The following is a 57,038-nucleotide window of genomic DNA, read 5'->3' as shown; positions in this document are numbered from 1 at the left end:
GGTCGCCGTGAGCAGGACGCGTTCCAGGGCCTGTCCCGCCCTCAGCCAGTCCTCCGGCCGGTCGTGGGAGGTCCACAACAGGGCCACCTGCGCATGGCGTTCGAACCGTACGGCCGGGAGCCTCGGCACGGGCAGCACTCCGGTGAAGTCCCGCACCGGCATCCGGCCGGACGCGTCCCGCGGGCCCAGGGCGTTCAGGGGAATGCCGTAGGGGGCGCGTTCGCCCGGAGGCGTGACCCAGGTGCGCATTTCGCCGGTGCTGGCCGGGTCGGCGGCGTTGCGGGTCTCTGCGGCCTCCGTCAGGTGCAGCAGGCGCCGGGTGCCCATGATGTCGGGGACGTCCAGGTGGGCCCCCTCGGCGCGGGCCGCGGCGATCATCTCGGTCACGACCGGGTCCGGCACCGGGCGGCCGGTGAACGGCATCCGGCTGGTGTGGCGGCGCTCGACCGCGTCGTACAGGTCGCTCAGGGACAACTGCCGGTCCACGCTGGGGCAGGACAGTTGCACCGTGGCCAGCAGGTCCGGGTCGTCCGCGGCGGGGTACAGCCGGACGACGGGAGCCCAGCCCAGGTGTTCCGCGGCCACCCGGAGGTTGAAGACGGCCGCACCGACCGACATGTGCTGGGCACGCCGCAGGGGGTCCGCCATCGGCAGCCGCCGCCGGCGGTCGGCCCTGACCTGGACCGTCCCGCTGTCCGGGTCCAGGCCGAACCGCCAGGGCTGTGTGTTGTGGATCGACGGGGCCGCCACTGCCGCGGCCAGCAGGGCATGCACGGCTGTGGCGTCGAGTTCGCGGGTCTGCATCACGGCAATCACGGCTCCTTCGCAACGGCACCTCGGCCAAGTTCTCTCTGCTGTGTCAACCCTGCGCCGCGAAACCGTTCCGGAAGGAGGGTTGACCGGCCCCACGCCGCGGGCCATGTGGCCCGTTCGGGGCCGTCAGTGGTCTCGGCCGGGACTGTCGGTGGTCTCGGCCGGGCCGTCAGTGGTCCCGTTCGGGACCGTCAGGTGGCCGGCAGGGCCGTGGCGAGCAGGACGACGCCGAGGGAGCCGGCCAGCGCGACGACCGCCAGGGCACGGGCGAGCTCCGTACGGCCCCTGGAGTGGGCGGTCCCGTGTCCCGCCGCGGCGAGCATCACGACGGCGAACAGGGCGAGTTTGGCCGCGAGGGTACGGCCGTACCCGGGCTCGGCCAGGGACGCCCAGGTGACGCCCTTGTGCCAGGCCATGGCCCACCCGGTGCCCAGCTGTACGGGCAGGAAGAGTGCCCCGGTCAGCATTCCGAACCGGCGGCCGGCCGCGGCGGTGAAGCGGTCCTTGGCCTCCTCGTCGAGCAGCCGCCGGGCCAGCGGCAGGATCACCAGGGACAGGGCCAGCTGCCCGCCGGCCCACAGGGCGGCGCCGGCGACATGGGCGAACCGCACCAGGGACCACCATCCGGGGGCCGAGCCCGAGCACCGGGGCGGGGTCGTCCCCGCGCTGTTCGAGGATCCGGCGCTGGAGGGCGACGCGGCGGAAGTGGTGGGCCTCGGTGGTCTTGGCGGGCACGGTCAGGCCTATGTCGTACACGAAGTTGAGGACGTCCTCGACCTCGCCGGGCGTCAGGGCGCCCAGGGCCCGGCCGCGGCCGGTGGGCACCAGGAGGAAGGCGCTCCACAGCATCGCGCCGTGGTCGGCGACGAGGCGGACGACGTCGGGGAGGTCGTGCAGGTTGTGCCGGGCGACAGTGGTGTTGATCTGCACCTTCATGCCGAGGGCGCGGGCGGCGTCCCAGGCGTCCAGGGTCCAGCGGAACACCCCGGGGACTCCGCGGAAGTCGTCGTGGAGTGCGGCGGTGGACCCGACGGGATGCTGCTCGGCGCCTGGTACGCCCTGCTCGCCGTGCTCGTCCTCACCCGCTTCTGGCCGTACTGGAGCACATGGCTGTAGCCCTCGGGCCCGCCCGGAACGTCACCGGGCCGGATGCGCGGATCCCCGCCGGTCAGTACGGTGGCGTCCTGGTGTGTGACCTTGAACGGAGTGACCCGCCCGAGGACGGCGCGGGTCACCGGGCGGTGGAGGCGGCGACATGGCCGGCAAGAAGGCGGCGAAGCTGCCCCGTGCGGCGTACGAGAGCGAGCTGCTGCGTCTGCAGACGGAGCTGGTGAAGCTCCAGGAGTGGGTGCGGACGGAGGGGGCCCGGCTGGTCGTCGTCTTCGAGGGCCGGGACGCCGCGGGCAAGGGCGGCACCATCAAGCGGGTCACCGAGCACCTCAACCCGCGCGTGGCACGGATCGCGGCCCTGCCCAAGCCGACCGAGCGCCAGCGCACCCAGTGGTACTTCCAGCGGTACGTCGAGCATCTGCCGGCCGCCGGTGAGATCGTGCTGTTCGACCGGTCCTGGTACAACCGCGCCGGCGTGGAGCGGGTCATGGGGTTCTGCACGAAGGAGGAGTACCAGCGTTTCCTGCACCAGTGCCCGATCTTCGAGCGGATGCTGGTGGAGGACGGGATCCTGCTGCGCAAGTACTGGTTCTCGGTGAGCGACACCGAGCAGGAGGCACGGTTCCGCAAGCGACGGGAGGATCCGCTGCGCCGCTGGAAGCTGTCGCCGATGGACCTCGAGTCGATCACCCGCTGGGAGGCGTACTCCCGGGCCAAGGACTCGATGCTGGTGCACACCGACATCCCCGAGGCGCCGTGGTACGTCGTGGAGAGCGACGACAAGCGCCGCGCGCGGCTGAACATGATCGCCCATCTGCTGGGCACGGTGCCCTACCCGGAGGTGGAGCCGCCGGTCATCGAACTGCCGGAGCGCCCGCCGTCCACCGGCTACCAGCGTCCGCCCCGCGACCTGCAGACCTACGTCCCCGACCACGCGGCCACCCTCTGACCCGGTGTCCGGGTGGCCGGCCGGGGTAACCGGGTGAGGCCCCGGCCGCCCTGGACGCACGCCCTTCCTGCATGATCGGTGGTGGCCCCTCGACCTTCACGGCGGGGAGGCGACTCACCGAACCGAAGGAGATGGCCTTGTCCATCTGGGAGGCACTGGCGGTCTTCGCCGCCGGAATCGGCGCCGGCACCATCAACACCATCGTCGGCTCGGGCACGCTGATCACGTTTCCCGTTCTGCTCGCCACCGGGCTGCCCCCGGTGACCGCCACCGTGTCCAACGCCCTCGGGCTGATCCCGGGATCGGTCAGCGGCGCCATAGGCTACCGGGCGGAACTCAAGGGCCAGCGCCGTCTGGTCCTGCGGCTCGGTGTGGCCGCGACGATCGGCGGACTCGCCGGAGCAATGCTGCTGCTCGCGCTCCCCGCGACCGCCTTCGAGACGATCGTCCCCGTGCTCGTCGCGCTCGCGCTGGTCCTCGTCGTGCTCCAGCCGCGTATCTCCGCCCGGGTCCAGCGTCGCCGGGCCCGCACGGGCACGGTCACCAGAACCGACGGCGGGCCCGTCCTCTTCGGCGGACTCCTGCTCGCCAGCGTCTACGGCGGCTACTTCACGGCGGCCCAGGGGATCATCTACCTCTCCCTGATGGGCATGCTGCTCGAGGACACCCTCCAGCGGCTGAACGCCGTCAAGAACGTCCTGTCCGCCATCGTGAACAGCATCGCGGCCCTGTTCTTCCTGTTCGTCGCCGACTTCGACTGGACCGCCGTCCTGCTCATCGCCGTGGGCTCGGCGATCGGCGGCCAGGTCGGCGCGAAGGTGGGGCGCCGGCTTCCCCCGCCCGTCCTGCGGACCTTCGTCGTCGTCGTCGGCACGTTCGCCATCGTCCAACTGCTCCTGCGCTGAACCGGCGTCCGCCGGGACGCCGGTTCAGCGGTCACGGCCACCGCGGCACGGGGCCGGCCCCCTCACCGGAGCCGGCCCCGTACGCTTCGCCGGGAGGCGGGAACCGCCCGGTTCACGAGCAGACGGTGTCGTTCTCCGGGACCGTCCCCTCGAGCAGGTACTTGTCGACGATCTTGGTCAGGCACTTGTTGACGCCGTAGGTGCCGTGTCCTTCGTCATCGACGGTGAGGTGGACACCGACTCCCTCGCCCAGCGCGTCCGCCATCTTCTTGGCTCCCTCGTAGGGGGTGGCCGGGTCGCCGGTGTTGCCGATGACGAGCACGGGGCCCGCGCCGTCGGCCTTCACGTCCACGGTGGACGCGTGGCCGTCCACGGGCCAGTCGGTGCACGCGAGCAGCATCCAGGCGATCGTGTCGCCGAACACCGGAGACGCCTTGCGGAACTCGGGAAGCCACTGGCGCACGTCCTCGACGGTGAAGCGATCCTTGTTGTCGGCGCAGGTCACCGCCGTTTGGGCGGGATTGCTGTTGGAGTACGTGCCGTCCTCGTTGCGCCCGGAGTACAGGTCGGAGAGCCACATCAGCCCGGTGCTCTCCCCCTTCTCGGCATCCTCCAGCAGGCCGCTGAGCATCGGCCAGTTCTCCTTGCTGTAGAGGGCGGCGATGATGCCCGTGGTCGCTTGGCCCTGGGTCATGGGCCGCTTGTTGTATGTGCCCTTCTTCGGAGGCATGGGTTTCGCGTCCAGGCTCCTGAGCAGTTCGGCGATCTGCTTCTCCCCCTGAGCGGGGTCCTCCCCCTCGAAGAAGCACTCGTCCTGCTTCACGCAGTCCTCGAGGAAGTTCTGCAGCGCGCCCTCGAATCCCTTTGTCTGACCGAGGCTGGCTGCCACGGTGTCCGAGGTGGGATCGACCACGGCGTCGAAGACGGTCCGTCCGACGTTCTTCGGGAACAGGTGCGCGTAGACGCCGCCGAGCTGCGTTCCGTAGGAGATACCGAAGTAGTTCAGCTTCTCGTCGCCGAGCACCTGGCGCATCAGGTCGAGATCGCGTGCGGCGTCCTGCGTGCCGACGTGCTCCAGGACCGCGCCCGAGCCGCTTTCGCAGGCTTGGGCGTACGCTTTCCCTCCGACGATGAGGGCCTTCTCCTCCGCGGCGTCGTCCGGCGTCGCGTCCTGAGCCATCAAGGCGTCCGTGGCCTTGCCGTCCAGGCACTTCACACCTGCGCTCTCTCCGACCCCCCGCGGGTCGAAGCTGACCAGGTCGTAGCGCTTGTGCAGTTCCAGGTAGTCCTCGCCCGCGAAGTCGGGAAGCGTCGGCACCCCGGCACCTCCGGGGCCACCGAAGTTGAAGACGAGGGATCCGAGCCGCTCATCACCGGAGTCGGCTGCGGCCTTCGCCCGGATGAGGGCGATATCGATGGTCCTGCCGTCGGGCTTCGCGTAGTCCAGGGGCGCCTTCATGGCGGCGCACTGCCATTTCGTTCCGTCCGGCAGGTCCTCGGGCTTGTCGCCGGTGCCCTGGGCCGCGGACGGAGCGGGGCATGCGGCCCAGTCCAGTTTCTGCTCACTGAGAGCGGCGGGGACCGCGGGTATCGCGGCGGCTCCGTCCGCGTCGGCGTCGGCGCCGGGGTCGCAGGCCGTGAGGGTGGCTGCCGCCAGTACGGCGAGGGAGGCCAGGCCGACGGCGGCCCGGGACGAACGGTGGTGGGACATGCTTCTGCCGATCTGAGGTCGTTGCCGGTGGGAGGGACGGACGCTCACGCGTCGACGTCCTGGTCGTGGTGCTGGTCGTGGTGCTGACGGCCGGCGCGCCTGTCCCGGCGGGCCTTGTATCCCCGGACGGCCGGCGCGGTGAGTACGGCGATCACAAAGGTCATGCTGAGCATGAGGGGATACGTGGACCATGGGCTGTTGACGATCCCGGCCGATTCCAATGCCGAGAGCACTACCCTGTCCACGGGGTAGAGGAGGAAGGCCAGGACGCCGATGTGCCAGGCGGGCACCTTCCTCAGCGGCTTGGCCGTGACCACGAAGATCAGAACGGCGGCCAAGACGACGATGACATCGGTTCGTTCCATGCCTCAATCCTTCCGGCCCGGCCCCGCCGGGACGTCGGCCACCGGAAGGAACGCCGCCTAGGCCGCAGGACCTAGAGTCCCGGCGCGACGTGCAACCCCCTCCGGCACCGGCCCTCTGTCGGGACGTCACCAGAGCTGTTCCACAAGGAAGTCCGGCCGGACGACCGGACGCTCTCACCCGCCGGGACTGCAAGGTCTCGCACGCGTGAGGTACGGGTTTCCGGCGACGTACGGCTCCGCACCCGGTCGTACACTTGCGCCAATGGGCACGATTCGAGGCCGGCTCCTGCCGGGCCTGTTCGCCGTGACGCAGTTGGTCCTGTGGTGCTTCACCGTACCCACACTGGAGAAGCCTCCGGGCGTCACGGAGTGGATCGTCGCCCTGTCCGCCACGGCGTTCACCACGGTCGCGCTCGAACGGCGAACCCGGGCACCGCTCCACGCCCTCGGCGGCATCCTCGTGGTGTCCGTGCTGGTGCAGCTTCTGACACCGCCCGACACCGTGGCTCTGGTGTCGGGGCTGGCCGTCCTGATGGCGCTCTTCTCCGTCACCACGCTGAGCGACTGGACCGTGAGCCTGGGCGCGACCGCTGTCACCGCCGTCGTGCAACTCCTGCCGATCGCGGTGGAGAACGGATTCGGCAGCGCTTTCCTCCACGAGTGGCTCACCGCCGTCAGCATGTACCTGGTGGTCTCCGCTCTCGGTGCCGGCCGTCGGCACTGGCTGCGGGAACGGCAGGTGACGAAACAGCGGCTGACCCGTGCCGAGCAGGAGCGGGGACAGGCCGCCGGCACCGAACGGGACCGGCTGGCGAACGAGTTGCACGACATCAGCGCGCACCACCTCACCTCCGTCGTGGTGTCCGTCGAAGCCGCCCGCAGGCTCGGGGACACCAGACCCGAACTGGCAGCGGAAGCCCTCACGTTCGCCAGCCGCACCGCACACGAGACCCAGTCCGCGCTACGGCGTCTCGTGGCGGTCATGCGGGTGGACGACGTACCGGCCCCGCAGTCGGTGACTCCCGCGATCGAGGCCCTGATCGCGGGATTCGGCAGACTGGGGCGCCCCATCTCCGTTTCCCTGCCCGCCGATCTCGTCGGCCCTGCGGCGGAGGCGGTCCACGGCATCATCCGGGAGGCTCTGACCAACGCCCTGCGCTACGCACCGGGTGCCTCGATCGGTATTCGGGCGGAACGGTCCGAGGACTCCCTGGACCTGACCATCGACAACGGCAAGCCGCCCAGCGGCACCGGCAGTCACCGGCTGGGGATCGGATCGGGTCGCGGTGTGGAGGGGATGCGCCGGCGCGCCACCGCCATCGGCGGGCAGCTGTCCGCGGGGCCCCGCCCCGACGGGGGCTGGCGCGTGCACGCGGTACTGCCCGACACCCGGTCCGCACGGCAGCCGGCCACAGGACGTCGGCGCAACTACACGCGAGAGCAGCGGATCGCGGATGTGGCGGTCTTCGGCTCGATCACCTTGACGTCGTTGAGCTACGCCCTGAACACCGCGGTGGAGCACGGCCACGGAGTCGCGCTCTCCCTGTCGCTCGCGCTGCTGTTGACCGTTCACGCGCTGCCGCTGCTGTGGCGCCGCCGGGCCCCTTGGCTGGCCCTCGCCGCGGTCGGGGCCACCGCCTTCGGAGGGACGGTGCTCCTGGGGAGCGGTGTGCTGCCGGGGTCCGCCGCGGACTCCCTCGTGGGCGGCGGGCTCGTCGAAGTGGCCGCCGTCTACGGCGTCGCGGCGTACGGCCGTGTTCTGATACCTGCAACCGCGCCTGCCGGCCGGTACGTCCGGCCCTCGGCCCCGCACATGACGCATCCGCACGGCAACCGGCTCTCGTATCTGCCGGTTCCCGCCATGACCCTCTCGTTCGGGGTCTCGACAGTGGGTGCCTTCGCCGGCGACGGGATGCTGGGCGGAGAACCGGTCAATGCTTTTGAACTGGGGTTCTCACTCATCACGGCAGTGATGTACCTCGGCCCGCTGTTCACGGCCGCTTGGCTGGCGGGGTGGCTGATGCACATGCGCCGCCGGCGGGAACTGGGCCGCGAGGACGCGACGCTCACGGCCCTGGTGTGGAGCACGGAAAACGCGGTCCACAGCGAGCGGCAGCGAGTCGCCGCCGGTCTGCAGGAGACGGTGCTCCAGCAGACCACACGGGTGATCTCCGCGGCGGAGACAGGCAGTCTGGACGCCGTCGCCGCCGCCACGCGAGCGACGCTGGCCGCCATGCGTGAGCTGCTCAGGAGTCTGGATGTGAGGAGCGGTCAGGCAGTCGACATCCCCGAGGGGCGGATGAGTCCGCTTTCATAGGCGAAGATGGTCGCCTGAACGCGATCCCGCAGACCCAGTTTGTTCAGCACCGCGCTGACATGGACCTTCACCGTGCCGAGGGCGAGCCCCAGTCGCTCTCCGATCTCCGCGTTGCTCAAGCCCGTGGCGACCAGCGTCAGAATCTCCCGTTCGCGCCGGGTGAGGCTGCTCAGGGCTCCGGTGGTCTCCGGAGAGACCGGGGCGCCCTGGGCGAAGGCGGCTATCAGACGTCCGGTGACCGCGGGCGCGAGGGCGCCGTCACCGGCGGCGACGCCCCGCATCGCGGCCAGCAGGGCCTCCGGCTCAGCGTCCTTGAGCAGGTAGCCGGAGGCTCCGGCGCGCAGGGCTTCGTAGACGTAGGCGTCGAGGTCGAACGTGGTCAGCACCAGGACTCTGGTGCGACTGCTGTGACGCGTGATCAGCCGGGTGGCCGTCAGCCCGTCCATACCGGGCATGCGGATGTCCATCAATACCAGGTCGGGTGCGAGCCCGGCCGCCATCGCCACTGCCGCGTCTCCCTCCGCGGCCTCGCCGACCACGGTCATGTCGGTCTCGGCCGTCAGGATCGCCACGAATCCCGCGCGGACGATCGTCTGATCGTCCGCGACCAGCACACGGATACTGATGGCTTCTCTCCTCTCCTCAGGTCCTTCGTCCGGGGCGGGCCGGATCGGAGGGGGCGGGGCCCGGTGCCGGAGACACCGCCCACGTCCTTCGGACAGCGGGGAGCACCGTGACGCGCGGAGCAGGGAACCGGGGCGGACCCCTGGAACCGACGACAACGCGCGGAGGTACGGTGCCGGACCACGCCGGCCCGGCACGATCCGAACGGACAGGCCCGGGCCCAGGTGGGCCCGGTCGCCCGCGTCGTATCCTCCCACGGGCTCCGGGCACGGCGTGCCGGGCCGGAACGCGCTCACGGGCGGCCCCCGCGGCTCCGCCGTCCGCGTCAGTCGCGTTCCTCCCGATGGAGGACGAGGTGCTCGTGGTACAGCACGCCGTCACGGATGTCGCCCGTGGCGGTGAAGCCGGTGTCGTCGACGTAGTCGATGTGGCTGCCGGTCACGGTGTAACGGCCGGTGTAGGCACTGCGGCGGGTGCCGCGTGCTTCGTCGTAGCGGCCGTCGGCCAGCAGTTCCTGCCGGATGTGTCCGTCGGCCGTCACCCACATGCCGACCACGTCCGCCGTCGTCCTGCCGCGCGTCTCCCGGGCGCCGCCGGCAGGGCTGTTCTGTCCGTTCATCACTCTTCCGTTCGTTCGAAGGTGTGCGGGGGGAAGTCTGGGCGGCTGCCGCGGCGGACGGCCAGGGCGGACGGTGCCTGGGTGCGGCGCACCCAGGCACGTCCTCGTGGTTGCGGTCTAGCCTGGTGGGATGACCGGTAACGATCTCGGAGAGTTCCTGCGCGCCCGCCGCGCCCGTCTGCGGCCCGAGGACGTGGGGCTGGCTTCCTACGGCCGGCGCCGGGTGGCGGGGCTGCGACGGGAGGAGGTCGCCGTCCTGGCCGGTATGAACTCCGACTACTACGCCCGGCTGGAACAGGGCCGCGAGCGCAGCCCCTCCCCGCAGATCCTCGACGCGATCAGCGGCGCCCTGCGCATGGACGAGGAAGCGCGCGCCCATCTGTACCGGCTGGCGGACACCGTGCCGGCCGGCCGCCGGACGCCTCCGAGGGAAACGGCCAGTCCCGCGCTGCGGCAGCTGCTGGAGGGTTACACCGGTACGCCGGCCTTCGTCCTGAACCCGGCGACCGACTTCCTGGCGGCGAACGCGCTGGCCGGGGCGCTCTTCTCCCCGTTCGAGAAGGCGGACAACCTCGCCCGGATGACCTTCCTCGACCCGGCGGCCCGCCGGTTCTTCGCTCACTGGGACGCGGCGGCCGAGGCGGTCGTGGCGAGCCTCCGCCAGGCCACCGGCCTCGACCCGCATTATCCGCGCCTGCACGACGTGGTGTCCTCCCTCACCGAGGGGAGCGAGGCGTTCGCCGAACTGTGGTCCTCGCACACCGTCTACGGCAAGACCCGCGCCTCCAAGGAACTCGACCACCCCGCCGTCGGACCGCTGTCGCTGACCTACCAGTCCTTCGACGTCCGCGAAGCGCCCGGCCAGCAGGTCGTCATCTACCACGCCGCACCCGGCAGTCCCAGCGCGCAGGCGCTTTCCCTGCTCGGCAGCCTCGGCGCCACGCACCACCGGGAATCCGCCGCCGGACGGCAGGCCCGCCCGTAGGGGATTCCCGGAGCGGGGGCGGTCAGCGGCGGGTGAAGCGGTATCCGGCGTGGTGCAGGGTACCGTCCCGGAACTCACCGAAGGCCCAGAAGCCCAGGTCGTCGAGGTAGTCGATGCGGTTGCCGTCGATCCAGTAGCGGCCCTGGTAGGCGCTGGGCCGGTCCCCTCGGGCCTCGTCGTAGCGTCCGTCGGGCAGCAGTTCCTGACGTATGAAGTCGTTCTCGTCGGCCCACAGGCCCACGTAGGGGTGGTCGGGCGTCGCGGCGGGCGCTTCCTGCGGAGCCGTGGCTGCGGTGGTGCCGGCGCCGTCGATCGGGCGGCCGTTCCAGAGGCGGACCTGTCCGCCGGTGACCAGGATGTCGAGGTGGGTGCCGCGGGCCGGCCGGGCGCCGGCGGGGATGCCGGGTTCGTCGGCCAGGCGCAGGACGGCGATGTCGGCCGTCTCACCGGGGGTCAGGGTCTTGCCCGTGCCGGACGCGGTGAAGTCGGTGGCGGCCGGCAGGACGAGGGTGCCCGCGCAGTCGACGACGATCATGTCGTCGTCGTCCGCGGCGGTCAGCAGACCGGGGCCGACGCCCACGATCACTGATCCGCCGAGGAGGACGTCGGCCTCCTGCCAGTCTCCCGTCAACGGATTGCCGGTGATGACGGTGCCGCCGCTCAGCAGCAGCGGGCGTCCCTTCGGGTCACGCAGATCGCGCAGCACGTCGTCGTCGCGGCGGGGGGCCGCCCAGGGGGTGGTGTTCATGTCGGTACCTGTTCCGGTCGTCGGTGAAAGGGTGGTGGCGGGGTCTGGAGGCGTGTGGAGGTGTACGGGGGCGGATGCCGCCCTCCGCTGTCCTCGGTCGGTGCTCAGGCGGCCGGTGTGTGGAGCACGTACTCGCGGGAGGCGTGCACCTGGTCGCGCAGGGCCGGCAGGTCGACGTCGAGGACTTGGCCGTTCCACTTGCGGGGTTCGCCGTTGACGAGCACGGCGCTGATGTTGCGGGCGTCCGAGCCCAGTACGACGGTGCCGATCGGGTCGTTGAGCGGCATGTTGTTGAGGTCCTCGGCCCGGATGACGAGCAGGTCCGCCTTCTTGCCCGGCGTGAGCGAACCCGTGGTGCCGCCCAGGCCGTTGGTGCGGGCGCCCTGGAGGGTGGCGAAGTCCAGGACGTCGTGGGTGGTGATCCGGACCGGCTGCCGGCCGGTGCCGTGGACGGCGTTGACCGCGCGCATCCGCTGGATGGCGTGCAGGGCCCGCATCTGCGTGAACATGTCGCTGACCAGAGCCACTTCGACGTCGATGCTCAGCCCCGGCCGCACCCCGGCGGACAGGGCCTCGTCGACGGCGGGGATCGCGGTCTCCAGCCCGATCTGGGCGTCGGAGGTGGGAGCCAGGGCGATGGTCGTCCCGGTCCCGCCGATCGCCCGCCAGGCCTCGGGGGTCAGGCCCGTGGCGTGGATGAGCGTGACGTCCGCGCCGAGGATGCCGGCCTTCTCCCAGTCCAGGACGGCCTGCGAGGAGGGGGTGCCGAAGACGGCGTCGACGCTGACGCCGATGCCCAGGTCCTGTGCGGTGCGGGCGAGTTCGGGTCCGTAGGCGAGGGCGGGGCCGCCGATCTCGTCGGTGGCCAGGGCGGCCAGGCGCAGAGTGAGCAGTTGGTCGTCGGCGGCGAAGTACGTCTCCCTGAGGCGGGACAGGTCGCCGGGCCACTGCTTGTCCCAGTCGCCGAAGTGCGGGCCCATCGAGGCGTGGACGCCCCGGATGCGGGTGTCGATCAGGGCCTGGACGGCGGCGTCGGAGTGCTCGGGGGTGCGGGAGTTGTGGGAGAAGTCGAGCATGCAGGTGATGCCGCTGTCGATGGCCGTCAGGGCCGCCACCCTGGTCCCGATGTACATGTCCTCGGGGCGGTAGACCGTGGCGTAACCGGCCAGGGTGGACATGACGTAACCGCCGAGGTCGTCGACGTCCGGCATGATCCGGCGCAGCTGGGTCTCCCAGGCGTGCCGGTGGGTGTCGACGAAGCCGGGCGCGAGGATCGTGCCGGTGGCGTCGACGACCACCGCGCCGTCCCGGTCCAGCCCCGGTCCGACCGCGAGGATCGTCTCGCCCTCGACGAGCAGGTCCGCGGGGGCCAGGACGCCGAGACGGGGATCCATGGTGACGACGGTCGCGCCGGCGAACAGGATGCGCCGCTTCGGGTCGGCGGACCGCCGCCGAAGCTGTTCGAGTACGGCGGCACTGGTGGTGTCTTCGCTGCTCATGAGGGTCCTCTTCGTGATGCCGGGCCCGCACGGGTGGCGGGCCGGACACCAGCCTCGGCCCGTACGGGCGTGGCAACCAGGCCGCCGTTTCCCGGGGTACGGCACACCCGGGCTCACGCCCCGCGGCGCCAGGGCGCGGGGCGCGGAAGCGGTGGGCCGGCCCGTCGTACGGCAAGTGGCGGGCGTACGACGGGCCGGCCGACCCTTTCACCGAGGCTGCGGCGCGGCGGTCACCAGGGCACGGGCCCGAAGGATCCGGTGAACGTGCCGGTGACCGCGTCACGTGCGGTGGCGGCGGCGACGATCGCCGCGGCCCCTTCCCCCACGCTCTGTGTCCCATGGTGGCCGTTGAGGTCGGTGGCGGTGAAGCCGGGGTCGACCGCCGCGACGGTGATCCCCGGATACGCCTGCGCATAGACCAGGCTCAGCATGTTCAGTGCGGCCTTGGAGGAGTTGTAGGCCAGCAGCGGGGCCCATGCCGGGAGGATGTCGGTGTGGGCGGCGGGGTCGGCGTTGACGGCGAGGGATCCCAGACCGCTGCTGACGTTGACGACGGACGGTGCCACTGCCGCCTCCAGCAGCGGCAGGAAGGCGCGGACGGTGCGGACGACGCCGAAGACATTGGTGTCGTAGACGTGCTGGAGGTCGGCCGCCGTCTGGTCTCCGGCCGCTGCCGCACGGCCGGCGATCCCGGCATTGTTGATCAGCACGTCGACGTGTCCGGCCTCCGCCCGTACGGTCTCGGCGGCGGCGGCGACCGACGCCTCGTCGGTGACGTCGATCAGCAGCGGACGGGCTCCCAGAGCCTTCGCCGCCCGAACTCCCCGCTCCGGGTCACGGGCTCCGGCGTAGACCGTGTGCCCCTGCTCGATCAGGCGGCGGGCGGTTTCGAATCCGAGGCCCTTGTTCGCCCCGGTGATCACTGTGATGGTCATGTGCTCGAGCCTGCGGGACCCGCCCGCCGAGGGGGAGAGCCCTCGTCAGCGGGGGGTCGGGCAGTACCAGGCTGTCCGTCGGCGCCGGACGGACAATGGACGGGTGAACAACGACCGCACCGACCTCGGCAGGGCCCTGCACCACTGGCGTGACCGGATCGGCCCTCAGGACATCGGGCTCCCCACAGGGGGCGTGCGCCGTGCCCCCGGGCTACGGCGCGAGGAACTGGCCCAACTCGCCGGCGTGTCCGTCGACTATGTCGTCCGCCTCGAACGGGGCCGTGCCACCTCCCCTTCCGCGCAGGTCCTCGCCGCCCTCGCCAGGGCCCTGCGCCTGTCCGAGCCGGAACGCGATCACCTCTACGTGCTCGCCGGGCAGGCCCCGCCCACCGCCGGGCACGTCTCCGCTCACATCCCGCCCAGTGTCCAGCGGCTGCTCGACCAGCTCCGGCACACGCCCCTCAGCGTCCACGACGCCGCATGGAACATCATTTCCTGGAATCCGCTGTGGGCCGCCCTCATCGGGGACCCTTCTCCCTGGAGGGGCAGAGAACGCAACATCGTCTGGCGGCACTTCGCCGGACTCCCGGGCCGCGTCACCCACGCCCCCGGACAACTGGACCGGTTCGAGACCGCGATCGTCTCCGACCTGCGGACGTCCGCCGCACGTTACCCCCGGGACCCGGCGCTGCGCGCCTTGCTCGCGGACCTGCGGCGTACCGGCAGCCGCTTCGACTCGCTCTGGAACGCCCACACCGTGGGCTTCCACAGCACCGACAGCAAGACCGTCCGCCACCCCGCCGTCGGCCCCGTGGCCGTCGACTGCGACACCCTCACCGTTCCCGGCAGCGACCTGCGTATCGCCACCTGCACCGCCGCCCCCGGCTCCGCCGCGCAGGAGCAGTTCGAGTTCCTCGCGGCCGTGGGCACCCGGACCCTGGTCTGAGCCCCGCCGCCCCGGCGGGTCCTGAGGGCCGGCGGGGACGGGAGCCGTGATGAGGGCCGGACAGCGCGAGGCCGCGCCCCGGTGGAGGAGGCGCGGCCCGGAGACGGTGGAGGCCGGCATGGGCGGGGACCACCGGCGGGGAGCGGGGGTGGTGTGCCGAGCGGAGCTCAGGCGGGCACGAGCTCCAGGACGGAGACCCGGGAGGCGGACGGCAGGGTGGAGGCCAACTTCAGTCCGGCTCGTTCGAAGAGGTTCTCGAACTCGTCGAGGCTGCGCTCGCGTCCGGTCGACAGCGCCATCATGTTGAGGTCCATCAGCGGCTCCAGACCGGGTGTGCCCACCTTGTCGACGAGGAGCTCCATCACCAGCACGCGCCCACCGGGCTCGAGGGCTTCCCGGCAGTTGCGCAGGATGCGGACGCAGGAATCGTCGTCCCAGTCGTGCAGGACGAACTTCAGCAAATGCGCGTCCGCGGCCGGCACCTCCTCGAAGAAGTCGCCGCCGACGAAGGTGAACCGGTCCGTGACGCCCAGAGCCGCCGCGGAGGCGTCCGCCTCGGCGCCCACATGCGGAAGGTCGAGGACCACGCCGGTCAGTCGGGGATGCCGCTGCATGAGTGTCTGGACGAGGTTTCCGCCGGCGCCGCCGACGTCCACGGCGACCCGGGCGCCCTTGAGGTCGATCACGTCCGCGAGCTTGTGGGCCAGGCCGCGGGTCATGGCCGTCATGGCACGGGTGAAGATCTCGGCTTCCTTCGGGGCGGCGGCGAGCCAGTCGAAAATGGGCGCGCCGAGGGCGGCCTCCGCCTGGGTGGTACCGGTGCGGACCGTGTCCGCCAGCCGCCCCCACGGCAGCCAGTGCGACTCGGCCCCGCCCCACAGCGCCAGGTCCCGCAGGGAGCCCGGGGCGTCGGTGCGCAAGGTGTCGAGCAGGGGCGTACCGGCGAACCGCTTCCCGTCGGTGGAGGTGGCCAGACCGAGGGAGGCGCACGCCCGCAGGAACCGGAAGGCCGAGTCGGGGTCCAGTGACTCCGCCTCGGCCACCTCCGCGGGGGTGGCACCGCCTGCGTGCAGGTGATCGGCGATGCGCAACTCGGCTGCGGTGCGCACCACTTGGGTGACCCAGTACCCGGTCGTCATCTGGAGCATCCGCCCCGTGTCACCCACCGGCCGCTCAGTGGAACCCGCCGCGACGAAATCATGTTCGAACAAAGTCATACTGATGATCGTGGCGCACCGGAAACGCCACGTCGTCGTCCGTCCTGAGGAATACCGACTAGGCCGCAGGACATAGACCGGGCTTTGGCCGCCGGCCGGACCGCGTCTCAGTCCTCGCCCTCCAGGTCGCCCTCCGTCTCCAGGTACACCTTCCGCAGCGCGTCGAGGACCGCCGGATCGGGCTTCTCCCACATGCCGCGCGACTCGGCCTCCAGCAGCCGCTCCGCGATGCCGTGCAGGGCCCAGGGGTTGGCCTGCTGCAGGAACTCACGGTTGGCCGGGTCCAGGACATAGGTCTCGGTGAGCTTGTCGTACATCCAGTCGGCGATGACCCCCGTGGTGGCGTCGTAGCCGAACAAGTAGTCCACGGTGGCGGCGAGTTCGAAGGCGCCCTTGTAACCGTGGCGGCGCATCGCCTCGATCCACTTGGGGTTGACCACCCGGGCGCGGAAGACGCGCGAGGTCTCCTCCACCAGGGTGCGGGTGCGGACCGTCTCGGGGCGGGTGGAGTCGCCGATGTACGCCTCGGGCGCGGTGCCGCGCAGGGCGCGGACGGTGGCGACCATGCCTCCGTGGTACTGGAAGTAGTCGTCCGAGTCGGCGATGTCGTGCTCGCGGGTGTCGGTGTTCTTGGCGGCCACCGCGATCCGCTTGTACGCCGTCTCCATCTCGTCGCGGGCCGGGCGGCCGTCCAGTTCACGGCCGTAGGCGTAGCCGCCCCAGACGGTGTAGACCTCGGCGAGATCGGCGTCGGTGCGCCAGTCGCGGGAGTCGATGAGCTGGAGCAGGCCGGCGCCGTAGGTGCCGGGGCGGGAGCCGAAGATGCGGGTGGTGGCCCGGCGTTCGTCGCCGTGTTCGGCGAGATCGGCCCGGACGTGGGCGCGGACGTGGTTGGCCTCGGCGGGCTCGTCCAGCGAGGCCGCCAGGCGCACGGCGTCGTCGAGGAGGCCGATGGTGTGCGGGAAGGCGTCGCGGAAGAAGCCGGAGATGCGCAGGGTGACGTCGATGCGGGGGCGGCCCAGTTCGTCGTACGGGATGACCTCCAGGCCCGTGACGCGGCGTGAGGCGTCGTCCCAGACGGGGCGGATGCCCAGCAGGGCGAGGGCCTCGGCGACGTCGTCCCCGGCGGTGCGCATGGCGCTGGTGCCCCAGAGGGAGAGCCCGACGGAGGTGGGCCAGTCGCCGTTGTCCGTGCGGTAGCGCTCCAGGAGGCTGTCCGCGAGGGCCTGACCGGTCTCCCACGCGAGGCGGGAGGGGACGGCCTTGGGGTCGACCGAGTAGAAGTTGCGGCCGGTCGGCAGGACGTTGACCAGACCGCGCAGCGGGGAGCCGGACGGGCCCGCGGGGACGAAGCCGCCGTTCAGGGCGTGGACGGTGTGGTCGAGTTCGGCGGTGGTGGCCGACAGCCGCGGGACGACCTCGCGGGCGGCGAACTCCAGGACGGCGGCGACCTGTTCACCGTGCCCGGTGGGCACGGCGGCCGGGTCCCAGCCCGCGTCCTCCATCGCCTGGACCAGGGCGCGGGCCTTCTCCTCCGCCTCGTCGGCCGTCGTGCGGGTGGCTGCGGACTCGTCGAGACCGAGGGCCTCGCGCAGGCCGGGCAGGGCGGTGACGCCGCCCCAGATCTGGCGGGCGCGCAGGATCGCCAGGACGAGGTTGACCCGGTCGGCGCCGGCGGGCGGGGCGCCCAGGACATGGAGGCCGTCGCGGATCTGGGCGTCCTTGACCTCGCAGAGCCAGCCGTCGACGTGCAGGAGGAAGTCGTCGAAGCCGTCGTCGTCGGGGCGGTCGTCGAGGCCGAGGTCGTGGTCGAGGCGGGCGGCCTGGATGAGGGTCCAGATCTGGGCGCGGATCGCCGGGAGCTTCGCCGGGTCCATGGAGGAGATCTGGGCGTACTCGTCGAGGAGTTGTTCCAGGCGGGCGATGTCGCCGTAGGAATCGGCGCGGGCCATCGGGGGGACGAGGTGGTCGACGAGGGTGGCGTGGACCCGGCGCTTGGCCTGGGTGCCCTCGCCCGGGTCGTTGACCAGGAAGGGGTAGACGAGGGGGAGGTCACCGAGGGCGGCGTCGGGTCCGCAGGCGGCGGACAGGCCGGCGTTCTTGCCCGGCAGCCACTCCAGGTTGCCGTGCTTGCCCAGGTGGATCATGGCGTCCGCGCCGAAGCCGCCGTCCTCGGCCCGGGCGGCGATCCAGCGGTAGGCGGCGAGGTAGTGGTGGGAGGGCGGCAGGTCGGGGTCGTGGTAGATGGCGATGGGGTTCTCGCCGAAGCCGCGCGGGGGCTGGATGAGGATCAGCAGGTTGCCGCGGCGCAGGGCGGCGAGGACGATGTCGCCCTCCGGGTTGCGGCTGCGGTCGAGGAACATCTCGCCCGGTGCCGGGCCCCAGTGCTCCTCGACGGCCGCGCGCAGTTCCCCGGGGAGGGTGGCGTACCAGCGCTTGTAGTCGGCGGCCGGGATGCGCACCGGGTTGCGGGCGAGCTGTTCCTCGGTGAGCCAGTCCTGGTCGTGGCCGCCCGCCTCGATCAGCGCGCGGATCAGTTCGTCGCCGTCCCCGGAGGCCAGTCCGGGGACCTCGGTGTCGCCGAAGTCGTACCCCTCGTCCCGCAGCCGGCGCAGAAGGGCCACCGCGCTGGCGGGGGTGTCCAGGCCGACCGCGTTGCCGATGCGGGAGTGCTTGGTCGGGTAGGCGGACAGGACGAGAGCCAGGCGCTTGTCGGCGGCCGGGATGCGCCTCAGGCGGGCGTGGCGCACGGCGATGCCGGCCACGCGGGCGGCGCGCTCGGGGTCGGCGACGTAGGCCGGGAGGCCGTCGGCGTCGATCTCCTTGAAGGAGAACGGCACGGTGATCAGGCGGCCGTCGAACTCGGGCACGGCGATCTGGCTCGCGGCGTCCAGCGGGGAGACGCCCTCGTCGCTCTCCTCCCAGGCGGTGCGGGAGCCGGTCAGACACAGGGCCTGGAGGATCGGCACGTCCAGGGTGGTGAGCGCGCCCGCGTCCCAGGACTCGTCGTCACCGCCTGCGGACGCCTCGGCGGGCTTGGTGCCGCCGGCCGCGAGGACGGTCGTGACGATGACGTCCGCCGCGCGCAACTCCTCGATCAGTTCGGATTCGGGGGCGCGCAGGGAGGCCACGTACAGCGGCAGGGGCCGCCCGCCCGCGTTCTCCACGGCGTCGCACAGGGCGTGGACGAAGGCGGTGTTGCCGCTCATGTGATGGGCGCGGTAATAGAGCACGGCGACGGTCGGGCCGTCGGTGCCTTCGCGGGGTGCGCGCTCCAGCGGGCCCCAGGTGGGCGCGGGGGCGGGCGGGTCGAAGCCGTGGCCGGTGAGCAGGACCGTGTCGGACAGGAAGCGGGCGAGCTGCTCGAGGTTGGCGGGTCCGCCGTGGGCGAGGTAGGCGTGCGCCTCGGCGGCGATGCCGACGGGGACCGTGGAGGCGGCCATCAGCTGTGCGTCGGGGGCCTGTTCACCGGTGAGGACGACGACCGGACGGCCGTCGGCGAGCAGCAGGTCGAGGCCGTCCTCCCAGGCGCGCAGTCCGCCGAGGAGGCGTACGACGACCAGGCCGACGCCCTCGAGGAGCGCGGGCAGGTCGTCGAGCGGGAGCCGGGAGGGGTTGGCGAAGCGGTAGGGCACCGGGCCGTCGGCCGCCCGGGCGCTGAGCAGGTCCGTGTCGGAGGTCGACAGGAGCAGGATGCGGGGGTGCGTCGAGCGCTCCCCGGACGAATACGGCATGCGTCGGCCGGCCTTCCTCGGGGTCCGCGCCCCGGGTGGTACAAGACGGCCGGAGTTCCTGACTCGTCCGGCCTCGTGGGGGCCGGACTCACAGTGGCGGGACCGCGCCGGATTCGCACCGGGCTTCCTCCATGTCGCCGTCATGGCGATGACGGATCCGATGATCCGCCGAGAGACATAGTAAGGGTCGGGGCAAGAGGGCAGGGCTCGGAGGCGGTGTGACGGTCGGTATGCTCGCCGCCATGTCCACGGCTCCCCTCCCTCCGTCGTCCCAGGCCACAGCGGTCTCACGGGACCGTGGTGACGCCTGTCCGGGGTCGTTGCGGTTGCACACCGCCGACGACGGCGCGCTGGCCCGGGTCCGGGTGCCCGGCGGGGTGCTCACCCTGCCGCAGGCCGAGGCGCTCGCGGACGCGGCCGACCGACTGGGCGACGGGGAACTGCATCTGACCTCGCGCGGCAATGTGCAAGTGCGTGGACTGCGCGACGACTGCGGCGCCCTGCTCGCCGGGTTGCTGGACGCGGCCGGACTGCTCCCCTCACGCGGGCACGAACGGGCACGCAACATCGTCGCCTCACCGCTGTCCGGCCTCGACGGACGTGGGGTCCGGGATGTACGGCCGTGGTTGTCGGCCCTGGACGCGTCGCTGTGCGCGAGCGAGGCCGCCCCGGCGCTGTCCGGGCGGTTCCTGTTCGCGCTCGACGACGGGCGCGGCGATGTCGCCGGACTCGGCGCCGATGTGACCGTGCGTGCGGCCGGCGACGGCGGCGCCCTGCTCGCCGTCGGCTCGGCTGACGGGGCCCTGCGGGTGTCCGGGGACGAGGCACCCCGGGCCGCGCTGCTCGCCGCCGAGACGTTCCTCGAGGTGCTGCGGGAGACCGGGGCGCGGGTCTGGCGGGTCGACGAACTGAACCTCTCCCCCGGCGAGTTGACGCGTGTGGTCCGGTCCCGTCTGACCGGCGCGGGCCTCGGTTGCGTTCCGGCGCCGAACGACCGCACCACAGGGGAGGGGCCGCCTCTGGGGGTGGTCGGGGCGGCCCTGTCCGTCCATGTGCCCCTGGGCCGTCTCACGTCCCGTCAGTGGCGGACCGTGACCCGGGTGGCCGCCGAAGTCCGGTCGGACGAAGTGCGCCTGACGCCGTGGCGCGGCATCGTCGTCCCCGCCGCCGGGACGAACGCGGCGGCAGCGGCCGACGCACTGGCCCGTCTCGCCGGCACCGGTCTGGTCACCGACGCCTCCTCCCCCTGGCTGCGCGTCGGTGCCTGCATCGGCCGGCCGGGGTGCGGCAGGTCGCGTTCCGACGTGCGGGCGGACGCGGCCGGTGCCCTCGCCGACGCGGGCCGCTCCCCCCTGCCGTTGTACTGGTCCGGCTGCGAGCGGCGCTGCGGCCACCCCCGGGGCGACCGGATCGACGTGGTCGCCGCCCCGGAGGGCGGCTACCGGATCGGCACGGTCGCCCTGGGGCGGCCGGCGCGCACCGCCGCCCTGGACGATCCCTCCCACCTCGCCGCCGCCCTGGCGGCACTCACCTCATGAGCCGTACGACGACCGAGAGCAGCGAGAAGAACACCGTGACCCCCTACGACTACGAGAAGGACGGGGCGGCCATCTACCGCCAGTCCTTCGCCACCATCCGCGCGGAGGCGGACCTCTCGGCCCTGCCCGCCGACGTCAGCCAGGTCGCGGTCCGGATGATCCACGCCTGCGGAATGGTCGACCTCGTCCGCGACATCGGTCACACCCCCGGTGTGGTGGCCCGCGCACGCGAGGCCCTGCGCGGCGGGGCTCCGATCCTCTGCGACGTGCAGATGGTGGCCAGCGGCGTGACCCGCAGGCGGCTGCCCGCCGGCAACGACGTGCTGTGCACCCTCTCCGACCCGGCCGTGCCGGAGCTGGCGGCGAAGCTCGGCACCACGCGCAGCGCCGCCGCGCTGGAGCTGTGGCGCGACCGCCTGGAGGGCGCCGTGGTCGCCGTCGGCAACGCGCCCACCGCACTCTTCCGCCTCCTGGAGATGATCGAGGAGGGGGCGCCGAGGCCGGCCGCCGTCATCGGCGTGCCTGTCGGCTTCATCGGCGCGGCCGAGTCCAAGGACGCCCTGGCCGCCCACCCCTCGGGCCTGGAACACCTGGTCGTCCGAGGCCGTCGCGGAGGCAGCGCCATCGCCGCCGCCGCTCTCAACGCGATCGCGAGCGAGGAAGAATGAGCGGCAAGCTGTACGGGGTCGGGCTCGGCCCCGGCGACCCGTCCCTGATGACCGTACGGGCCGTCGAGGCCATCGCCGAGGCGGACGTGATCGCCTATCACAGTGCCCGCCACGGCCGGTCCATCGCCCGCTCCATCGCGGTGGAGCACATACGGGCCGACCACGTGGAGGAACCGCTGGTCTACCCCGTCACCACCGAGACCACCGACCACCCCGGCGGCTACCAGGGCGCCATCGACGACTTCTACGCCGAGGCGTCGGCCCGGCTCGCCGCCCACCTGGACGCGGGCCGGACGGTCGCCGTCCTCGCCGAGGGCGACCCGCTCTTCTACGGCTCCTACATGCACATGCACAAGCGGCTGGCGGACCGCTACGACACCGAGGTGATCCCCGGTGTCACGTCGGTCTCCGCCGCCGCGGCCCGCCTGGGCACCCCGCTCGCCGAGGGCGAGGAGGTGCTGACCATCCTGCCGGGCACGCTGCCCGAGGAGGAGCTGACCGCCCGGCTCGCCGCGACGGACGCGGCCGTGGTGATGAAGCTGGGGCGCACCTTCCCCAAGGTGCGCCGGGCGATGGAGCGTGCCGGGCGGCTCGAGGCGGCCCGGTACGTCGAGCGGGCCACCATGTCCGGGGAACGCCTTGCCGGACTCGCCGAAGTGGAGGCCGGGTCCGTGCCGTACTTCTCGGTGGCCGTGCTGCCGAGCCGGGCCGACGCCGGGCCTGCCGTCCGGGAGCCGGGCTCCGGCGGTGAGGTCGTCGTGGTCGGCACCGGGCCGGCCGGGCCGCTGTGGCTGACGCCCGAGTCGCGCGGCGCCCTGGCCGCCGCCGACGACCTGGTCGGCTACACCACCTACCTGGACCGTGTGCCCGTACGGGCCGGTCAGCGCCGTCACGGCTCGGACAACCGGGTCGAGGCCGAGCGCGCCGAGTTCGCGCTGCAACTCGCCCTGCAGGGACGCAGGGTGGCCGTCGTGTCCGGCGGCGACCCCGGTGTCTTCGCCATGGCCACGGCCGTGCTGGAGGCCGCCTCGGCCCAGGAGTACACGGACGTGCCGGTGCGGGTGCTGCCGGGCGTGACCGCGGCCAACGCGGCCGCCGCCCGCGCGGGCGCCCCGCTCGGTCACGACTACGCCACCGTCTCCCTGTCCGACCGTCTCAAGCCGTGGGAGGTCATCGCCGGGCGGCTGCGGGCCGCCGCCGGTGCCGATCTGGTGCTGGCCCTGTACAACCCCGGGTCGCGCAGCCGGACCTGGCAGGTCGGCAAGGCCCGTGACCTCCTGCTGGAGCACCGGGCGCCGGACACGCCCGTCGTCGTGGCGCGGGACGTGGGCGGCGCCGGCGAGCGGGTGCGGATCGTCCGGCTGGCGGACCTGGACCCGGCCGAGGTCGACATGCGCACGGTCCTGCTGGTCGGTTCCTCGCAGACCCGGGTCGTGCGGCGGGGGGACGGCGAGGAGGTCGTCTGGACGCCCCGCCGCTATCCGGAGGCGTGAGGGCCGCGGCGGTTCAGCCGGCGTCCCGGCGCGCGCACCGCGCGTATGCCTCCCGGACCCGCTGGACCGCCTGCCGGGGCTCGGCCACGACGGTCACTCCCCCGGGTGCCGGCGGTCTGCGCACCACGACCACGGGCACTCCCGCCTCGCGGGCGGCCGTCAGCTTCGGTGCGGTGGCCGCTCCCCCGCTGTCCTTGGTGACCACGACGTCGATCCGGTGCCGGCGCAGCAGCTCGCGTTCCCCGTCGAGGGTGAACGGGCCGCGGTCGAGCAGCACCTCCATGCGGGGCGGGTGCGGCGCCCCGGGCGCGTCCACGGACCGTACGAGGAACCACGGGTCGTCCAGGTGCGCGAAGGCGGCCAGGCCCATCCGGCCGGTGGTGAGGAAGACCCGCCGGCCGAGCCCGGGCAGCAGTTCTGCGGCCTCGGTCAGGGAGCCGGCCTCGTGCCAGGCGTCCCCCTCGACCGGCAGCCAGCCGGGACGTCGCAGCGCGAGCAGGGGAACATGGGTGGTGGCGGCGGCCCGTGCCGCGTTGAAGCTGATCGTGCCGGCGAAAGGGTGGGTGGCGTCGATGAGCAGGTCCACCTCGTGCCCGCGCAGCCATGCGGCGAGCCCGTCGGCCCCTCCGAAGCCGCCGACGCGCACCTCGCCGGGCGGTGTCCGGGGTGCGGCCACCCGTCCCGCCAGGGAGTTCGTCACGCGCAGACACGGCAGGGGTTCGGCCGCCAGCAGCTCCGCGAGGCGGCGGGCCTCGGTGGTGCCGCCGAGGATCAGCACGTGCACGGCAGTTCCGTTCCCTTCATTCGGTTCCCTTCCCCCGAGCGAGACATGAGCAGCGACGCATGAGCAGCGAGGCCGAGGGCGGTCGCAGCGCCCAACTCAAGCACACCGGTCTGCGGCCCGGCTGGACCACCGGTGCCTGCGCGACCGCGGCCACGACCGCCGCGTACACCGCGTTGCTCACCGGCGGCTTTCCCGACCCGGTGACGATCACGCTGCCGAAGGGGCGGACGCCGTCGTTCGCGCTGGCCGTCGAGGAGCTGACGGACTCGTACGCCATGGCGGGGATCGTCAAGGACGCCGGCGACGACCCGGACGTCACGCACGGGGCGCTGGTCCGGGCGACGGTACGGCGGCTTCCCGCCGGGGCCGGGGTCGTGTTCCGGGCGGGGCCCGGGGTGGGCACGGTCACCCGGCCCGGCCTGCCGCTGCCCGTCGGCGAGCCGGCCGTCAACCCGGTCCCCCGGCAGATGATGCGCGACCACGTCGCCCGCGTCGCCGGGCGGTACGGCGGCAGCGGCGACGTCGAGATCACCCTCTCCGTCGACAACGGCGAGGAGATCGCCCGTTCCACCTGGAACCCGCGGCTCGGCATCCTCGGCGGGCTGTCCATCCTCGGCACCACCGGCGTCGTGGTCCCCTACTCGTGTTCGGCGTGGATCGACTCGATCCGCCGGGGGGTGGACGTGGCGCGGGCGGCGGGGCGCACGCACCTCGCCGGATGCACCGGCTCCACCTCGGAGAGGACCGTCGTCGCCGAGTACGGCCTGCCCGAGGTCGCCCTGCTGGACATGGGCGACTTCGCGGGTGCCGTGCTGAAGTACGTGCGGCGCCACCCGGTGGACCGTCTCACCGTCTGCGGAGGCTTCGCCAAACTCTCCAAGCTCGCCGCCGGCCACCTCGACCTGCATTCCGCCCGCTCCCAGGTCGACAAGGGGTTCCTCGCCCGGCTGGCCCGGCGCGGGGGCGCGGACGAGGCTATTGCCGCCGCGGTGGCGGACGCCAACACCGGCCTCGCCGCACTCCAGCTCTGCCAGGCGGCCGGGGTGCCGCTGGGCGACCTGGTCGCGGTGGCGGCCCGGGACGAGGCGCTGGCCGTGCTGCGCGGGGCGCCGGTCGCGGTCGACGTGATCTGCATCGACCGGGCGGGGACGGTGGTGGGCCGCAGCTCCGTGGCCTGAGGGAGAAGGGGTCCGGCCCGCCGGCCGGGCCGGCGGCCGGGAGGGCCCGGCCTGCCTGTCGGGACGTCCTGCTCAGCAGGTGTGCCTCTCCCGCTCGGGCGAGTACAGGTGACTGTCGCGGAACTGCTCCGCTCCCAGCGTCCGGCCGACCATGATCACCGCCGTCCGCAGCACTCCCGCGTCCTTGACCTTCCCGGCGATGTCGTCGAGCGTGCCGCGGATGATCAGCTCCTCGGGGCGGGAGGCGTACGCGACGACGGCGGCGGGGCAGTCGGCGCCGTAGTGCGGCAGCAGTTCGTCGACCACGCGGTCCGCGTACTTCGCCGCCAGGTGCAGCACGATCAGCGCGCCGCTGCGGCCGAGGGTGGCCAGGTCCTCGCCGTCCGGCATGGCGGTCGCCCGGTTGACGACCCTGGTGAGGATGACGGTCTGCCCGACCGTCGGCACGGTCAGCTCCCGCTTCAGTGAGGCCGCCGCCGCGGCGAAGGCGGGCACGCCCGGGACGACCTCGTAGGGCACCCCTGCCGCGTCCAGCCGCCGCATCTGCTCGGCGACCGCGCTGAACACGGACGGGTCCCCGGAGTGCAGCCGGGCCACGTCCTGGCCCTCCCGGTGCGCCCGGAGCAGCTCGGCCGTGATCTCGTCCAGATTGAGCTGCGCGGTGTCCACCAGCCGCGCGTCGGGCGGGCATTCGGCCAGCAGCTCGCGCGGCACCAGGCTGCCCGCGTACAGACAGACCCCGCAGGCGGCGAGCGTCCGGGCGCCGCGCACGGTGATCAGGTCGGCGGCGCCGGGTCCGGCACCGATGAAGTACACGGTCATGTGTCTGCTCCTGCTGTTCCCGGTACGGCTTCTGACGAGTCGGATGTCTTGTGCACCGCCCACTGGGTCACCGGCATCGCCTGCCGCCATCCGGTGAAGCCGCCCACGGGCACGGCGTGCGCCACCGCCAGCCGCACCAGCTCGCCTCCGTGCCGCCGCCGGGCGTCGGCCAGCAGCGCCTCGGACTCCAGCGTGACGGTGTTGGCCACCAGCCGTCCGCCCGCGGGGAGCGCCTCCCAGCACGCGTCCAGCAGTCCGGGCGCGGTGAGTCCGCCGCCGACGAAGACGGCGTCCGGCCGCGGGAGTCCGGCGAGGGCCGCGGGGGCCACGCCGGCCACCACCCGCAGCCCCGGCACACCGAGCCGTTCCGCGTTGCGGATGATCCGCTCGGCGCGGACGGGGTCGCGTTCGACGGTGACCGCCCGGCAGGCGGGGTGCGTGCGCATCCACTCGACGGCGATCGAGCCGGAGCCGCCGCCGACGTCCCACAGCAGTTCGCCGGGGGCGGGGGCCAGGGCGCCGAGGGTGGCGGCGCGGACATGACGCTTGGTGAGCTGCCCGTCGTGCTCGTACGCCTCGTCCGGGAGCCCGGGTACGGCGCCGAGGCGCAGGGCTCCGGGGACGCGGCGGCATTCGACGGCGACGATGTTGAGGGGATCGGGGCCGTCCCCCGGGTGCGGCGGCGGCCAGTCGTCGGCGGAGGTCTCCCCCGTCGTCCGCTCCCTGCCGCCGCCGAGCTGTTCCAGCACCCGCATCCGGCTCGGCCCGAAGCCGCGGTCCCGCAGCAGGGCGGCGACCTCGCCGGGGGTGGCGGCGTCCGCGCTGAGCACGAGCAGGCGCCGGCGGTCGTGCAGGGCGGCGGCCAGGCGTGCGGCGGGCCGTCCCACGAGCGTGACGACCTCGGTGTCCTCCAGGGGCCAGCCGAGGCGGGCGCAGGCGTAGGAGACGGACGAGGGGTGCGGCAGGACGTGCACGGAGCCTGCGCCGAGTACTTCGGTGAGGGTGCGTCCGATGCCGTGGAACAGGGGGTCCCCGCTGGCCAGGACGGCGATCCGGCGTCCTGCGTGGGCCGCGAGCAGGCCGGGGACCGCGGGCCGCAGCGGTGAGGGCCAGGGCACCCGGTCCCCGCCGCATTCCGGTGGCAGGAGCTCCAGTTGGCGGGGGCCGCCGATCACCACGTCCGCTTCGAGCAGAGCCTGCCGCGAGGTGCCGGGGATTCCCTCCCAGCCGTCGGCGCCGATACCGACGACGGTCACTGCGGCGGTCGGTGCGGGTCGGGCGGCGGTCACTGCTCGGTACCTCGGGGGTCGGGAGGGCATCGGAGACGCACTCTACGGGGCGACGGCCCGCGCGGAGTCACTTGGGTGCACATCGCCGAAGACCCTGCCGCACCCTGTCCGCACCCACGCGGCCACGCGAAGGAGCGCAGGACGGGCGGGCGCCATCAGTACCGTCTTCACCACCGGGCGGGGCCCGCCGGGCACGCGGTACGCGGCGGGCGTCACACACCCGGGGAGAACAAGATCACAACCGTACCCGCTGCGCTCATCTGCCGACCTGACCTAGCATCCGAGCATGACGGTCCTGCCTGACGACGGACTCTCCCTGGCGGCCGAGTTCCCTGACGCGACACATGAACAATGGCAGCGCCTGGTGACCGGCGTACTGCGCAGGTCGGGCAGGGACGTGCCGGACGCCGAGGCGGAGCATGCCCTGTCCACCGCGCTGGAGGACGGGCTGCGCGCCCGTCCCCTGTACACCGCGCGCGACCTCGCGCCCGACCCCGGTCTTCCGGGGTTTCCCCCCTTCGTGCGCGGCGGCCGTGCCGAGGGGAACACGGCCGGCGGCTGGGACGTGCGCCAGCGGCACACGGTGGCCGGCCGAGGTCCGGTACTGGCCGATCTGGAGAACGGCGTCACCTCCCTGTGGCTGGTCGTCGGCGAGTCCGCCGGCATCCCGGTCGCCGCACTCGGCAGCGCCCTGGAGGGCGTCCACCTCGACCTGGCGCCCGTCGTCCTGGACGCGGGCGCCGAGACGGGGCCGGCCGCGGCGGAACTGCTGCGGCTCTACGCGGAGCAGGGTGTCGCCGGCGAGGCGGCGCGCGGCAACCTGGGCGCCGACCCGCTGGGCCACGAGGCCCGCACCGGCCGGTCGTACGACACCGCGCCCGTGGCCGGGCTGGCCCGGTCGTGCGCGGCGCGCCACCCGGGACTGCGGGCGCTGACCGTGGACGCGCTGCCCTACCACGAGGCCGGGGGCTCGGCGGCGCAGGAGCTGGGCTGTTCCCTGGCGACCGGCGTCGCCTACCTGCGCGACCTGACCGCCGCCGGGCTGGACACGGTCCAGGCCCTGGGGCAGCTGGAGTTCCGGTACGCGGCGACCGCGGACCAGTTCCTGACCGTCGCCAAGCTGCGTGCCGCGCGCCGGCTGTGGGCCCGGGTGGCCGACGCCTGCGGGGCGCCCCGGGCCGGTGCGCAGCTTCAGCACGCGGTGACGTCGCCGGTGATGATGACGCGCCGCGACCCGTGGGTGAACATGCTGCGCACCACGGTCGCCACCCTGGCCGCGGGGGTCGGCGGCGCCGACGCGGTGACCGTGCTGCCGTTCGACGAGGCGCTGGGCCTTCCGGACGCCTTCGCCCGCCGTATCGCCCGCAACACCTCCACCATCCTCATCGAGGAGTCGCACCTGACCCGGGTGATCGACCCCGCGGGCGGATCCTGGTACGTGGAGCGGCTGACCGACGAACTCGCCCACGCCGCTTGGGAGTTCTTCCAGGAGATCGAGCGGGCGGGCGGACAGGCGGCCGGTCTGCGCTCCGGCATGGTTGGCGAGCGGCTGGCACGAACCTGGTCCGTGCGCAGCGCGAAGCTGGCGAAGCGACGGGAGCCGGTCACCGGGGTCAGCGAGTTCCCGCACCTGGCCGAGAAGCCGGTGGTGCGCGAGCAGGCACCCGAGCCGCCGTCCGGAGGGCTCCCCCGGGTGCGGCGGGACGAGGCGTTCGAGGCGCTGCGCGCCCGTTCCGACGCCCATCTGGCCGCGACCGGTGCCCGTCCCCGTGTCCATCTGGCCGCGCTCGGCCCGGCGTCGGCCCACACCGGCCGGCTCGCCTTCGCCGCCAATCTCTTCCAGGCCGGCGGTATCGAGCCCGTCACCGAGGGCACGTTCGAGGAGAGCGGGGCGCGGGAGGTGTGCCTGTGCTCCAGTGACGCCGTGTACGAGGAGCAGGCCGGGGCCACCGCTTCGGCCCTGCGCGAGGCGGGCGCCGGGCACGTGTTCCTCGCGGGCCGTCCGGGGCCGTACCCGGGGGTCGACACCTATGTCTTCGCCGGCTGCGACGCCGTCGCCGTGCTCTCCGCCGCGCTCGACCGTATGGGAGTGTCCTGATGTCCATCCCCGACTTCTCGGCGATCGAGCTGGGGGCGCCGTCCGCCGCCGCGGGCCCGGACGAGTGGCGTACGGCGTTCAAGAAGGCCGCCGGCGGGGACGACCTGCTGTGGGAGACCCCCGAGGGCATCGCGGTCGGGCCGCTCTACACGGGGCAGGACCTGGAGGGCGTGGACTTCCTGGGCACCTTCCCGGGCATCGCCCCGTACCTGCGCGGTCCGTACCCCACGATGTACGTCAATCAGCCGTGGACGATCCGTCAGTACGCGGGGTTCTCCACGGCCGAGGAGTCGAACGCCTTCTACCGCCGCAACCTGGCGGCCGGGCAGAAGGGCCTGTCGGTCGCCTTCGACCTGCCCACCCACCGCGGCTACGACAGCGACCATCCGCGCGTCACCGGTGACGTCGGGATGGCGGGCGTGGCGATCGACTCGATCTACGACATGCGCCAGCTCTTCGACGGCATCCCGCTGGACCGTATGACGGTGTCGATGACGATGAACGGCGCCGTGCTGCCCGTGCTCGCGCTGTACATCGTCGCGGCGGAGGAACAGGGCGTGCCGCCGGAGAAACTGGCGGGGACCATCCAGAACGACATCCTCAAGGAGTTCATGGTCCGCAACACCTACATCTATCCGCCGAAGCCGTCGATGCGGATCATCTCCGACATCTTCGCGTTCACCTCGCAGCGGATGCCGCGCTACAACTCCATCTCCATCTCGGGCTACCACATCCAGGAGGCCGGTGCGACGGCGGACCTGGAGCTGGCGTACACCCTGGCCGACGGGGTGGAGTACATCCGGGCCGGGCGGGAGGCGGGCCTGGACGTGGACGCCTTCGCGCCCCGGCTGTCGTTCTTCTGGGCAATCGGCATGAACTTCTTCATGGAGATCGCCAAGTTGCGCGCGGCGCGCCTGCTGTGGGCCAAGCTGGTCGGGCAGTTCGACCCGAAGAACGCCAAGTCGCTCTCGCTGCGCACCCATTCGCAGACGTCCGGCTGGTCGCTGACGGCTCAGGACGTGTTCAACAACGTCACGCGCACGTGCGTGGAGGCGATGGCGGCCACTCAGGGCCACACCCAGTCGCTGCACACCAACGCCCTCGACGAGGCGCTGGCGCTGCCCACCGACTTCTCGGCGCGCATCGCCCGCAACACCCAGCTGCTGATCCAGCAGGAGTCCGGCACGACGCGGGTGATCGACCCGTGGGGCGGCAGTGCGTACGTGGAGAAGCTGACGTACGACCTCGCCCGCCGGGCCTGGCAGCACATCCAGGAGGTGGAGCAGGCGGGCGGCATGGCGCAGGCCATCGACGCGGGCATTCCCAAGCTGCGCGTGGAGGAGGCCGCGGCCCGCACCCAGGCGCGGATCGACTCCGGACGCCAGCCGGTGATCGGCGTCAACAAGTACCGGGTGGAGACCGACGAGCAGATCGACGTGCTCAAGGTCGACAACTCCTCGGTGCGCACGCAGCAGATCGCCAAGCTGCGGCGGCTGCGCGAGGAGCGGGACGAGACCGCCTGCCGGGACGCTCTCGACGCCCTCACCCGGGCCGCCGGCGGCGAGGGCAACCTGCTGGAACTGGCGGTGCGGGCGGCTCGTGCGAAGGCCACCGTCGGGGAGATCTCGGACGCCCTGGAGAAGGTGTACGGACGGCACGCGGGCCAGATCCGTACGATCTCCGGTGTGTACCGCAACGAAGCAGGCGAGTCGCCGCACGTGGACCGCACCCGGGAGGTGGTCGACGCCTTCGCCGAGGCCGAGGGCCGCCGGCCGCGCATCCTGGTCGCCAAGATGGGCCAGGACGGCCACGACCGCGGCCAGAAGGTGATCGCCACCGCGTTCGCCGACCTCGGCTTCGACGTGGACGTCGGCCCGCTGTTCCAGACCCCGGCCGAGGTGGCCCGCCAGGCCGTCGAGGCGGACGTGCACATCGTCGGGGTGTCCTCGCTGGCCGCCGGGCACCTCACCCTCGTCCCGGCGCTGCGCGAGGCGCTGACCGAGGAGGGACGCGAGGACATCATGGTCGTCGTCGGTGGGGTGATCCCGCCGCAGGACGTGCCGACGCTGCTGGAGATGGGTGCGGCGGCGGTGTTCCCGCCCGGCACGGTGATCCCCGACGCCGCCCGCGACCTGGTGACACGGCTGGCGGCCGGCCTCGGACACGGCGACCTGTGAGCCGGTGACGTCATGGCCATCGACCTCGACACGTACGTCAAGGGCGTGCTGGACGGGAAGCGGGCGGTGGTCGCCCGTGCGATCACCCTCGTCGAGTCCACCCGGCCGCAACACCGGGAACTGGCGCAGCGATTGCTGACCGAACTGCTGCCGCACAGCGGGCGGGCGCGGCGGATCGGGGTCAGCGGGGTGCCGGGCGTGGGCAAGTCGACGTTCATCGACGCCTTCGGCACGATGCTGACCGGACTGGGGCACCGGGTGGCCGTGCTCGCCGTGGATCCGTCGTCCAGCCGGACCGGCGGCTCCATCCTGGGCGACAAGACACGCATGGAGCGCCTGGCCGTCGATCCCGCGGCGTTCGTCCGGCCCTCCCCCACGGCCGGCACGCTCGGTGGGGTCGCGAAGGCGACCCGCGAGTCGATCGTGGTGATGGAGGCCGCCGGCTACGACGTGGTGCTGGTGGAGACGGTCGGTGTGGGCCAGTCCGAGACGGCCGTCGCCAACATGGTCGACTCCTTCCTGCTGCTCGCGCTCGCCCGCACCGGCGACCAGTTGCAGGGCATCAAGAAGGGTGTGCTGGAGCTGGCCGACGTGCTCGCCGTCAACAAGGCCGACGGCCCGCACGAGCGCGACGCCCGCGCCGCGGCCCGTGAACTGGCGGGCGCGCTGCGGCTGATGCACGGCAGGGACGCCTTCTGGAGTCCGCCGGTGCTCAGTTGCAGCGCACGCGAGTCGACGGGTCTCGACACCGTCTGGGATCGCCTGGAACAGCACCGGACCCTGCTGGACTCCACCGGACGCCTCGCCGCCAAGCGCCGCGGCCAGCAGGTCGACTGGGCCTGGACCATGGTCCGCGACGAACTGCTGGGCCGCCTGCATGCCGACCCGGCCGTCCGGTCCCTCGCCCCTCATCTGGAACAGCAGGTGAGGGACGGCGAGTTGACGGCCACGCTGGCTGCCGGACGGATCCTGGACGCCTTCACGGGCAGCGGCGGCGCTCCCTCCCCGTCCGGTTCCCCCGGCGACTGACCGCGCCGCGGGCCGGGTCCCGGAAGGTGGCCGGTACGGTCTGAGCCGCCGGACGTGGAGAGGTTCACGGCCGTCCCGGGCGCCGGACCGCCGAGCGCGGGACCACCCGGCCTCGGCGTCCCTCGTGACCGGTGAAACCCACCCCCCATACCGTTAGCATGTTCGAACTCGCGACGATCTCCCCGATCGCCCGTTCTTCACCGGTACATCCCGCCAAGCGGCTCAACAAATAACCTATTTGTCCAATATCTAGTAAATGGGCCAAACAATTGAAAACTACTCCACCACGAATACCGTCGCGGACGGACCGCAGCTCCGTCTTCGCCGCGTGGCTTCGGCCACGAGCGATGCTGTGGGCCTCGGCGGGTGTGGCGGCCCTCGGTTTCCTCGTCGCGCTGGAGCTCTCCGCGCGCCACTACGGCCTACCGGGGCCGATCACCCATCAGGCACGAGAGGTGATATTCGCCCCCCATTCGGGTCCGCTGCTGTACGCCGGTCTGGCGTTGACGATGGTGGTGCTCACCTGGCGGCAACGGCTCGTCGCGCTCGGTGCCGCGATCGGCATCGACGTCCTCTTCTGGCTGGTGCGGTGGGCGCTCGACGCCGAAATGAACTTCGGCAACGGTGCGTTGTGGGTGGTCCTGGGCTGTGCGGTCGTCGCCGTCACGCGCCGTGCCGGCCGGGAACGGGCGCTGCTGCTGAAGGGCGCCGGGCTGGGTCTGCTGCTGGTGGCCGGTCACAAGACCGGCGACACCTGGCTGCTCATCACGTCGAAGACCCGCCCCGAAGTGCTCGACCAGTACGTGGTCACCGCCGATCGCGCGCTGGGTGACCCGTCGTGGCTGGTCGGCCAGGTCGTCAACGCCACCGCACCGGTCAGTGTCCATGTTCTGCACCTGGTCTACGGTCAGCTCCCGCTGGCAGCGGCGCTCGTCGGGCTGTACCAGCTGCGTCACGTGGCGGTCGAGCGCCGCTTCCCGGCCCACCATCTGGTACGCACCTTCCTGGTCATCGGCCTGCTCGGACCGGCCGTCTACATGCTCTTCCCGGTCGTCGGTCCGGTGTACGCCTACGGCGCCGACGGCGGCCAGTGGGCGGCGGCCGACCTGTGGCCGGACACGCTGCCGCCGATCAGCGCTCCGCACCCGATGCCGTTCGACGGGATCACCCCGCGCAACTGCATGCCCAGCCTGCACACGGCGTGGGCCGTCACGCTCTTCATCCATTCCCGCAAGGGTTCGCGGGCGATGCGATACGCGGGCACGTTCTGGCTGGTCGGCACCCTCGGCGCGACGCTGGGCTTCGGCTACCACTACGGCGTGGACATCATCGCCGGTGTGGTGTTCGCGCTCACGATCGAGGCGGCGATGCGCTCGCTCGCACAGGGCTGGGACCGGTCGGGCATCCAGCTGGTCGTCCACGGCACGGCGGTTTTCACCGTGCTCCTGGTGTCGTACCGCTATCTGCCGATGGAGATGGCCGGACATCCGTGGGTGTTCGGCCCCCTCCTCGTCCTGGCGACGGCCTCGGTGGTCCACCACTACGTGCGGACCATCAGGCGGTGGGAGGCGAAGGCCACACCGGCGCGGCAACCGGAGCCGCACCCCGCAGAACCGCAGCCCGAGCCGGTCTGAGCCCTGGCGCATCAGGTTGTGGGCCGAGCGCTTCACGGGCGGGCCGGCACACGTTCAGTGTGCCGGCCCGCCCCTCCAGCGGTGCTGTGCCGCCGGAGTGCCGTCGTTCTGCCTGCTCTCCGCCCCGCCTGTTCACTCCTGGTGCGGCTGTCCCGCCTCAACCGTCGGGGGCCGCGCCGGCCGCCCGCCGCGCTCGCCGGCGGTCCGGCCCCGGCGGGAGCCGGCGTAGGCGGCGATGCGCAGGCCGCGCAGGCGCCCGGTGGGACGCAGGCCGGGCAGGGCGTGGGCGTAGGGGTCGTAGGACACCGTGCTGGTGGTGGGCGTGGCGTGTACCGCCTCCAGGGCCAGTGAGGCGAAGGTACGCCAGGGTTCGCCGGCGGCTGCCGCGCGCAGGTCGAAGCGGACGGGCCTGCGGGCGAGCTCCTGCCACAGGGTCGGCAGGGTGTCTTCCGGCGGGCCGCTCGGGTCGGGGACGGGGAAGGCCGCCAGCACGCGTTCGCGTTCGCCCACCCGGTAGGACAGCAGGGTGGAGTACGGTCCGGTCAGGGCGGCGGGCCGCGGAAGAGGCAGATGGCGGCCGAGCCGGCCGGAGCCACTGGACGTGAACAGCAGGTCGAGCGCGTTGCCCGGGCCGTCGGCGTCCCTGACCCGGACGGCCAGGCCCAGGCCGTCCGGCAGCCGTCGGGGCAGGCCGAGCGCGCGGGACCAGCGCACGGTCACCCCGTACGAGCCGGGCCGGTCCAGCCACGGCACGTTCCACCCCACGCCTTTGCGGCCGGGCACGTCCAGAGTGCCCGAGCACAGCACTCCGTGCGGGTGCAGGGCCGGTGCCGCACGCCACCGCGCCAGCCGGTCGGCGACCCGGTGAGCGGCCCCGTCGGGAGTCACGAGGGGCATCTCAGTGCTCGGGGCGGATGACGGCGCGCACACAGCCGTCGGTCTTGTGCTTGAACAGGTCGTACGCCGTCGGGGCCCGGTCGAGCGGGAGGGTGTGGGTCGCCAGGTGGGACGTCTCGATCTCGCCCGCGGCCACCCGCTCCAGCAGCATCGGGATGTAGCGCTGCCCGTGCATCTGCGCGCCCCGTACGGTGAGCCCCTTGTTGATCACAGCGCCGAGCGGGAACTTGTCGACGGCGCCCGCGAAGACGCCCAGGATGAAGACGGTGCCGGCCTTGCGGCAGGCGTGGATGGCCTGGCGTACGGCGGTGGGCCGGTCCGTCTGCAGCCGGAGCTGTTGCTTGGCCTGGTCGTACAGGTGCATCGGGCCGTCGCTGTGGGCTTCCATGCCGACGGCCTCGATGCACACGTCGGGACCGCGTCCGCCGGTGCGTTCGCGCAGCTCGGCGGCGACGTCCGTGGTGGTGTAGTCGAGGGTCTCCGCGCCGACGTACTGCTCGGTCATGGCCAGCCGTTCGGGGAGGCGGTCGATACAGATGACCCGCTCGGCGCCCTTGAGGATCGCGGCCCTGGCGGCCATCTGCCCCACCGCGCCACAGCCCCAGACCGCGACCACGTCACCGGGTTCGACTCCGGCGAGGTCGGCGCCCATCCATCCGGTGGGCACGGAGTCGGAGACGAACAGGGCGCTGATGTCGTCGATGCCTTCGGGGACGGGGAAGGCCCCGTAGTCGGCGAAGGGGACGCGGACGTATTCGGCGTGGCTGCCCCGCAGGCCGCCCATGGCGTGCGAGTAGCCGAAGATGCCGGCGGTCTCGTAGCCGAACAGGGCCTGGCCGATACCGGGGTTGGTGTTGGTGTTGTCGCACAGGGACCACAGGTCGTTGGCGCAGTACCAGCAGCGCCCGCAGCCGACGAACGAGCAGACGACGACCCGGTCGCCCACCTTGTGCCGGCGTACTCCGGGGCCGGTCTCCACCACCTCGCCGACGAACTCGTGCCCGATCACGTCACCGGCGCGCATGGCCGGAATGTAGCCGCCGATGAGGTGCAGGTCGGAGCCGCAGGTGGTGCCCGCGATCAGCCGCACGATGACGTCCTGGTCGTTGCGCAGTTCCGGATCCGGAACCTGCTCGACGGACAGTTTGTTCACGCCTTCCCAGCACAGCGCCTTCACAGCACTCCCTCCCCACCGGAGCGACGGGTGAACAGCTCGATCAGCTTGCCTCCGGGCGTGGGCCGGGTCGTCGGCGGTGCGTCGGGGCGCAGCACCTCACCGGCCTCCAGGACGGCCTTGGCCTCGCGCAACGCGCGCCGGAGTTCCTGTCGCGGATCCTGTCCGGCCAGACGCGCGGGCAGGGAGGCCGACGATGGGGGTGTCGGCTCCTTGAACCGGGCAGCCAGTTCCGTGCCGCGGTCACCCGGTGCCGGGCCGATCCGCACGTCGATCCGCTCCGCGAACCGCAGGAGCGGATCGGGCAGTTTCCCGTCCGGCCGCACGTCCGTCATCGGGCGGTTGACCGTCACCGTGAGCCATCGGTCGCCCGCCCGGCCATCGCTCCGACGTGCCGTTTTGGCCTTCCGCGCGGCCGCGGCACCGGCAGCGACGACCGGGACCATCCACAACGCCTTCTTCATGAGCTGCCCTCCACTCGCATGTGGCCGTCGCCGTCCCGCGGCGGGTTTCCGCGGCCGACGGGACTAAACGGCGACGGCCGAAGGCGCCGGAGGACACCTGGCGAGGTGAGGGCGGGCAGGTGGGGTACTCGGGGCGGCATGATGAAGAGCGCACTGTGGCAGGGGCTGGTCGCCGGCACGGCCGGGGTGTTGGTGATGACTCTGGGCGAGAAGGCCGAGCAACGGCTCACCGGCCGTCCCGACTCCCATGTGCCCGCACGCACCCTGGAACGTCTGACCGGCATGCCGGAGCGCCCGGGCTCTCAGCCCGTGCTGGTGAACCTGGCCATGCACGTGGGGCAGGGCGCGGTCCTCGGCGTTCTGCGGTCGGTGATGTCGCACGTCGGACTGCGCGGCCCCTGGTCGTCGGCGAAGTTCGGCGTCGTCCGGATCACCAGCGACCAGATCCTGGAGAACGCCACCGGCGTCGGCGCCCCGCCCCCGACCTGGCCCCGCCGCGAACTGGTGGTCGACCTGCTCCACAAGACGGTGTACGCCTTCGCCACCGGGGCCGTCGCCGACGCCCTGGCCGCCCGCTCGGGCCCTGGCCCGGGGCAGCGTCACGCCGCGGTGCGCCCCGGCCGCCACGCGGACGTGGGGCCCCTGCCCCGCGGCCGGGCCTGGGGGCGATGAACGCCGCACGAGGGCGTCAGCGGGTCAGGAAGTCGGCCGGCGCCGATGGGACGCCGGCCGACCGGGGCCCACCGTGGACTCAGTCCTTCCCCATGGCTTTGCGCACGGTGTCCTTGGTGCGGTCCATGAGTGCGGCGATGGGACCGAGCGCCACGTTCGCCGCGCCGGACTCCACTTCGGGGTGGGGCCGGGTGGGGGCCATGGCCTCGGCGGCCTTGATGGCTTTGGCCATCGCGGCGAGGTTGGTGGCGTCGGTACTGCGGCGGATGTGGGTGAACTCGTAGCGCTCCTCGGCCCGGGCGTGCTCCTGGACGTCCTTGCGCAGTTTCAGCAGGTGGGGCATGAACTTCGGGTCGTCGGTGTCCATGTCGTCGAGCGCGGCCAGGGTCTCCTTGGCCGCTTTCTCCTCGGCGAGCCGGTCCTTCACGACCTGTTCGCCGCCCGGCAACGCGCGTCGGGCGAAGGGGTGGACGACCTCCTCCTCGGCGGTCTCGTGCACGGCCAGCAGGCGTACCAGGCGGCGGAAGGCGTCGCGGCGTTCTTCACCCTTGGCGGCCTCGACCTCGTCGAAGAGGTTGCGGATGTCGCCGTGCTGGCGCATCAGCAGGGAGACGACGTCGTCGTCCTTGGCCTGGTCGTCCCCGGCGTGCGGGGTGTGCAGCTCGGACATGGCGCCCCTCACTTCTCGCGCATGGCGGGGTCGGGGTGGTCCCCCTCGGTCTGGACGCGGTACTCGCGGCCGAACATCGTGTCGTGCTCGGTCATGACCCGGTCGCTCGGCGGTGCCTCGCCGCCGTGGATCTGCTCCTGCATCTGCTCGAACCTCTCGTGCGCCTCGCGCACGTAGCCGGCCCCCAGCGTGGTCAGGTCCATCTGTGTTTCCAGCAGTTCGCGCAGGTAGCCCTTGTTCGGCTCGAAGGTGAGCACGTTGGGCAGTTCGGGGGCCAGCACCGAGGCGGGGTCGCGGCCGTCGTGCCGGCGCATGAGGTCGCAGGCGGCGTGCAGGTGCTCCAGCTCCATGTTCAGGTGCAGCTCCCAGATGGCCTTGACCCTGGGGTCGCTCTCCTGCTCCATGAAGGAGTAGTACAGGTAGCACTCGTTGTACTCGTGGTTGACCAGCTGCTCCCACCACGTCTCGCCCGGGTCGACGAGGGACTCGTAGTGCGTGACGTGCTCCTCCTCGATCAGCCCGATCTCCTGGTACAGCTGACGGGCGATCGGCTCCATGTAGGTGGGGCCGGTGTTCATGTAGAAGTTCATGGTCTGCTGCTCCGCCGACATGATCGTCAACGCGTGCAGTTTCGACAGCGGGTTCGTCCGGTCCTTGGCGTACGGGTCACGGACGTTGTCGACCGGGTCGCGGTGGTGGAACCTGGTGGGCCGGCCGGGCATGACCTCGGTCAGGTTGTCGACGATCGACTCCGCCTTGCGGTGCTCGATCATCTCGTACAGGTTCGCGTACCGGTACAGGTGGTCGAAGTCCTCCAGCACACCGAACTGGTACGCCTGCTTCAGGTACGGGTCCGGCTCCATCCGCGCCACCCACGCCGTCAGGTCCACCGCGACCTGCTCGTAGGCGATGGTGGTCTCCAGCACCGACGACACACCCGGGAGCAGCCAGTTCACCGCCTTCTGCTGCTGCGCCTCGATGTAGCGGACCCGCGCGAGCTGGCGCTTCACCTCGGGGTCGACGGTGTGACGTGCCATCTGGTGGCTGAACAGGATCGCCTCCACCTCGATGCCGTTCATCGTGATGACGCGACAGCGGGTGTACGGGTCACAGTGATCCGGGTCGATCGGTTCCACGTTCAGCTCACGCCAGCTGCGCAGCTGGCGGTCCAGCGGGATGCCCCGCTGCTCCAGGGGGTTGAAGGTCATGGGGGGTGCCTCCTGAAACGAGAAGGGACTCGCGCGCCACCGGGGTACCCCGCTTCGGACGACGAGCACAGACCTGCTCCTCAGTCTGTTCACCACGGGTGCTTTTCAGCCACCGCTCACGCCTGGGGACCGCACGGTTCCCTCCGATGGGTCACCAGAACAGGCGGATGCCGTGCTCGTCGGGAAAGCGCGTCGGCGCCTCGCCGGACGGCGTGCCCGTTGCGGCCGCCGGGAACCGGCGCCGACAGTCGTGCCGGCGTATGTGGTTCCGAAGGAGGACTACTTTCCGCGGAGCTGGATACGTACAGCCCCGACACAGGACCGGCGGGTGGGACCACCGCACCCCTGTGGCCGTCCATGCGCTGCTCCCGAGTGAGGAATGCAATGGCAACCCATACCGAGCCGGTGGCTCCGGTCCCCACGGCCGAGCGCCGCGGACGGGGCCACGTCCTGGTCACCTGGCTGACGACTACGGACCACAAGAAGATCGGCCACCTGTATCTCATCACGTCCTTCGGGTTCTTCCTGATCGGCGGGGTCCTGGCGATGGTGGTGCGGGCGGAGTTGGCGCGGCCTGGCCTGCAGATCGTTTCCCCGGAGCAGTACAACCAGGCGTTCACGATGCACGGCACGATCATGCTGCTGCTGTTCGCCACCCCGACCTTCGCGGGATTCGCCAACGCGATCATGCCGTTGCAGCTAGGTGCCCCGGACGTGGCCTTCCCCCGGCTGAACATGCTGTCGTACTGGCTGTTCGCCCTGGGCGGCCTGATCGTGCTGAGCAGTTTCCTCACTCCGGAGGGGGCCGCCGACTTCGGCTGGACCGCCTACCCGCCGCTCAGCGGCGCCGAGCACACCCCCCAACTCGGCGGCGACCTGTGGATCATGGGACTGGCGCTGTCCGGGTTCGGCACCATCCTCGGCGCCGTCAACTTCATCACCACGATCATCTGCATGCGCGCCCCCGGCATGACGATGTTCCGGATGCCGATCTTCACCTGGAACGTGCTGCTCACCTCAGTGCTGGTGCTGCTCGCCTTCCCCGTCCTCGCCGCCGCTCTGCTCGCGCTGGAGGCGGACCGGCAGTTCGGCGCGCACATCTTCGACCCGGGGAACGGCGGGGCGATCCTGTGGCAGCACCTGTTCTGGTTCTTCGGCCATCCCGAGGTCTACATCCTCGCCCTGCCGTTCTTCGGAGTGATCACCGAGATCATCCCGGTCTTCTCCCGCAAGCCGGTCTTCGGCTACCTGAGCCTGGTCGGCGCGACCATCGCCATCACCGGGCTGTCCGTGACGGTGTGGGCGCACCACATGTTCGCCACCGGTGCGGTGCTGCTGCCGTTCTTCTCCTTCATGAGCTTCCTGATCGCCGTCCCGACGGGCGTGAAGTTCTTCAACTGGATCGGCACCATGTGGAAGGGCTCCCTGTCGTTCGAGCCGCCGATGCTGTGGGCGGCCGGGTTCCTCGTCACGTTCCTGTTCGGCGGCCTGACCGGTGTCCTGCTCGCCTCGCCGCCGCTGGACTTCCACGTCCACGACAGCTACTTCGTCGTCGCCCACTTCCACTACGTGCTGTTCGGCACGATCGTGTTCGCGATGTTCGGCGGCTTCAGCTTCTGGTGGCCGAAGATGACCGGGAAGATGCTCGATCACCGGCTGGAGAAGATCCACTTCTGGACGCTGCTGGTCGGCTTCCACACCACCTTCCTGGTCCAGCACTGGCTCGGCGCCGAGGGCATGCCCCGCCGCTACGCCGACTACCTCGCCGTCGACGGCTTCACCGCCCTGAACACCGCGTCCTCCATCGGTGCCTTCCTCCTGGGCCTGTCCACCCTGCCGTTCCTGTACAACGTGTGGAAGACCGCCAAGTACGGTGAGCGGATCGAGGTCGACGACCCCTGGGGCTACGGACGGTCACTGGAGTGGGCGACCTCCTGCCCGCCGCCCCGCCACAACTTCGTCGCGCTGCCGCGCATCCGCTCCGAATCCCCCGCCTTCGACATCCACCACCCCGCGATCACCGGCCTGGACCAGGCGGAGGTCACCGGGCAGCGCGACGTCCTGGACCCCGGCGGCCACAAGGGGGACCGGTCATGACGTGGAGTCATATCCCTCACCGGCCCATTGCCGTCCCGTCGTCGGCCCGCCGGCGGCACCCCGGTCGTCGCGGCCGAGGCGGAGGGCTTCCCGCCGGCGCGTTCGCACCGGACCCGAGCACGCCGTGAGGCGCAGCCCCTGTGCGACAGCCTCCCGTGGCTGAGCAGCGCGCAGACCGAAGACCTCACGCGTCACCACAGGCGCCCGCCGGGCATCCAGGTCGTTGACGTCGACGACTCCGACGATCCCGATGCCGAGACCGACGCCCTCGGCGGGTTCCTGCCCGGCCTTCGGGCCGAACTCGCCGGTCCCACCTTCGAGGAGTGGTTCGGCGCCCCACCCTGACAAGGACGAGGCCGGCCGTCGGCGAGCACGGCATCGACGGCCGGCCGCCCGGCCCGCCGTGTCCGCATGCGGGCCGAAGGAGGCCGAGAGGGGCCGCCTTCGACGGCGTGGCCCTCCCGGACGTTCTTGCCGCGCTGGACGGCCATGCCCCCGGGGCCTGCGGCGCCCCTCCCCCGAACTCCCGCCCGTTTTCCCGGTGCCGGCCGAGGACGGCCCTCCTCGGCGCCCTCGCCACCCTCGCCGCCGTGCTCGTGGCGGCCCTCGCGGCCCTCCCCGCCCCCGCTCGCCCCGCTCGCCCCCGCTCGCCGCCGGCCGGCCCGGCAGTGCCCCGCGCCGTCGGCGAGGCCGGAGGCCCGGGTTCACGGCTCGATCCTCCGGATTGACTGTTGACACTCCATTGCCGTCCTGACCATGATGATACTCCGTAGTATGAAACAGGAGCGAGATGAACTTCGAAGGTCAGGTAGCGGTGGTGACCGGTGCCGGTGGCGGGTTGGGACGGGCTCATGCCATGGCCCTTGCCGAGCGCGGCGTCAAGGTGGTCGTCAATGACATGGGGTCGCCGAGTGGAGAGTCCACAGGCCGGAGCGCGGCGGCACAGGTTGCCGCGGAGATTCGGGCCGCCGGTGGTGAGGCGTTCGCCCACCTCTGTGATGTCACGGACGCGGAGGCCGTCGAGAAGATGATCGGCGAGACCCTCGCCCAGTGGGGCCGCGTCGACATCCTCATCAACAATGCCGGGGTCCTGCGCGACAAGTCCTTCGCGAAGATTCAGTTGGATCACGTCCGCCAGGTCGTCGACGTCCACCTGATGGGCTCGGTCCACTGCACCAAGGCGGTGTGGCCGCACATGGTGGAACAGGGCTACGGCAGGGTGCTGATGACCACGTCCGCATCCGGCATCTACGGCAACTTCGGCCAGTCCAACTACGGTGCGGCGAAGTCCGGCCTGGTCGGTCTGATGAACGTCCTCGCGATCGAGGGCGAGCGAAAGGGCATTCGTGTCAACGCGCTCGCCCCGACCGCGGCCACGCAGATGACCGAGGGCCTGATCGACGAGCGGATCCTCGGCCTGCTCACCCCCGAATCGATTGCTCCGGGAGCCTTGTTCCTCGTCAGTGAACAGGCCCCCACCAAGACCATCCTCGCCGCCGGCGCCGGTGTCTTCGCCATTGCGCAGATGAAGGAGTCCGCAGGGGTCTACCTCCCCGAGGGCGACCGCTCGCCCGAAACCATCGCCGAGCGGTGGGCCGAGATCAGCGACATGAGTGCTCCCGTGGTCACCGCGTCCGCGTTCGACCAGACGAAGCGGTATGCCGCCATGGCCGGCACCGAGACGGGGGCCGTGCCGTGAGAGAGGCCGTCATCGTGTCCACGGCCCGGACGCCGATCGGCAAGGCGTTCCGTGGCTCGTTCAACGACACGTCGGGGCAGCGGCTGGCCGCCCACGCGATCACCGGCGCACTGCGGCGGGCTGGACTCGACGGACAGGAGATCGAGGACGTCGTGTTCGGCTGCGCGATGCAGGAGGGCTCGACGGGGATGAACGTCGCTCGCCAGGGGGCGCTGCGGGCGGGGCTGCCGGTGACGGTTCCCGGAATGACCATCGACCGGCAGTGCGCGTCGGGTCTGATGGCGATCGCGACCGCGGCGAAGCAGGTCGTCACCGACGGGATGAACATCGTGATCGGTGGCGGAGTCGAATCCATCTCCCTCGTCCAGAACGAGCACAGGAACACCCACCGGGCCCTCGACCCGTGGCTGTCGCGGGAGAAGCCCTCGCTCTACATGAGCATGCTGGAGACGGCGGAGATCGTGGCAGAGCGTTACGGCATCAGCCGTGACGAGCAGGACGAGTTCGCCCTGCTGTCCCAGCGGCGGACGGCCGCCGCGCACCGGGCGGGACTCTTCGACGAGGAGATCGTCGCCCTGTCCGGCCGACGGGCGACCCCCGAGGGCCCGGACGTCCCGGCGGCCGTCCGGGAGTTCACCCTGCGCGAGGACGAGGGAAGCCGTGCCTCGACCACACGTGATGCGCTGTCCCGCCTCCGGCCGGTGCTTCCCGACGGGAAGGTGTCCGCGACCTCCACCGTCACCGCCGGCAACGCCTCCCAGCTCTCCGACGGCGCCTCCGCCGCCGTCGTGATGGAGGCCCGCGAAGCGGGGAAACGCGGACTCACCCCGCTCGGCGCCTACCGGGGGATCGCCGTCGCCGGCTGCGAGCCGGACGAAATGGGGGTCGGCCCCGTGCACGCGGTCCCCAAGCTGCTCGCCGAACACCGCCTCTGCGTGGACGACATCGACCTGTGGGAGCTCAACGAGGCCTTCGCGTCGCAGGCCGTCCACTGCCGTGACCGCCTGGGCATCGATCCGGCCAAGCTCAATGTCAACGGCGGCGCCATCGCGGTCGGTCACCCCTACGGCATGACGGGGGCCCGCCTCGTCGGCCACGCCCTGCTCGAGGGACGCCGGCGCGGTGCCCGGTTCGCCGTCATCACCATGTGCGTCGGCGGAGGCATGGGCGCCGCCGGTCTCTTCGAGATCTTCTGACGAACACCATCTGCCGACGCGGCCGGCGCGGACTCCCTCCGGGCGGGCTCCCTCCTTCGGACAGCGCGGACCGGAACAGTCCGGCCGCCGCTGCCGCTGCCGTACCGAGGTGAGACGTCGCCACCGCCCCGGACGCGTTCCCCGCACGACACCAGTACCTCAACCCGTTGGAAGGGCTTCGATGACTGTCGATTCGGTTTCTTCGGCGGCGGACACGCTGCACGCACGCGCCACGCGCAAGGCCATGGTCAGGCTCCTGCCGATCATGCTGGCCGCCTACTTCATGGCCTACATCGACCGCACCAACGTCGCGCTCGCCAAGACCCAGCTGCAGGCCGACGTCGGTATCAGCATCACCGCCTTCGGGCTGGGCGCCGGCATCTTCTTCGTCAGCTACGCCTTCCTGGAGGTGCCCGGCAGTCTGATCATGCACAGAGTCGGCCCAAGACGGTGGATCGCGCGGATCGCCGTCACCTGGGGCGCGCTCTCGGCGGCCATGATGTTCGTCCAGGGCGAGTGGTCGTTCTACGTGCTGCGCTTCTTCCTCGGCATGGCCGAGGCCGGCCTCTACCCGACCCTCATGTACATGGTCACCGTGTGGTTCTCCCAGAAGCACCGCGCCACCGTGGTCGGATTCATCTACCTGGCCCCGACCGTCGCCCTCATCGTGGGCAACCCGATGGGCGGCGCGCTGATGGAGTTCGACACCGCTCTGGGGCTGCACGGGTGGCAGTGGATGTTCCTGATCGAGGGCATCGTGACCATGCTCGTCGGCGTCCTCGTCTGGTTCAGGCTGCCGGAGACGCCCCGCGACGCCTCATGGCTGACGTCCGAGGAAGCGGAGATACTCTCCGCCCGTGCCGCCGGTGACGGCACGGAAACCGGACACCGGATCAGGGGCAGCCTGAAGCACGCCTTCGCCCGCCCCTTCATCGTCATCGTCGCGCTGATCTACCTGTTCAACCAGGTCACGAACGTCGGCATCGTCTTCAACATGCCGTCGATCGTCGAAGGGCTGAACATTCACGGCTCGTTCCTCATCGGCCTGGTGTCGGGAAGCGCCGGTATCGGCGCCACCGTCGGAGTGCTCCTCGTTCCCCTCGTACACCGTCGTTTCGGCAACGAGGTGGCGCTCATCGGGATCCTCGCGGCGTCGACGGCGGTGACGGCGGCGGTCTTCGTGCTCTCGTCGTCCCCGGCCGTGCAGATCCTGCTGATCGTGGTCTCCATGGTCTTCGTGTTCGGCACGCTGCCGCTGTTCTGGTCCGTGGCCATGGCGCGGATGTCCGGACTGGTCGCCGCCGCCGGTCTCGCGTTCATCAACACGATCGGGCTCCTCGGCGGATTCCTCGGCCCGTACGCCTTCGGCCTGGCCGAGGAGGCGACCGGGAACCCCGGCGCGGGGCTCTACGTCGTCATCGCCGCCTCGGTCGTCGGCGTCCTGCTCACGCCTCTGCTCGCACGGGCCGTCCGCAGTGAGGACGCGGCCGCGGCCGAAGTCCCGGCCCCCGTCTCGCGTTAGCCGCGACCCGCCCCGGAACCAGACACGAAGGAAACGCACATGCACAGCCTCATGCAGGACCGCCCCTTGTCGCTGCCGATGCTCATGGACGGCATGGAGCACCGGTTCAGCCGCAAACACGTCACCACGACACAGCTGAGCGGCACGGTGTCCGCGTCCTACGGCGACGTCGCCGAGCGTGTCCGGCGCCTCGCCGGGGTGCTGGACCACCTGGGCGTCCCCGCCGGCGCCCGGGTGGGGAGTTTCGGATGGAACTCGCAGCGCCACCTGGAGCTGTACATGGCCGTGCCCTGCTCGGGGCGGGTCCTGCACACGGTCAACCACCGTCTCTTCGCGGACGACATCGCCTACATCGTCGACGACGCCGCGGACGACGTCCTCTTCGTCGACCGGTCGCTCCTCGACGTGGTGCGCCCCCTGCTCGACAGGTGTCCGAGCGTGCGGCACCTCGTCGTGATGGACGACGGCTCACCGACGGAGCTGCCGGTCGACCCCCGGGTGCACGACTACGAGACCCTCCTGGGCGTCGCACGGCCGGTCGCGGCGTTCGAGAGCGTCGACGAACGCACCGCCGCCGCCCTGTGCTACACCTCGGGGACCACGGGCCGCCCCAAGGGAGTCCTCTACGACCATCGCTCGATCGTGCTGCACGCGATGACGCTGCTGATGGCGGACACCTTCGCCATCGGCGAGGACGACACGGTGATGCCGATCGTGCCCATGTTCCACGTCAACGCCTGGGGCCTCCCCTACGCCGCACTGATGGCCGGAGCGAACCTGGTCATGCCCGGCCCGGTCATGTCACCGGAGCGTCTGGTGCAGGGAATGGAGGCGTGCCGGGTCACCTTCGCTGCCGCGGTGGCCACCGTCTGGCGCGGGATACTGCCCCACGTCGGCGACGCCGACCTGAGCGCACTGCGGCGCGCCGTCAGCGGCGGGGGCGCGCTGCCCGTCACGCTCTCCCGCGCCTTCCACGAGAAGGCCGGCATCCCGCTGGCGAGCTCGTGGGGGATGACCGAGACCAGCCCGCTGGTCTGCAGCGCGAGAGTCCCCAGCGAGACGGCGCACTCCCTGACCGAGGACGACCGCATCACGGCACTGGCCGTCCCCGGTCCTCCCACGGTGCTGTGCTCTCTGCGCCTGGTCGCCGAGGACGGTTCCCCCGTGCCCCGCGACGGACGGCGCCGAGGTGAGCTGCAGGTCGCCGGCCCGACCGTCGCGGCCGCCTATTTCGGCAGCTCCCCCCAGGCCTCGGCGTTCACCGAGGACGGCTGGCTGCGGACCGGTGACGTGGCCACCATCGATCCCTTCGGTGTCGTGCGCATCGTCGACCGGACCAAGGACCTCATCAAGTCGGGAGGAGAGTGGATCTCGTCGGTCGAACTCGAGAACGAGATCATGGCGATGCCCGATGTCCTGGAAGCCGCGGTCGTCGCGGTGCCCGACGACAAGTGGGGAGAAAGGCCGCTCGCCTGCGTGGTGCCGGTACCGGATTCGGGCCTCACCGCCGAGAGCGTCCGCCGGTATCTGTCCGGACGGGTGGCCAAGTGGTGGATCCCCGAGAAAGTGGTCATGCTGGACGGTCTTCCCAAGACGGCATCCGGAAAGTTCGCGAAAGCCGCGCTGCGCCGGTCGATGACCCCTACGGGCGACTGACGGGCAGCCACACCGCTGAACGGCCCGTCGCGGACTCCGCCACGGCAGAACCTCAGCGAACCGGATCGAGGAGCAGTCCTCCGACCACGATGTCCACGACCTCGTCGGCAAGGTGCCGCAAGTCGTCCGGCGACTGCCCCTCGATCCGGCGAAACCACATGTCGACGGCGTTGAGACTGCACAGCAGCGTCCGGGCGGCCAGATTCGCGCGCACGGGACGAATGGTGCCGTCGGCGATACCGTCCTTGACGACCTGAAGGAAAAGGTCTTCGTACTCGGCCCGCAGGAGGTTCAGCGCGTCCAACGCCTTCCGCTGACGGGGCTTCAGCGCGGTCGACGACTGCTCACGCACTCCGAGATGAACCACATGGTGATACGCGAGATTCGTCATCAGATTCATCACGTGCTGGGTCGACATGGCGATGAGTCTTTCCCGCCCGCTCCCAGGATCCTGGGCCAGCGGCTCCACTTGTTCGCGGACGGTTCGCATGCCGTGCTCGTACGCGGCGAGGAAGATGTCGAACTTGGAGCGGAAGTGGTAGTAGATCAACCCTTTGGTGGCACCGACACTGTCGGCGATGTCATCGATGGCGACGCCGAACCCCTGCTCCATGAAGGCCTCGGCCGCGGCATCCAGAATTCGGCGCTTGGCGTTGTCGGCCTCGACACCGTCCGCGACTGCCATCCAGATCCTTCTCCCGTTCGGTATTCGTCCGGCGCACTGCCCACCGACGCACTCTTCGAGGGTCCGGAGCATCTGATGATGATACTCCCTAGTATTTCAGGCGGGAAACAGGCAGTGATCCCACGGCCACCGGCGACAGCGGCCCGCCGACGGGGCAGCTGGAGCTGCGCGATCCGTCCGCGCGCCGCCATGCTGTCAGGACGCCGGGCTCCCGCAGTGCCGGCAGCGCGCAACCAGGTGCGTGCTCCTCCGGGCGGAGCCGGCCGGCGCGCGGTGGCACGGACTGCGGGCACGGCGGCGGGAGTTCGGCCTGCGGCGGGAGTTCCGGTGGCCGGCGCCTTGGTTAATCTGCACGGGTGACCACCGACCTGACCCTGCTGCCGCGCGTCGCCTATCGCGGACAGGAGGTCACCGCGCCCCGGCTCCGCGGCCTCCTCGCGCTGCTCGCGAGCGACTTGCGCACGGGCTGCAGCATCGAGCGGCTGGTGGCAGGGCTGTGGCCGGACGAGTTGCCGGAGCGGCCGGTGAAGGCGGTACAGGTCCTCGTGTCCAGGGCGCGGGCGCAGCTGGGCGCCGACGTCCTCGTCAGCACGCCGACCGGATACCGGCTCGCCCTCGCCGAGGACCAGGTCGACAGCTCCGCCCTGCTGCTGCACGCCACCGCGAGCGCGGACCGGGCCAGGGCCGGGGACCATGCGGGATCGCTGGCTGCGGCCGAGGCCGGGCTCGCGCTGTGGGAGGGCACCCCTGACGGGGCCGGCGGCACCGATGATCCCGTAGCCGCGTTGCGCACCGAGCGCGGCCCCGTCCGCGGCACGCTCGTACGCGCGCAGGCGCTCGCGCTCGCCCGCCTCGGGCGGCACGCGGAGGCCGCCGGGCCGCTGGCCGTGGCCGCCGCGGAGCATCCGCGCGACGAGGAAGTGCTCGCCGAACTGCTGCGCGGCGAGGCGGCGACGGCGGGCCCGTCCGCCGCACTGACGCGGTACGAGGCGTACCGCCGTGAGCTGCGCGACGACCTCGGCACGGATCCGGGCGGCGGGCTCAAGGCCGTGCAGCAGGAGCTGCTGCGCGGCGAGGCCCCTGTGGTCAGGCACGGCGTGCCGCACGAGCCGAACCCGCTGCTCGGCCGGGGCGGGGACATCGCGGCGGTGGAGCGGCTGCTGGGCGCCTCCCGCGCCGTCACCGTCGTCGGTCCCGGCGGCCTCGGCAAGACCCGGCTCGCGTACGCCGTCAGCCGCCGGGCCGAGCAGCGGGTGGTGCATTTCGTGCCGCTCGCCGGCATCACCGCGGACGAGGACGTGGCCGCGGAGGTGGCCTCCGCGCTCGGCGCGGGCGAGGGACGGTCCGGCGCCATGAGCGGTCACACCCCCGCCGACCTGGTGCCCGGCATCCTCGGTGTGCTCGGCTCCGGGCCCGCTCTGCTGGTCCTCGACAACTGCGAGCAGATCGTCCGGGGCGCCGCCGGCCTCGTACAGGCCCTGGTCTCGTCCTCGAAGGACCTGCGGGTGCTCGCCACCAGCCGCGCCCCGCTCGGCCTCACCTCGGAGGCGGTGTACGCGCTGCCGGAACTCGGGCTCGACACCTCGGTCGAGCTGTTCACACAGCGGGCCCGGGCCGCCCGGCCCGGCGTGGAGCTGCCGCCGGACGCGGTGGCCGGGCTGTGCCGCCACCTCGACGGGCTGCCGCTCGCCGTGGAGTTGGCCGCGGCACGGGTGCGAGTCCTTTCGGTGCCGGAGATCGCGCGCCGCCTCGGCGACCGGTTCGCGCTGCTGCGCGGCGGGGCGCGGGACGTGCCGGAGCGCCACCGCACGCTGCACGCGGTCGTGGAGTGGAGCTGGAACCTGCTCGCGGAGGACGCCAGGGCGGCGCTGCGCACGCTGTCCGTCTTCCCCGGCGGCTTCCTGGGCGAAGCGGCGGAGCGGGTGCTGGGCGAGGATGCGCTGACGCTGCTGGAGCAGCTGGCCGATCAGTCCCTGCTGACCGTCGTCGACACCCCGGTCGGCGTCCGGTTCCGGATGCTGGAGACCGTACGGGAGTTCAGCGCGGCCCGGCGTGCGGAGGCGGGCGAGGAGGACGAGGCCGTCGGCCTGTTCCTCGCCTGGGCGCGGGACTTCGGGGTCGCGTACCACGACTGGCTCTTCGGCTCGGAGCCTTCCCCCAGCTCTCGGCTCAGCTCGAGCAGGGGAGACCCCCTTGCCGCCAGGGAGCGGATCAAGGCCGAGCAGGACAACCTCGTGCCGGCCCTGCGACACGCCCTCGCCCGTACGGACGGTCCCACCATCGCCGCCCTCACCGCCGTCCTCGCCTCCCTGTGGTCCAACGACTCCAACTTTCTCCGCCTCGCCGCCCTCGCCGCAGACACCGGCCCGCCGCTGTCGCACTACTACCCCGAGCCCGAATACGTCGAAGTCGCCCGCCTCGCCGCGGTGTTGTGCACGGCGAGCCTGTTCATGGGCTACGGTCCGGTCGCCGTACGCCAGCTCGTCACCCTCCGGCGGCTGCCCGCGGCCCCGCCGGACACGCTGCTGGGCGCCGCCGCGACAGTGCTGGGCGCGCTCCCCGAGATGCTGCCTCCCCACTACGAAGTGCTGCACAAGCTCTGCGACAGCGGGCAACCGCTGGTCGCAGGCATCGCCGAGAGCGTCGCCACCTACGTCTGGGAGTACGAGCACGACATCGACCGCGCGCTCGCCTCGGCCCGCCGGACGATCACCGAACTGGCTCCGGCCGGCAATCCGTCCATGCAGCTCATGGGGCATTCCCGGCTGAGCGAGCTGTGCTTGCGGATGGGACGGGGCGAGGAAGCCTACGGGCATCTCATGGCGGTGCTCGATGTGCTGCCGCGGCTCGGCGACGGGCACGACTACATCTTCATCCGCTGGCTCCTCGTCCTCGCCTGCCTGCAGCGCGGCGAGCCCGACGAGGCCGAGTACTGGCTGCGGCAGGCGGAGAGCGACACCATCCCGCAGCAGGACTCCTTCTACCGGCCCGACCTCGGCGGGCGTGCCGAGATCGCGCTCGCCCGCGGGCTGACGGAACTCGGACTCGGCCTGTGGCGCGGCGCCGTGGAGCGGATACGCAAGGCCGGCCCGGTGCACAGCGGCGACCCCCGGCTCGATCCGTGGGCTCTGCAGGTCCAGTCGGCGGCGGTGACGGCGCACGCGTACGCCGGCCGGCTCGAGCTGGTCGCGGAGCCGGTCGACCGGCTGCGGCAGGGGCTGCGGACCCTGCTCTCCGGTCCGGCCGGCTCGCCCATGGAGCTCCCGGTGTTCGGGACGGTGCTGCACGCCCTCGGCATGGCGGGGCTCGCGTCCGGCGACGCCGACGCCGGTGCCGGTGCCGGTGCCGGTGCCGTACGGATGATCGCGCTGGCCGAACGGCTGCGGGTGCTGCGCGACTTCCAGCCGACGATGTCGGCGGACCGCGCCCAAAAGGCCGCCCAGGACGCCGACGGGGCGGCGTACGCCGACGCGGTGTCGGAGTACGCCGCCCTGGAGCGGGACGAACTGTGGGAGGCCGCCCGCGCGGTTGTCCCGGCTACTTCGGGTCACGGTTGAACAACGCCGTCGACCAGCGGTGGCCGAGCACGGTCAGGCCGACGCACCAGATGAGCGCGATCCACCAGTTGTTGCCGATCCCGGTACCGAGCAGCAGGCCGCGCAGGGTCTCGATGACCGGCGTGAACGGCTGGTACTCGGCGATCGGCTGGAACCAGCCCGGCATCGTGTCGGCCGGGATGAAGGCGCTCGAGATGAGCGGGAGGAGGATCAGCGGCATGGCCATGTTGCTGGCCGCCTCGGGGTTCGGGCCGGCCAGTCCCATCCCGACGGCGATCCAGGTGAGCGCCAGGGTGAACAGCACGAGCAGTCCGAACGCCGCCAGCCACTCCAGGACCGTGGCGTCCGTGGACCGGAAGCCGATGGCCACGGCGATGGCGCCGACGAGGACCAGGCTGGCGAGCACCTGCAGCACACTGCCGACGACATGCCCGATGATCACAGAGCCGCGGTAGACCGCCATCGTACGGAAACGGGCGATGAGTCCCTCGGTCATGTCCATGGAGATGGACACCGCGGCCCCGATCACGGTGCTGCCGATGGTCATCGTCAACAGGCCCGGGACGAGATAGGCGATGTACTCGGAGCGGTCGGCGCCGCCGCCACCGATGCCCGCGCTCATCACGTCTCCGAAGATGTAGACGAAGAGCAGCAGCATCATGATCGGCGTGAGCAGCAGGTTCAGGGTCATGGACGGGTAGCGCCGTACGTGCAGCAGGGTGCGGCGCAGCATCGTGTTCGAGTTGCGTACGGCGAGGGAGAGGGCGCTCATCGGACAGCCTCCTCGGGCTGGTCGGAGACGTCGGCTGTGCCGGTCAGGGCGAAGAACACGTCGTCGAGATCGGGGGTGTGCACGGTCAGCTCGTCCGCCTCGATGCCGGCCGAGTCCAGCCAGTCGAGGATGGAGCGCAGCTCGCGCTGGCTGCCGTCGCTGGGGATCTGCAGCGACAGCGCCTCGGCCATGGGGGCGCCCCCTGCTCGAGCGGAGCCGAGAGTTCGGGGGAGAGTGGCCTCGCGCAGGGCGACGGCGGCCGCCTGGTACGCGGCCGGGTCGACGAACCGCAGCCGCACGTGCCCGCCCGGGACGAGCCGCTTCAGTTCGTCGGCGCTCCCTTCGGCGGCGAGCTTGCCGTCGCTCAGCACCGCTATGCGGTCGGCGAGTTCATCGGCCTCCTCCAGGTACTGGGTGGTGAGGAAGACGGTGACGCCGCCGGAGACCAGCTCGCGGATGATCCCCCACATGCTGTGGCGGCTGCGCGGGTCGAGGCCGGTGGTCGGCTCGTCGAGGAAGATGATCCGCGGATCGCCGACCAGCGTCATGGCGAGGTCGAGGCGGCGCTTCATGCCGCCGGAGTAGGTGGAGACCGGCTTCTTCGCGGCCTCCACCAGGTCGAAGCGCTCAAGGAGTCCGGCGGCGGTACGGCGTCCCTCGCTGCAGGAGAGCAGGTGCAGGTCCGCCATGAGGAGCATGTTCTCCTCGCCGGTGATCAGGCCGTCGACGGCGGAGAACTGGCCGGTGACGCCGATCGCGGCGCGCACGGCCTGCGGGTCGGTGGCCAGGTCGTGGCCGCCGACGCGCAGATCGCCGGCGTCGGCGGTGATGAGAGTGGAGAGGATCTTGACGGCGGTGGTCTTGCCGGCGCCGTTCGGACCGAGCAGCGCGAACACGGAACCGGCCGGCACCGCCAGGTCGATGCCGTCGAGGACCGTCCTGTCCCCGTAGGCCTTGCGCAGCCCCTTGGCCGCGATGGCGGGAGAGTGCGATGTCGTTGTCGTCATGCCGCAGAGATTGCGGCAGGGCGCATTCAGCGCGGTTTCAGGATGCTTTCAGCGCCCTGAACCGGGCGGGGGCGGTCGGCGTGATGGCCGGCCTGGAGCCGGCGAACGCCGGGACGGTGGGGCCCAGCGGGAGCACGGCGGGGCCGCGACGGGCGCAGGGTCGCCTTCCGCCCGTCGGAAGGCGCTTGAAAGCGGACGGTGACCAAGGCATGACCAGTGGATCACGGGCTTCGGCGCTCGGCTGTCGTGAGTGTTCGCCGCGGAGTGCTGCGTGCACGACCCGGACGGCCGCTTCATCGAGGTGGCCGGGCAACAGGACTGCTCCAGGGTGTCCTGGCACGCACCGGCACCTGGCCGGGGCGGGCCGCGGTGACCACGCCGGCGGGCCGCGCCGGGCCGTGACGGCGGGCGGACCTCAGCCGGACGCGGTGCCAGGCCCGGGAGCCCGCAGTTGCGGATCCGTCACCCCGCCGGGACATTCCATCCGTTCGATCTCCCAGCCGGCCCGCCTGGCTCCGGCCCGGTACGCGCTTTCGTAGAAGGCAAGTACGGCAGCGCGCGGGTCGGCCTCGGTACGGACCTCGTCGTACCGCAGCACGGCCAGGTGGCTGTTGCCGCGGGCAAGCCAGCGTGCCCCCGCGGGCCGGAGCGGCTCCTCGGCCAGGTGCGCGGGCTCCGGAGCGGTATAGGAGTAGAACGCGGGCTCCGGGAAGGTGTCGTCTCCGAACCAGAAACCGAAACTGATCACCTCCCGGGAGTACGCCTCCCGGGTGACCGGGTCGATCTGTCGAGGCTGCTCGGTGTGACTCCCGGAGAACCGGCTGTGGGCGATGTCGAAGGTGTGCCAGAAGTGGTGCACCGGGCTGACCTTCCCCGAATACCCTGCGGCGAATTCCTCCAGTACGGACGCCACCTGGCTGAGGACCCGCCAGTAGCGGTTGGCCTGCACGGGATCGTAGGTCGAGTGCTCGGTGTCCTCGGCGAACGGCCGGCCGGAGTCGGGAAGGTCGAAGGGTCTTGGTACGGCGAGCCGCGCCCGGACGCCCAGCGCGGCCAGCGCGCCCATGACCATGCGGTAGAAGGACGCCACGGACTGGCCGGTGAGCGGGAGGGAGGTCTCCCGCCCGTCCAGAGTCGAAACAACCAGCTGATGCGCGACAAAGTCGAAGTCCATCGTGAAGATCGGATTACCGTCGACCTGACCCATCGGGCGAGTGGTGGTGCCACGCCCCGTGAGGTGCAACGGGACATTCCACCAATGATTACGCTGAGCGCTGGCGGCGAGACGGATCTTCCCGACGATCTGCGCGAAGCGGTGGAGGGTCTCTTTGGTGTCGCGCCACTCGGCGAGCGGGATCGGCGGAAACAGCTCCATTGTCATCCCTTTCCCTCCCGCCCAACGCTCCTGACGGCCGGACGAGGCTGGACAACCATGGTGACCACGTCCGACAGGTGCGGCACCTCGTCGAACCCGGAAGGCCTAGCGGCGTGCGCAGCGCGAACACGAGCATCGGACGACCGCCACCCTGAAGCCCGGCCGGCAGCCGCCGGCTCCGGCGGCGCGGCATCGGCCGCACCGTGTCCGGACGGGCCGGCCAGGCCGGTGACCGCCTCCGGCGCGACAGCCGGGACGGCCGCCCGCCGGCAAGGCCCGGCCGACCGTGCGCCGCCACCGCGCCCGCAGCCGACGATCCCCGAACGCCGAAGCCGCTGATGCGCCTCCGGAGGGGCTGCGCCGATCACCACCGGGCTCCAGCCGGAGGGCAAAGAACGTCCGGATGACGGTCTGCAGCCCGCTCTCGAGACGCCGCCGGCAGGTTTACCGGGCAGGCCGCTTCTACCGCCCGAACCGCGCTCGACGAATCGCTCTGCGCTGTGCGGCGGTGGTGGCGCCCCAGATCCCGTCGTCCTCGCCGTGATCGATGGCCCATGACCGGCAGACGAGAAGGACGGCACAGCGACGGCATATGGTCCGGGCGAGGGAAGCCTCGTCTCCGGGCGACGCAGAGTCGGACAGAGGGAAGAAAATCTCAGGATCCTCGCCTACACACGAAGCCTGATCGCGCCAGTCCGGCGCCATGTGATCTTCAGGGAATGAGCCAGACACGGCACACCTCTACACAGCGTTCAACAACACCTTTGACACTTTGCAGTACCAAAGACCCGGCAGAGGTTTTAGACAGCCTACAACTCGCTGCAGAGCTTCTCCAGCCTTCGCCCCCGGAGAAGCACCACCTCCTGAAGCGTGGTGCGGAAGGCCGTGATGACGCAGGCCGGAACGGTGTGCGGGCATGCGCGGTCGCGGTGGTCGAGGTGTCCGCACCCGTACAGGATCCGCTACCGGCCGGCGGTGGGGCACCAGCCGGAGGAGCCCGGTTTCGCGACTCAGAAGGTGACCGTTGGGCGTTTGCCGGAGGTCCACAACACGAGGAAGACGGCACCGCGTGGTCGGGCGAGGGCGGAGCGGCCGCGAGGTAGGGGGCGATGCGGTTCGAGGAGTACGTCGCCCAGGCCGTGTCTCTTCGATCATCGGCTGCCTTCCCGAGTCCCCGAACCCGCACCACGCCGGCCGGTCGGAAACCGGGTGCGGGCTGTCGGTGCGGTGATGTGTGATCGGGAGTATGGCGATGGTGTCGGGCAAGCCGGGGGTCGACGGGCTGAGCGAGGTTGTGGGCGTGCTGCGGGAGTGGCAGCACGACGGGGCGCCGATGCAACTGCATCCGGGGGACCTGGGCTGGTTCTGGCGGTTCGGTGCGGAGGCGACGGCCGCGGCGGTCCGGACCTGGAGCCGGGACGGACAGATTCTCGCCGTCGGGCTGCTGGACGGTCCCGGGCTGTTGCGGCTGGCGATCGCGCCGGGCGCCCAGCGGGACGAGGAGCCGGCGCAGCAGCTGGTTGAGGACGTGACCGAGCCGGAGCGCGGCGTGCTCCCCGAGGGGAAGGCGGACATCGAGGCGCCGACAACTCCCCGAGGTCCGGGACCAGTACCGGGACGTCCGGTGCCGTGCCTCCTCGATCACGAGCGGAGCCGGACGAGGAGTGCGGGAGCGGTGACGGTGCCGAGGAATATGTATCCGCACTTGTCGTAGCGGGTGGCCGACCGCCGCGTGAACTCCTGGCGAGACGGACGGACTTGGTGTCGTTCTTCTCACGGAGCCGTTGGGGACCGGCGGCGCACTGGTGAACGCGGACCGAGGTGGAGTCGATGGTGACGCTCCGGTCGACGCCGCCCGCGGTGTCGGCGACCGCCCGGACGTACTGGAGCAGCCGCTTCCAGGTGTCGTCGGCCGACCACAGCATGTGCCGCTTGTGGACGGTCTGTCATGAGCCGATTCACATCAGGGCGGCGCGATGTGCGGCCCTCGGGAGGCCGCACATCGCGTTGTCGTCGGTGTGCTATCAGTCCTTAGTCGTGGTGGTTGTTGTGGTTGCCATTGCCGCCACGGCCGTTGTCGTGGTGGTTGTTGTGATCGCCGTTACCGCCACGGCCGTTGTCGTGGTGGTTGTTGTGATCGCCGTTACCGCCACGGCCGTTGTCGTGGTGGTTGTTGTGATCGCCGTTACCGCCACGGCCG

The 57,038-nt window shown here is 71.7% G+C and carries 47 protein-coding genes, 1 pseudogene and 1 riboswitch (1 of these 49 only partly in view); of the genes and pseudogenes, 24 read left to right on the top strand and 24 right to left on the bottom strand.

What is annotated here, in order from left to right; all coding sequences use genetic code 11:
- Together ACIF80_RS15125 and ACIF80_RS15120 are read right to left on the bottom strand one after the other, a co-directional pair.
- Positions 1-804, bottom strand: partial view of an Acg family FMN-binding oxidoreductase gene (locus tag ACIF80_RS15125; protein WP_399805254.1) — the 5' portion only. It extends 267 nt beyond the left edge of the window; the window shows 804 of its 1,071 coding nt (coding positions 1-804); the start codon lies at positions 802-804; its stop codon lies beyond the left edge, outside the window.
- Between the two features lie 200 nt (positions 805-1,004).
- Complete coding sequence (locus tag ACIF80_RS15120; protein ID WP_399804254.1) at positions 1,005-1,424, bottom strand: hypothetical protein; 420 nt, start codon at positions 1,422-1,424, stop codon at positions 1,005-1,007.
- A 244-nt stretch (positions 1,425-1,668) separates the two neighbouring features.
- Between ACIF80_RS15120 and ACIF80_RS15115 the strand changes: the two genes are divergently transcribed.
- From ACIF80_RS15115 to ACIF80_RS15105, 3 genes are all read left to right on the top strand, one after another.
- Positions 1,669-1,929, top strand: coding sequence for a hypothetical protein (locus tag ACIF80_RS15115; RefSeq protein WP_399804251.1), 261 nt, complete (start codon positions 1,669-1,671; stop codon positions 1,927-1,929).
- A gap of 139 nt (positions 1,930-2,068) precedes the next feature.
- On the top strand, positions 2,069-2,872 hold the full coding sequence (gene ppk2 / locus ACIF80_RS15110; protein WP_399804248.1) for a polyphosphate kinase 2: 804 nt from the start codon (positions 2,069-2,071) through the stop codon (positions 2,870-2,872).
- 131 nt (positions 2,873-3,003) lie between these two features.
- Positions 3,004-3,777, top strand: coding sequence for a sulfite exporter TauE/SafE family protein (locus ACIF80_RS15105; RefSeq protein WP_399804245.1), 774 nt, complete (start codon positions 3,004-3,006; stop codon positions 3,775-3,777).
- A 112-nt stretch (positions 3,778-3,889) separates the two neighbouring features.
- Here the strand turns inward: ACIF80_RS15105 and ACIF80_RS15100 are convergent, their stop codons facing one another.
- A complete protein-coding gene (locus ACIF80_RS15100) occupies positions 3,890-5,488 on the bottom strand; it encodes an alpha/beta hydrolase (RefSeq protein ID WP_399804243.1) in 1,599 nt (532 codons plus the stop codon).
- A gap of 44 nt (positions 5,489-5,532) precedes the next feature.
- A complete protein-coding gene (locus ACIF80_RS15095; RefSeq protein ID WP_399804240.1) occupies positions 5,533-5,853 on the bottom strand; it encodes a hypothetical protein in 321 nt (106 codons plus the stop codon).
- Between the two features lie 262 nt (positions 5,854-6,115).
- Between ACIF80_RS15095 and ACIF80_RS15090 the strand changes: the two genes are divergently transcribed.
- The gene (locus ACIF80_RS15090) at positions 6,116-8,170 is read left to right on the top strand and encodes a sensor histidine kinase (RefSeq protein ID WP_399804237.1); all 2,055 of its coding nucleotides are present in this window, start codon (positions 6,116-6,118) and stop codon (positions 8,168-8,170) included.
- On the opposite strand, the gene ACIF80_RS15085 is transcribed toward ACIF80_RS15090, so the two are convergent.
- Positions 8,125-8,796 carry a response regulator gene (locus ACIF80_RS15085; protein WP_399805251.1) on the bottom strand — a complete coding sequence of 224 codons (672 nt, stop codon included), beginning with the start codon at positions 8,794-8,796 and terminating at the stop codon, positions 8,125-8,127. The two genes, ACIF80_RS15090 and ACIF80_RS15085, sit on opposite strands and share 46 nt — an antisense overlap.
- A 323-nt stretch (positions 8,797-9,119) precedes the next feature.
- Entirely contained in the window at positions 9,120-9,413 is a 294-nt protein-coding gene (locus ACIF80_RS15080) for an Atu4866 domain-containing protein (RefSeq protein WP_399804235.1), read from the bottom strand.
- Between the two features lie 130 nt (positions 9,414-9,543).
- Here ACIF80_RS15080 and ACIF80_RS15075 point away from each other — a divergent pair, with 130 nt between their 5' ends.
- Positions 9,544-10,398: a helix-turn-helix transcriptional regulator gene (locus ACIF80_RS15075; RefSeq protein WP_399804232.1), complete on the top strand. Its 855-nt coding sequence runs from the start codon at positions 9,544-9,546 to the stop codon at positions 10,396-10,398.
- Positions 10,399-10,420: 22 nt separating this feature from the next.
- On the opposite strand, the gene ACIF80_RS15070 is transcribed toward ACIF80_RS15075, so the two are convergent.
- The 3 genes from ACIF80_RS15070 to ACIF80_RS15060 form a co-directional block, all read right to left on the bottom strand.
- Positions 10,421-11,146 (bottom strand): Atu4866 domain-containing protein, encoded by a 726-nt coding sequence (locus ACIF80_RS15070; protein WP_399804230.1) that lies wholly within the window; start codon positions 11,144-11,146, stop codon positions 10,421-10,423.
- A gap of 104 nt (positions 11,147-11,250) precedes the next feature.
- The gene (locus ACIF80_RS15065) at positions 11,251-12,645 is read right to left on the bottom strand and encodes an amidohydrolase family protein (RefSeq protein WP_399804227.1); all 1,395 of its coding nucleotides are present in this window, start codon (positions 12,643-12,645) and stop codon (positions 11,251-11,253) included.
- 230 nt (positions 12,646-12,875) lie between these two features.
- Positions 12,876-13,580 carry an SDR family NAD(P)-dependent oxidoreductase gene (locus ACIF80_RS15060; protein WP_399804224.1) on the bottom strand — a complete coding sequence of 235 codons (705 nt, stop codon included), beginning with the start codon at positions 13,578-13,580 and terminating at the stop codon, positions 12,876-12,878.
- A gap of 103 nt (positions 13,581-13,683) precedes the next feature.
- Here ACIF80_RS15060 and ACIF80_RS15055 point away from each other — a divergent pair, with 103 nt between their 5' ends.
- The gene (locus tag ACIF80_RS15055; RefSeq protein ID WP_399804222.1) at positions 13,684-14,526 is read left to right on the top strand and encodes a helix-turn-helix domain-containing protein; all 843 of its coding nucleotides are present in this window, start codon (positions 13,684-13,686) and stop codon (positions 14,524-14,526) included.
- A 167-nt stretch (positions 14,527-14,693) separates the two neighbouring features.
- Here the strand turns inward: ACIF80_RS15055 and ACIF80_RS15050 are convergent, their stop codons facing one another.
- Both ACIF80_RS15050 and cobN read right to left on the bottom strand, forming a co-directional pair.
- Complete coding sequence (locus ACIF80_RS15050; protein ID WP_399804219.1) at positions 14,694-15,743, bottom strand: methyltransferase; 1,050 nt, start codon at positions 15,741-15,743, stop codon at positions 14,694-14,696.
- Between the two features lie 107 nt (positions 15,744-15,850).
- Complete coding sequence (gene cobN / locus ACIF80_RS15045) at positions 15,851-19,477, bottom strand: cobaltochelatase subunit CobN (protein WP_399804217.1); 3,627 nt, start codon at positions 19,475-19,477, stop codon at positions 15,851-15,853.
- A gap of 33 nt (positions 19,478-19,510) precedes the next feature.
- Positions 19,511-19,654: riboswitch (cobalamin riboswitch) on the bottom strand.
- A 53-nt stretch (positions 19,655-19,707) separates the two neighbouring features.
- Here cobN and cobG point away from each other — a divergent pair.
- The 3 genes from cobG to ACIF80_RS15030 are packed head-to-tail and all read left to right on the top strand — an operon-like array spanning position 19,708 to position 23,176.
- Positions 19,708-21,015 carry a precorrin-3B synthase gene (gene cobG / locus ACIF80_RS15040; protein WP_399805249.1) on the top strand — a complete coding sequence of 436 codons (1,308 nt, stop codon included), beginning with the start codon at positions 19,708-19,710 and terminating at the stop codon, positions 21,013-21,015.
- Positions 21,012-21,683 carry a precorrin-8X methylmutase gene (locus tag ACIF80_RS15035; protein WP_399804215.1) on the top strand — a complete coding sequence of 224 codons (672 nt, stop codon included), beginning with the start codon at positions 21,012-21,014 and terminating at the stop codon, positions 21,681-21,683. Before cobG ends, ACIF80_RS15035 begins: the two co-directional genes overlap by 4 nt.
- Positions 21,680-23,176, top strand: coding sequence for a precorrin-2 C(20)-methyltransferase (locus tag ACIF80_RS15030; protein ID WP_399804213.1), 1,497 nt, complete (start codon positions 21,680-21,682; stop codon positions 23,174-23,176). Before ACIF80_RS15035 ends, ACIF80_RS15030 begins: the two co-directional genes overlap by 4 nt.
- Positions 23,177-23,189: 13 nt before the next feature.
- Here the strand turns inward: ACIF80_RS15030 and ACIF80_RS15025 are convergent, their stop codons facing one another.
- Positions 23,190-23,960 (bottom strand): cobalt-precorrin-6A reductase, encoded by a 771-nt coding sequence (locus ACIF80_RS15025; RefSeq protein WP_399804210.1) that lies wholly within the window; start codon positions 23,958-23,960, stop codon positions 23,190-23,192.
- Between the two features lie 59 nt (positions 23,961-24,019).
- Here ACIF80_RS15025 and ACIF80_RS15020 point away from each other — a divergent pair, with 59 nt between their 5' ends.
- Positions 24,020-25,138, top strand: coding sequence for a cobalt-precorrin-5B (C(1))-methyltransferase (locus ACIF80_RS15020; RefSeq protein ID WP_399804208.1), 1,119 nt, complete (start codon positions 24,020-24,022; stop codon positions 25,136-25,138).
- 72 nt (positions 25,139-25,210) lie between these two features.
- On the opposite strand, the gene cobM is transcribed toward ACIF80_RS15020, so the two are convergent.
- Positions 25,211-25,960 carry a precorrin-4 C(11)-methyltransferase gene (gene cobM / locus ACIF80_RS15015; protein WP_399804206.1) on the bottom strand — a complete coding sequence of 250 codons (750 nt, stop codon included), beginning with the start codon at positions 25,958-25,960 and terminating at the stop codon, positions 25,211-25,213.
- Positions 25,957-27,249, bottom strand: coding sequence for a precorrin-6y C5,15-methyltransferase (decarboxylating) subunit CbiE (cbiE, locus tag ACIF80_RS15010; RefSeq protein ID WP_399804204.1), 1,293 nt, complete (start codon positions 27,247-27,249; stop codon positions 25,957-25,959). The genes cobM and cbiE overlap by 4 nt, the downstream gene beginning before the upstream one ends.
- A gap of 286 nt (positions 27,250-27,535) precedes the next feature.
- Between cbiE and ACIF80_RS15005 the strand changes: the two genes are divergently transcribed.
- The 4 genes from ACIF80_RS15005 (at position 27,536) to ACIF80_RS14990 (ending at position 34,187) form a co-directional block, all read left to right on the top strand.
- Positions 27,536-29,347, top strand: coding sequence for a methylmalonyl-CoA mutase family protein (locus ACIF80_RS15005; protein WP_399804202.1), 1,812 nt, complete (start codon positions 27,536-27,538; stop codon positions 29,345-29,347).
- Positions 29,347-31,524, top strand: coding sequence for a methylmalonyl-CoA mutase (scpA, locus tag ACIF80_RS15000; protein WP_399804199.1), 2,178 nt, complete (start codon positions 29,347-29,349; stop codon positions 31,522-31,524). Before ACIF80_RS15005 ends, scpA begins: the two co-directional genes overlap by 1 nt.
- Before the next feature lie 12 nt (positions 31,525-31,536).
- The gene (gene meaB, locus ACIF80_RS14995) at positions 31,537-32,553 is read left to right on the top strand and encodes a methylmalonyl Co-A mutase-associated GTPase MeaB (protein ID WP_399804197.1); all 1,017 of its coding nucleotides are present in this window, start codon (positions 31,537-31,539) and stop codon (positions 32,551-32,553) included.
- Between the two features lie 347 nt (positions 32,554-32,900).
- The gene (locus ACIF80_RS14990; RefSeq protein ID WP_399804194.1) at positions 32,901-34,187 is read left to right on the top strand and encodes a phosphatase PAP2 family protein; all 1,287 of its coding nucleotides are present in this window, start codon (positions 32,901-32,903) and stop codon (positions 34,185-34,187) included.
- 132 nt (positions 34,188-34,319) lie between these two features.
- On the opposite strand, the gene ACIF80_RS14985 is transcribed toward ACIF80_RS14990, so the two are convergent.
- The 3 genes from ACIF80_RS14985 to ACIF80_RS14975 are packed head-to-tail and all read right to left on the bottom strand — an operon-like array spanning position 34,320 to position 36,722.
- The gene (locus ACIF80_RS14985; RefSeq protein WP_399804191.1) at positions 34,320-35,075 is read right to left on the bottom strand and encodes a phosphodiesterase; all 756 of its coding nucleotides are present in this window, start codon (positions 35,073-35,075) and stop codon (positions 34,320-34,322) included.
- Between the two features lie 10 nt (positions 35,076-35,085).
- Complete coding sequence (locus ACIF80_RS14980; protein WP_399804188.1) at positions 35,086-36,261, bottom strand: zinc-dependent alcohol dehydrogenase; 1,176 nt, start codon at positions 36,259-36,261, stop codon at positions 35,086-35,088.
- Positions 36,258-36,722 carry a hypothetical protein gene (locus ACIF80_RS14975; protein ID WP_399804186.1) on the bottom strand — a complete coding sequence of 155 codons (465 nt, stop codon included), beginning with the start codon at positions 36,720-36,722 and terminating at the stop codon, positions 36,258-36,260. The genes ACIF80_RS14980 and ACIF80_RS14975 overlap by 4 nt, the downstream gene beginning before the upstream one ends.
- 138 nt (positions 36,723-36,860) lie before the next feature.
- Here ACIF80_RS14975 and ACIF80_RS14970 point away from each other — a divergent pair, with 138 nt between their 5' ends.
- Entirely contained in the window at positions 36,861-37,394 is a 534-nt protein-coding gene (locus ACIF80_RS14970; RefSeq protein WP_399804184.1) for a hypothetical protein, read from the top strand.
- A 79-nt stretch (positions 37,395-37,473) separates the two neighbouring features.
- On the opposite strand, the gene ACIF80_RS14965 is transcribed toward ACIF80_RS14970, so the two are convergent.
- On the bottom strand, positions 37,474-38,064 hold the full coding sequence (locus tag ACIF80_RS14965) for a hemerythrin domain-containing protein (protein ID WP_399804182.1): 591 nt from the start codon (positions 38,062-38,064) through the stop codon (positions 37,474-37,476).
- A gap of 8 nt (positions 38,065-38,072) precedes the next feature.
- Entirely contained in the window at positions 38,073-39,272 is a 1,200-nt protein-coding gene (locus ACIF80_RS14960; RefSeq protein WP_399804180.1) for a hypothetical protein, read from the bottom strand.
- 384 nt (positions 39,273-39,656) lie between these two features.
- Between ACIF80_RS14960 and ctaD the strand changes: the two genes are divergently transcribed.
- From ctaD to ACIF80_RS14930, 6 genes are all read left to right on the top strand, one after another.
- The gene (gene ctaD, locus ACIF80_RS14955) at positions 39,657-41,369 is read left to right on the top strand and encodes a cytochrome c oxidase subunit I (RefSeq protein WP_399804177.1); all 1,713 of its coding nucleotides are present in this window, start codon (positions 39,657-39,659) and stop codon (positions 41,367-41,369) included.
- Between the two features lie 27 nt (positions 41,370-41,396).
- Entirely contained in the window at positions 41,397-41,714 is a 318-nt protein-coding gene (locus ACIF80_RS14950) for a hypothetical protein (RefSeq protein ID WP_399804175.1), read from the top strand.
- A gap of 445 nt (positions 41,715-42,159) precedes the next feature.
- Positions 42,160-43,068 (top strand): SDR family NAD(P)-dependent oxidoreductase, encoded by a 909-nt coding sequence (locus tag ACIF80_RS14945; protein WP_399804173.1) that lies wholly within the window; start codon positions 42,160-42,162, stop codon positions 43,066-43,068.
- On the top strand, positions 43,065-44,264 hold the full coding sequence (locus ACIF80_RS14940; protein WP_399804171.1) for an acetyl-CoA C-acyltransferase: 1,200 nt from the start codon (positions 43,065-43,067) through the stop codon (positions 44,262-44,264). Before ACIF80_RS14945 ends, ACIF80_RS14940 begins: the two co-directional genes overlap by 4 nt.
- A 181-nt stretch (positions 44,265-44,445) precedes the next feature.
- Entirely contained in the window at positions 44,446-45,786 is a 1,341-nt protein-coding gene (locus ACIF80_RS14935; RefSeq protein ID WP_399804169.1) for an MFS transporter, read from the top strand.
- 39 nt (positions 45,787-45,825) lie between these two features.
- Entirely contained in the window at positions 45,826-47,442 is a 1,617-nt protein-coding gene (locus ACIF80_RS14930; RefSeq protein WP_399804166.1) for a long-chain fatty acid--CoA ligase, read from the top strand.
- Positions 47,443-47,494: 52 nt separating this feature from the next.
- On the opposite strand, the gene ACIF80_RS14925 is transcribed toward ACIF80_RS14930, so the two are convergent.
- Positions 47,495-48,127 (bottom strand): TetR/AcrR family transcriptional regulator, encoded by a 633-nt coding sequence (locus ACIF80_RS14925; protein ID WP_399804163.1) that lies wholly within the window; start codon positions 48,125-48,127, stop codon positions 47,495-47,497.
- Between the two features lie 356 nt (positions 48,128-48,483).
- On the opposite strand from ACIF80_RS14925, the gene ACIF80_RS14920 reads away from it, so the two are divergent.
- On the top strand, positions 48,484-51,684 hold the full coding sequence (locus ACIF80_RS14920) for an ATP-binding protein (RefSeq protein ID WP_399804160.1): 3,201 nt from the start codon (positions 48,484-48,486) through the stop codon (positions 51,682-51,684).
- On the opposite strand, the gene ACIF80_RS14915 is transcribed toward ACIF80_RS14920, so the two are convergent.
- From ACIF80_RS14915 to ACIF80_RS14900, 4 genes are all read right to left on the bottom strand, one after another.
- Positions 51,665-52,456 (bottom strand): ABC transporter permease, encoded by a 792-nt coding sequence (locus ACIF80_RS14915; protein WP_399804157.1) that lies wholly within the window; start codon positions 52,454-52,456, stop codon positions 51,665-51,667. The two genes, ACIF80_RS14920 and ACIF80_RS14915, sit on opposite strands and share 20 nt — an antisense overlap.
- Entirely contained in the window at positions 52,453-53,463 is a 1,011-nt protein-coding gene (locus tag ACIF80_RS14910) for an ATP-binding cassette domain-containing protein (RefSeq protein WP_399804154.1), read from the bottom strand. The genes ACIF80_RS14915 and ACIF80_RS14910 overlap by 4 nt, the downstream gene beginning before the upstream one ends.
- A 415-nt stretch (positions 53,464-53,878) precedes the next feature.
- Positions 53,879-54,838, bottom strand: a complete 960-nt coding sequence (locus ACIF80_RS14905; RefSeq protein ID WP_399804152.1) for a DUF5996 family protein — start codon at positions 54,836-54,838, stop codon at positions 53,879-53,881.
- A 462-nt stretch (positions 54,839-55,300) separates the two neighbouring features.
- The gene (locus ACIF80_RS14900) at positions 55,301-55,543 is read right to left on the bottom strand and encodes a WhiB family transcriptional regulator (protein ID WP_399805246.1); all 243 of its coding nucleotides are present in this window, start codon (positions 55,541-55,543) and stop codon (positions 55,301-55,303) included.
- Positions 55,544-56,047: 504 nt separating this feature from the next.
- Between ACIF80_RS14900 and ACIF80_RS14895 the strand changes: the two are divergent.
- Together ACIF80_RS14895 and ACIF80_RS14890 are read left to right on the top strand one after the other, a co-directional pair.
- Positions 56,048-56,423, top strand: a pseudogene (locus ACIF80_RS14895) (GNAT family N-acetyltransferase); the annotation flags it as partial.
- Positions 56,424-56,668: 245 nt separating this feature from the next.
- Positions 56,669-57,038, top strand: a 370-nt coding sequence (locus tag ACIF80_RS14890; protein WP_399804149.1) for a hypothetical protein, incomplete at its 3' end; no start/stop codon positions are given.

Source organism: Streptomyces sp. NPDC085927 (assembly GCF_044540975.1).
Taxonomy (GTDB): Bacteria; Actinomycetota; Actinomycetes; order Streptomycetales; family Streptomycetaceae; genus Streptomyces; species Streptomyces hirsutus.
Note: the sequence above shows the minus strand (reverse complement) of the source record. Positions and strands in the feature narration are given on the sequence as shown.

Excerpts from the sequence above, each read along its gene's own strand:
- ppk2 (WP_399804248.1), top strand. The coding sequence starts at position 2,069 with ATGGCCGGCAAGAAGGCGGCGAAGCTGCCCCGTGCGGCGTACGAGAGC.
- ACIF80_RS15105 (WP_399804245.1), top strand. The coding sequence starts at position 3,004 with ATGGCCTTGTCCATCTGGGAGGCACTGGCGGTCTTCGCCGCCGGAATC.
- ACIF80_RS15100 (WP_399804243.1), bottom strand. The coding sequence starts at position 5,488 with ATGTCCCACCACCGTTCGTCCCGGGCCGCCGTCGGCCTGGCCTCCCTC.
- ACIF80_RS15095 (WP_399804240.1), bottom strand. The coding sequence starts at position 5,853 with ATGGAACGAACCGATGTCATCGTCGTCTTGGCCGCCGTTCTGATCTTC.
- ACIF80_RS15090 (WP_399804237.1), top strand. The coding sequence starts at position 6,116 with ATGGGCACGATTCGAGGCCGGCTCCTGCCGGGCCTGTTCGCCGTGACG.
- ACIF80_RS15080 (WP_399804235.1), bottom strand. The coding sequence starts at position 9,413 with ATGAACGGACAGAACAGCCCTGCCGGCGGCGCCCGGGAGACGCGCGGC.
- ACIF80_RS15075 (WP_399804232.1), top strand. The coding sequence starts at position 9,544 with ATGACCGGTAACGATCTCGGAGAGTTCCTGCGCGCCCGCCGCGCCCGT.
- ACIF80_RS15070 (WP_399804230.1), bottom strand. The coding sequence starts at position 11,146 with ATGAACACCACCCCCTGGGCGGCCCCCCGCCGCGACGACGACGTGCTG.
- ACIF80_RS15065 (WP_399804227.1), bottom strand. The coding sequence starts at position 12,645 with ATGAGCAGCGAAGACACCACCAGTGCCGCCGTACTCGAACAGCTTCGG.
- ACIF80_RS15060 (WP_399804224.1), bottom strand. The coding sequence starts at position 13,580 with ATGACCATCACAGTGATCACCGGGGCGAACAAGGGCCTCGGATTCGAA.
- ACIF80_RS15050 (WP_399804219.1), bottom strand. The coding sequence starts at position 15,743 with ATGACTTTGTTCGAACATGATTTCGTCGCGGCGGGTTCCACTGAGCGG.
- cobN (WP_399804217.1), bottom strand. The coding sequence starts at position 19,477 with ATGCCGTATTCGTCCGGGGAGCGCTCGACGCACCCCCGCATCCTGCTC.
- cobG (WP_399805249.1), top strand. The coding sequence starts at position 19,708 with ATGCTCGCCGCCATGTCCACGGCTCCCCTCCCTCCGTCGTCCCAGGCC.
- ACIF80_RS15035 (WP_399804215.1), top strand. The coding sequence starts at position 21,012 with ATGAGCCGTACGACGACCGAGAGCAGCGAGAAGAACACCGTGACCCCC.
- ACIF80_RS15030 (WP_399804213.1), top strand. The coding sequence starts at position 21,680 with ATGAGCGGCAAGCTGTACGGGGTCGGGCTCGGCCCCGGCGACCCGTCC.
- ACIF80_RS15020 (WP_399804208.1), top strand. The coding sequence starts at position 24,020 with ATGAGCAGCGAGGCCGAGGGCGGTCGCAGCGCCCAACTCAAGCACACC.
- cobM (WP_399804206.1), bottom strand. The coding sequence starts at position 25,960 with ATGACCGTGTACTTCATCGGTGCCGGACCCGGCGCCGCCGACCTGATC.
- ACIF80_RS15005 (WP_399804202.1), top strand. The coding sequence starts at position 27,536 with ATGACGGTCCTGCCTGACGACGGACTCTCCCTGGCGGCCGAGTTCCCT.
- scpA (WP_399804199.1), top strand. The coding sequence starts at position 29,347 with ATGTCCATCCCCGACTTCTCGGCGATCGAGCTGGGGGCGCCGTCCGCC.
- meaB (WP_399804197.1), top strand. The coding sequence starts at position 31,537 with ATGGCCATCGACCTCGACACGTACGTCAAGGGCGTGCTGGACGGGAAG.
- ACIF80_RS14990 (WP_399804194.1), top strand. The coding sequence starts at position 32,901 with ATGCTGTGGGCCTCGGCGGGTGTGGCGGCCCTCGGTTTCCTCGTCGCG.
- ACIF80_RS14975 (WP_399804186.1), bottom strand. The coding sequence starts at position 36,722 with ATGAAGAAGGCGTTGTGGATGGTCCCGGTCGTCGCTGCCGGTGCCGCG.
- ACIF80_RS14970 (WP_399804184.1), top strand. The coding sequence starts at position 36,861 with ATGATGAAGAGCGCACTGTGGCAGGGGCTGGTCGCCGGCACGGCCGGG.
- ACIF80_RS14965 (WP_399804182.1), bottom strand. The coding sequence starts at position 38,064 with ATGTCCGAGCTGCACACCCCGCACGCCGGGGACGACCAGGCCAAGGAC.
- ACIF80_RS14960 (WP_399804180.1), bottom strand. The coding sequence starts at position 39,272 with ATGACCTTCAACCCCCTGGAGCAGCGGGGCATCCCGCTGGACCGCCAG.
- ctaD (WP_399804177.1), top strand. The coding sequence starts at position 39,657 with ATGGCAACCCATACCGAGCCGGTGGCTCCGGTCCCCACGGCCGAGCGC.
- ACIF80_RS14945 (WP_399804173.1), top strand. The coding sequence starts at position 42,160 with ATGAACTTCGAAGGTCAGGTAGCGGTGGTGACCGGTGCCGGTGGCGGG.
- ACIF80_RS14935 (WP_399804169.1), top strand. The coding sequence starts at position 44,446 with ATGACTGTCGATTCGGTTTCTTCGGCGGCGGACACGCTGCACGCACGC.
- ACIF80_RS14930 (WP_399804166.1), top strand. The coding sequence starts at position 45,826 with ATGCACAGCCTCATGCAGGACCGCCCCTTGTCGCTGCCGATGCTCATG.
- ACIF80_RS14925 (WP_399804163.1), bottom strand. The coding sequence starts at position 48,127 with ATGGCAGTCGCGGACGGTGTCGAGGCCGACAACGCCAAGCGCCGAATT.
- ACIF80_RS14915 (WP_399804157.1), bottom strand. The coding sequence starts at position 52,456 with ATGAGCGCCCTCTCCCTCGCCGTACGCAACTCGAACACGATGCTGCGC.
- ACIF80_RS14910 (WP_399804154.1), bottom strand. The coding sequence starts at position 53,463 with ATGACGACAACGACATCGCACTCTCCCGCCATCGCGGCCAAGGGGCTG.
- ACIF80_RS14905 (WP_399804152.1), bottom strand. The coding sequence starts at position 54,838 with ATGGAGCTGTTTCCGCCGATCCCGCTCGCCGAGTGGCGCGACACCAAA.
- ACIF80_RS14900 (WP_399805246.1), bottom strand. The coding sequence starts at position 55,543 with ATGGCGCCGGACTGGCGCGATCAGGCTTCGTGTGTAGGCGAGGATCCT.